Annotated in this window: 51 protein-coding genes, 1 tRNA gene and 1 pseudogene (1 of these 53 running past the window's edge); 12 read left to right on the top strand and 41 right to left on the bottom strand. The window is 73.5% G+C overall.

Going from position 1 to position 55,469, the window contains the following annotated elements:
* The first annotated feature begins 163 nt into the window (after window positions 1-163).
* Window positions 164-2,380: pseudogene (locus tag ACIF8T_RS05120) on the top strand (family 43 glycosylhydrolase).
* Window positions 2,381-2,389: 9 nt separating this feature from the next.
* Here the strand turns inward: ACIF8T_RS05120 and ACIF8T_RS05115 are convergent.
* The 19 genes from ACIF8T_RS05115 to ACIF8T_RS05025 all read right to left on the bottom strand — a co-directional run bounded on the left by ACIF8T_RS05115 (window position 2,390) and on the right by ACIF8T_RS05025 (window position 23,487).
* Window positions 2,390-3,547, bottom strand: coding sequence for a dienelactone hydrolase family protein (locus ACIF8T_RS05115; RefSeq protein WP_400031245.1), 1,158 nt, complete (start codon window positions 3,545-3,547; stop codon window positions 2,390-2,392).
* Between the two features lie 30 nt (window positions 3,548-3,577).
* Complete coding sequence (locus ACIF8T_RS05110; RefSeq protein WP_400031243.1) at window positions 3,578-4,603, bottom strand: pectinesterase family protein; 1,026 nt, start codon at window positions 4,601-4,603, stop codon at window positions 3,578-3,580.
* A 1-nt stretch (window position 4,604) separates the two neighbouring features.
* A complete protein-coding gene (locus ACIF8T_RS05105; protein WP_400031241.1) occupies window positions 4,605-5,732 on the bottom strand; it encodes a pectinesterase family protein in 1,128 nt (375 codons plus the stop codon).
* Between the two features lie 113 nt (window positions 5,733-5,845).
* On the bottom strand, window positions 5,846-7,156 hold the full coding sequence (locus tag ACIF8T_RS05100) for a polysaccharide lyase family 1 protein (RefSeq protein ID WP_400031239.1): 1,311 nt from the start codon (window positions 7,154-7,156) through the stop codon (window positions 5,846-5,848).
* A gap of 28 nt (window positions 7,157-7,184) precedes the next feature.
* The gene (locus ACIF8T_RS05095; RefSeq protein WP_400031237.1) at window positions 7,185-7,988 is read right to left on the bottom strand and encodes a rhamnogalacturonan acetylesterase; all 804 of its coding nucleotides are present in this window, start codon (window positions 7,986-7,988) and stop codon (window positions 7,185-7,187) included.
* Window positions 7,989-8,147: 159 nt separating this feature from the next.
* The gene (locus tag ACIF8T_RS05090) at window positions 8,148-9,512 is read right to left on the bottom strand and encodes an ABC transporter substrate-binding protein (RefSeq protein WP_400031236.1); all 1,365 of its coding nucleotides are present in this window, start codon (window positions 9,510-9,512) and stop codon (window positions 8,148-8,150) included.
* A 61-nt stretch (window positions 9,513-9,573) separates the two neighbouring features.
* A complete protein-coding gene (locus ACIF8T_RS05085) occupies window positions 9,574-11,577 on the bottom strand; it encodes a pectinesterase family protein (RefSeq protein WP_400031234.1) in 2,004 nt (667 codons plus the stop codon).
* A 38-nt stretch (window positions 11,578-11,615) separates the two neighbouring features.
* Window positions 11,616-13,136 (bottom strand): family 43 glycosylhydrolase, encoded by a 1,521-nt coding sequence (locus ACIF8T_RS05080; RefSeq protein WP_400031232.1) that lies wholly within the window; start codon window positions 13,134-13,136, stop codon window positions 11,616-11,618.
* Window positions 13,133-13,978 carry a PmoA family protein gene (locus tag ACIF8T_RS05075; RefSeq protein ID WP_400031230.1) on the bottom strand — a complete coding sequence of 282 codons (846 nt, stop codon included), beginning with the start codon at window positions 13,976-13,978 and terminating at the stop codon, window positions 13,133-13,135. The genes ACIF8T_RS05080 and ACIF8T_RS05075 overlap by 4 nt, the downstream gene beginning before the upstream one ends.
* Window positions 13,975-15,147 carry a Gfo/Idh/MocA family protein gene (locus ACIF8T_RS05070; protein ID WP_400031228.1) on the bottom strand — a complete coding sequence of 391 codons (1,173 nt, stop codon included), beginning with the start codon at window positions 15,145-15,147 and terminating at the stop codon, window positions 13,975-13,977. The genes ACIF8T_RS05075 and ACIF8T_RS05070 overlap by 4 nt, the downstream gene beginning before the upstream one ends.
* Complete coding sequence (locus tag ACIF8T_RS05065; RefSeq protein WP_400031226.1) at window positions 15,144-16,436, bottom strand: polysaccharide lyase family 1 protein; 1,293 nt, start codon at window positions 16,434-16,436, stop codon at window positions 15,144-15,146. Before ACIF8T_RS05065 ends, ACIF8T_RS05070 begins: the two co-directional genes overlap by 4 nt.
* Window positions 16,433-17,332, bottom strand: a complete 900-nt coding sequence (locus ACIF8T_RS05060; protein WP_400031224.1) for a carbohydrate ABC transporter permease — start codon at window positions 17,330-17,332, stop codon at window positions 16,433-16,435. Before ACIF8T_RS05060 ends, ACIF8T_RS05065 begins: the two co-directional genes overlap by 4 nt.
* Window positions 17,329-18,261 carry a carbohydrate ABC transporter permease gene (locus ACIF8T_RS05055; RefSeq protein WP_400031222.1) on the bottom strand — a complete coding sequence of 311 codons (933 nt, stop codon included), beginning with the start codon at window positions 18,259-18,261 and terminating at the stop codon, window positions 17,329-17,331. The genes ACIF8T_RS05060 and ACIF8T_RS05055 overlap by 4 nt, the downstream gene beginning before the upstream one ends.
* Before the next feature lie 100 nt (window positions 18,262-18,361).
* Window positions 18,362-20,104, bottom strand: a complete 1,743-nt coding sequence (gene araD, locus ACIF8T_RS05050; protein WP_400031220.1) for an L-arabinonate dehydratase — start codon at window positions 20,102-20,104, stop codon at window positions 18,362-18,364.
* Window positions 20,101-21,009, bottom strand: a complete 909-nt coding sequence (locus ACIF8T_RS05045; protein WP_400031218.1) for a dihydrodipicolinate synthase family protein — start codon at window positions 21,007-21,009, stop codon at window positions 20,101-20,103. Before ACIF8T_RS05045 ends, araD begins: the two co-directional genes overlap by 4 nt.
* Window positions 21,006-21,674, bottom strand: coding sequence for a GntR family transcriptional regulator (locus ACIF8T_RS05040; RefSeq protein ID WP_400031216.1), 669 nt, complete (start codon window positions 21,672-21,674; stop codon window positions 21,006-21,008). Before ACIF8T_RS05040 ends, ACIF8T_RS05045 begins: the two co-directional genes overlap by 4 nt.
* Before the next feature lie 175 nt (window positions 21,675-21,849).
* Window positions 21,850-22,608, bottom strand: coding sequence for an MBL fold metallo-hydrolase (locus ACIF8T_RS05035; protein ID WP_400031214.1), 759 nt, complete (start codon window positions 22,606-22,608; stop codon window positions 21,850-21,852).
* Window positions 22,605-22,784: a DUF6368 family protein gene (locus ACIF8T_RS05030; RefSeq protein WP_400031212.1), complete on the bottom strand. Its 180-nt coding sequence runs from the start codon at window positions 22,782-22,784 to the stop codon at window positions 22,605-22,607. The genes ACIF8T_RS05035 and ACIF8T_RS05030 overlap by 4 nt, the downstream gene beginning before the upstream one ends.
* A 103-nt stretch (window positions 22,785-22,887) precedes the next feature.
* Window positions 22,888-23,487: a TIGR03086 family metal-binding protein gene (locus ACIF8T_RS05025; RefSeq protein WP_400031210.1), complete on the bottom strand. Its 600-nt coding sequence runs from the start codon at window positions 23,485-23,487 to the stop codon at window positions 22,888-22,890.
* A gap of 128 nt (window positions 23,488-23,615) precedes the next feature.
* On the opposite strand from ACIF8T_RS05025, the gene ACIF8T_RS05020 reads away from it, so the two are divergent.
* Window positions 23,616-24,872, top strand: coding sequence for an MFS transporter (locus ACIF8T_RS05020; protein ID WP_400031208.1), 1,257 nt, complete (start codon window positions 23,616-23,618; stop codon window positions 24,870-24,872).
* On the opposite strand, the gene ACIF8T_RS05015 is transcribed toward ACIF8T_RS05020, so the two are convergent.
* Window positions 24,809-25,975: a hypothetical protein gene (locus ACIF8T_RS05015; protein WP_400031206.1), complete on the bottom strand. Its 1,167-nt coding sequence runs from the start codon at window positions 25,973-25,975 to the stop codon at window positions 24,809-24,811. The genes ACIF8T_RS05020 and ACIF8T_RS05015 overlap by 64 nt on opposite strands.
* Window positions 25,972-26,913 carry a 5-dehydro-4-deoxyglucarate dehydratase gene (locus tag ACIF8T_RS05010; protein WP_400031204.1) on the bottom strand — a complete coding sequence of 314 codons (942 nt, stop codon included), beginning with the start codon at window positions 26,911-26,913 and terminating at the stop codon, window positions 25,972-25,974. Before ACIF8T_RS05010 ends, ACIF8T_RS05015 begins: the two co-directional genes overlap by 4 nt.
* A gap of 285 nt (window positions 26,914-27,198) precedes the next feature.
* Here ACIF8T_RS05010 and ACIF8T_RS05005 point away from each other — a divergent pair, with 285 nt between their 5' ends.
* The 8 genes from ACIF8T_RS05005 to ACIF8T_RS04970 all read left to right on the top strand — a co-directional run bounded on the left by ACIF8T_RS05005 (window position 27,199) and on the right by ACIF8T_RS04970 (window position 34,792).
* Window positions 27,199-28,008: an NAD-dependent epimerase/dehydratase family protein gene (locus ACIF8T_RS05005; RefSeq protein WP_400031202.1), complete on the top strand. Its 810-nt coding sequence runs from the start codon at window positions 27,199-27,201 to the stop codon at window positions 28,006-28,008.
* 262 nt (window positions 28,009-28,270) lie between these two features.
* Window positions 28,271-29,041 carry a DeoR/GlpR family DNA-binding transcription regulator gene (locus ACIF8T_RS05000; protein WP_400031200.1) on the top strand — a complete coding sequence of 257 codons (771 nt, stop codon included), beginning with the start codon at window positions 28,271-28,273 and terminating at the stop codon, window positions 29,039-29,041.
* Window positions 29,042-29,119: 78 nt separating this feature from the next.
* Entirely contained in the window at window positions 29,120-30,493 is a 1,374-nt protein-coding gene (locus ACIF8T_RS04995; protein WP_400031198.1) for an ABC transporter substrate-binding protein, read from the top strand.
* Window positions 30,490-31,431, top strand: a complete 942-nt coding sequence (locus tag ACIF8T_RS04990) for a carbohydrate ABC transporter permease (RefSeq protein WP_400031196.1) — start codon at window positions 30,490-30,492, stop codon at window positions 31,429-31,431. The genes ACIF8T_RS04995 and ACIF8T_RS04990 overlap by 4 nt, the downstream gene beginning before the upstream one ends.
* A complete protein-coding gene (locus tag ACIF8T_RS04985) occupies window positions 31,428-32,252 on the top strand; it encodes a carbohydrate ABC transporter permease (RefSeq protein WP_400031194.1) in 825 nt (274 codons plus the stop codon). Before ACIF8T_RS04990 ends, ACIF8T_RS04985 begins: the two co-directional genes overlap by 4 nt.
* Window positions 32,249-33,238, top strand: a complete 990-nt coding sequence (locus ACIF8T_RS04980) for a zinc-dependent alcohol dehydrogenase family protein (protein WP_400031192.1) — start codon at window positions 32,249-32,251, stop codon at window positions 33,236-33,238. The genes ACIF8T_RS04985 and ACIF8T_RS04980 overlap by 4 nt, the downstream gene beginning before the upstream one ends.
* Window positions 33,239-33,312: 74 nt before the next feature.
* Window positions 33,313-33,543 carry a hypothetical protein gene (locus tag ACIF8T_RS04975; protein ID WP_400031190.1) on the top strand — a complete coding sequence of 77 codons (231 nt, stop codon included), beginning with the start codon at window positions 33,313-33,315 and terminating at the stop codon, window positions 33,541-33,543.
* Between the two features lie 55 nt (window positions 33,544-33,598).
* A complete protein-coding gene (locus ACIF8T_RS04970; protein WP_400031506.1) occupies window positions 33,599-34,792 on the top strand; it encodes a TerD family protein in 1,194 nt (397 codons plus the stop codon).
* A 74-nt stretch (window positions 34,793-34,866) separates the two neighbouring features.
* Here the strand turns inward: ACIF8T_RS04970 and ACIF8T_RS04965 are convergent, their stop codons facing one another.
* From ACIF8T_RS04965 to ACIF8T_RS04945, 5 genes are all read right to left on the bottom strand, one after another.
* Window positions 34,867-35,439: a TetR/AcrR family transcriptional regulator gene (locus ACIF8T_RS04965; protein WP_400031188.1), complete on the bottom strand. Its 573-nt coding sequence runs from the start codon at window positions 35,437-35,439 to the stop codon at window positions 34,867-34,869.
* A gap of 138 nt (window positions 35,440-35,577) precedes the next feature.
* The gene (locus ACIF8T_RS04960) at window positions 35,578-37,161 is read right to left on the bottom strand and encodes a TROVE domain-containing protein (RefSeq protein WP_400031186.1); all 1,584 of its coding nucleotides are present in this window, start codon (window positions 37,159-37,161) and stop codon (window positions 35,578-35,580) included.
* Window positions 37,162-37,549: 388 nt separating this feature from the next.
* A tRNA-Ile gene (locus ACIF8T_RS04955) sits at window positions 37,550-37,619 on the bottom strand.
* A gap of 58 nt (window positions 37,620-37,677) precedes the next feature.
* Window positions 37,678-39,126 carry an alkaline phosphatase PhoX gene (locus ACIF8T_RS04950; protein ID WP_400031184.1) on the bottom strand — a complete coding sequence of 483 codons (1,449 nt, stop codon included), beginning with the start codon at window positions 39,124-39,126 and terminating at the stop codon, window positions 37,678-37,680.
* A 444-nt stretch (window positions 39,127-39,570) separates the two neighbouring features.
* The gene (locus ACIF8T_RS04945) at window positions 39,571-41,040 is read right to left on the bottom strand and encodes a hypothetical protein (protein ID WP_400031182.1); all 1,470 of its coding nucleotides are present in this window, start codon (window positions 41,038-41,040) and stop codon (window positions 39,571-39,573) included.
* 303 nt (window positions 41,041-41,343) lie between these two features.
* Between ACIF8T_RS04945 and ACIF8T_RS04940 the strand changes: the two genes are divergently transcribed.
* Both ACIF8T_RS04940 and ACIF8T_RS04935 read left to right on the top strand, forming a co-directional pair.
* On the top strand, window positions 41,344-43,173 hold the full coding sequence (locus ACIF8T_RS04940) for an endonuclease/exonuclease/phosphatase family protein (RefSeq protein WP_400031180.1): 1,830 nt from the start codon (window positions 41,344-41,346) through the stop codon (window positions 43,171-43,173).
* Between the two features lie 112 nt (window positions 43,174-43,285).
* A complete protein-coding gene (locus ACIF8T_RS04935) occupies window positions 43,286-44,251 on the top strand; it encodes a YihY/virulence factor BrkB family protein (protein ID WP_400031178.1) in 966 nt (321 codons plus the stop codon).
* 74 nt (window positions 44,252-44,325) lie between these two features.
* Here ACIF8T_RS04935 and ACIF8T_RS04930 read toward each other — a convergent pair whose 3' ends face one another.
* The 15 genes from ACIF8T_RS04930 to ACIF8T_RS04860 form a co-directional block, all read right to left on the bottom strand.
* Window positions 44,326-45,024 (bottom strand): DUF3618 domain-containing protein, encoded by a 699-nt coding sequence (locus ACIF8T_RS04930; protein ID WP_400031176.1) that lies wholly within the window; start codon window positions 45,022-45,024, stop codon window positions 44,326-44,328.
* Window positions 45,021-45,440: a phage holin family protein gene (locus ACIF8T_RS04925; protein WP_400031174.1), complete on the bottom strand. Its 420-nt coding sequence runs from the start codon at window positions 45,438-45,440 to the stop codon at window positions 45,021-45,023. The genes ACIF8T_RS04930 and ACIF8T_RS04925 overlap by 4 nt, the downstream gene beginning before the upstream one ends.
* A 53-nt stretch (window positions 45,441-45,493) precedes the next feature.
* Window positions 45,494-46,219 carry a hypothetical protein gene (locus ACIF8T_RS04920; protein ID WP_400031172.1) on the bottom strand — a complete coding sequence of 242 codons (726 nt, stop codon included), beginning with the start codon at window positions 46,217-46,219 and terminating at the stop codon, window positions 45,494-45,496.
* Complete coding sequence (locus ACIF8T_RS04915; protein WP_400031170.1) at window positions 46,216-46,446, bottom strand: hypothetical protein; 231 nt, start codon at window positions 46,444-46,446, stop codon at window positions 46,216-46,218. The genes ACIF8T_RS04920 and ACIF8T_RS04915 overlap by 4 nt, the downstream gene beginning before the upstream one ends.
* Window positions 46,447-46,697: 251 nt before the next feature.
* Window positions 46,698-46,928, bottom strand: coding sequence for a hypothetical protein (locus ACIF8T_RS04910; protein ID WP_400031168.1), 231 nt, complete (start codon window positions 46,926-46,928; stop codon window positions 46,698-46,700).
* 114 nt (window positions 46,929-47,042) lie between these two features.
* Window positions 47,043-48,032: a 2,3,4,5-tetrahydropyridine-2,6-dicarboxylate N-succinyltransferase gene (gene dapD, locus ACIF8T_RS04905; protein ID WP_400031166.1), complete on the bottom strand. Its 990-nt coding sequence runs from the start codon at window positions 48,030-48,032 to the stop codon at window positions 47,043-47,045.
* Between the two features lie 845 nt (window positions 48,033-48,877).
* The gene (locus tag ACIF8T_RS04900) at window positions 48,878-49,198 is read right to left on the bottom strand and encodes a DMT family transporter (protein ID WP_400031164.1); all 321 of its coding nucleotides are present in this window, start codon (window positions 49,196-49,198) and stop codon (window positions 48,878-48,880) included.
* Between the two features lie 115 nt (window positions 49,199-49,313).
* Entirely contained in the window at window positions 49,314-49,646 is a 333-nt protein-coding gene (locus tag ACIF8T_RS04895; protein WP_133042642.1) for a metal-sulfur cluster assembly factor, read from the bottom strand.
* Window positions 49,643-50,110, bottom strand: a complete 468-nt coding sequence (sufU, locus tag ACIF8T_RS04890; protein WP_400031162.1) for a Fe-S cluster assembly sulfur transfer protein SufU — start codon at window positions 50,108-50,110, stop codon at window positions 49,643-49,645. Before sufU ends, ACIF8T_RS04895 begins: the two co-directional genes overlap by 4 nt.
* Before the next feature lie 10 nt (window positions 50,111-50,120).
* On the bottom strand, window positions 50,121-51,377 hold the full coding sequence (locus ACIF8T_RS04885; protein ID WP_400031160.1) for a cysteine desulfurase: 1,257 nt from the start codon (window positions 51,375-51,377) through the stop codon (window positions 50,121-50,123).
* Window positions 51,374-52,138, bottom strand: a complete 765-nt coding sequence (gene sufC / locus ACIF8T_RS04880) for a Fe-S cluster assembly ATPase SufC (protein WP_400031158.1) — start codon at window positions 52,136-52,138, stop codon at window positions 51,374-51,376. Before sufC ends, ACIF8T_RS04885 begins: the two co-directional genes overlap by 4 nt.
* A 7-nt stretch (window positions 52,139-52,145) precedes the next feature.
* The gene (locus ACIF8T_RS04875) at window positions 52,146-52,463 is read right to left on the bottom strand and encodes a non-heme iron oxygenase ferredoxin subunit (protein WP_400031156.1); all 318 of its coding nucleotides are present in this window, start codon (window positions 52,461-52,463) and stop codon (window positions 52,146-52,148) included.
* On the bottom strand, window positions 52,460-53,650 hold the full coding sequence (gene sufD / locus ACIF8T_RS04870) for a Fe-S cluster assembly protein SufD (protein WP_400031154.1): 1,191 nt from the start codon (window positions 53,648-53,650) through the stop codon (window positions 52,460-52,462). The genes ACIF8T_RS04875 and sufD overlap by 4 nt, the downstream gene beginning before the upstream one ends.
* Before the next feature lie 81 nt (window positions 53,651-53,731).
* Window positions 53,732-55,153: a Fe-S cluster assembly protein SufB gene (gene sufB / locus ACIF8T_RS04865; protein ID WP_400031152.1), complete on the bottom strand. Its 1,422-nt coding sequence runs from the start codon at window positions 55,151-55,153 to the stop codon at window positions 53,732-53,734.
* Window positions 55,150-55,469, bottom strand: partial view of a helix-turn-helix transcriptional regulator gene (locus tag ACIF8T_RS04860; RefSeq protein WP_400031150.1) — the 3' portion only. The gene runs 418 nt beyond the window's last position; the window shows 320 of its 738 coding nt (coding positions 419-738); the start codon falls outside the window, past its right edge — the gene reads right to left on this strand; the stop codon is at window positions 55,150-55,152. The genes sufB and ACIF8T_RS04860 overlap by 4 nt, the downstream gene beginning before the upstream one ends.

Raw genomic sequence — 55,469 nt, 5'->3', positions numbered from 1 at the left:
AGGTCGCCGCCCGGGCGGAAAGGGTTGCCGCGCGGCCCGAAACGACGTCGAAACTTTCGGTCCCCGCCGCCCCTCCCGCGCCGGTTGACGCCCTGTCCGCCGCTGGTGACACTCCGAGGGCAGCGCATCCAACAGAATCCCCCGGACTCCGACAGGAAGCGCCATGCGTCCGCGCACCGCCCGCACGCTCCTGCTCCCGCTGCTCGTCCTCCCCGCCCTCCTCCTCGCCCTGCTCACCGCCCCGCCCGGCACCGCACACCCCGGAGCGCCCCCCGTGGACCACCCCCGTTACGCCGGCTACCTCTTCGCCTACTTCACCGGCGAGGACACCGCCGACGGCGAGCAGATCCGCTACGCCCTCAGCCGCGGCAACGACCCGCTGCACTGGCGCGAGCTCAACGCCGGCGAGCCGGTGCTGAGCTCCGACCTCGGCGAGCGGGGCCTGCGCGACCCGTTCGTGATCCGCTCCCCCGAGGGCGACCGGTTCTACATGATCGCCACCGACCTGCGCATGTACCGGGGCAGCAGCGGCAGCTGGGACCACGTCCAGCGGCACGGCAGCAGGTCGGTCATGGTGTGGGAGTCCACCGACCTGGTCCGCTGGACCGACCGGCGGCTGGTGGAGGTCGCCCCCGGCAACGCGGGCAACGCCTGGGCGCCGGAGGCGCACTGGGACGAGGAGCTCGGCGCCTACGTCGTCTTCTGGGCGTCGAAGCTGTACGCCGCCGACGACCCGGAGCACGCGGGCAGCACGTACAACAGGATGCTGTACGCGACCACGCGGGACTTCCGCACCTTCAGCGAGCCGAAGGTCTGGAACGACCCCGGCCACTCGGTCATCGACTCCACGGTCGTCCGGCACCGGGGCACGTACTACCGCTACACCAAGGACGAGCGGGACCCGGCCTCCGGATCGCCCTGCGCGAAGTTCGTCACCGGGGAGAAGTCGGCGTCCCTGACCTCGACGTCGTACGACCTCGTCGCGGAGTGCATCGGCGAGGGCGCCGTGGACCGCGGCGAGGGGCCGGCGGTCTTCAAGTCCAACACCGAGGAGAAGTGGTACCTGTTCGTCGACGAGTACGGCGGCCGCGGCTACGTCCCGTTCGAGACGACCGACCTCGACTCGGGCGAGTGGACCCCGTCCACCGGCCACCGGCTCCCGGCGAGCCCCCGGCACGGCACGGTCCTGCCGGTGACCCAGGAGGAGTACGACCGGCTGCTGGCCGCGTACCCGGTCGGCCCCGCCTCCGTCGTGGACGCGACGGCGCCGGGGCAGAAGGGGTACGCGGTCGTCACCGAGTCCGCCGCCAAGGTCGTGCTGCCCATGGAACCCGACGCGGACCTGCGCGGCCTGGCCCCGCGGCTGTGGGCCGCCGAGGGCGCCACGGTCAGCCCGCCCTCCGGCACCCGGCGCGACTTCCGCAGGCCGCGGACGTACACGGTGACGGCCGCGGACGGCACGCGGCGCACCTGGACGGTCGAGGCGGTCCGCACCCGCAGCCCCCTCCTGCCCGGCCTGACCGCCGACCCGGACATCCGCCGCCTGGACGGCGCGTACTGGATCCACCCGACGACGGACGGCTTCCCCGGCTGGAGCGGCACGCGGTTCTCGGCGTACTCCTCGAAGGACCTGGTCCACTGGAAGGACCACGGCGTCGTCCTCGACCTCGGGCCGGACGTCTCCTGGGCGGACAGCCACGCCTGGGCCCCCGCGATCGCGGAACGCGACGGCCGGTACCACCTCTACTTCTGCGCCGGGCAGCAGATCGGCGTGGCGGTGGCCGACTCGCCCGCCGGCCCCTTCGAGGACGCGCTGGGCAGGCCCCTCGTCGCCGAGGACGGCGCGTGGCGCGGCCAGATGATCGACCCGGCGGTGTTCACGGACCGCGACGGGCAGGCGTACCTGTACTGGGGCAACGGGCGGGCGTACGTCGTGCCGCTGAACGACGACATGGTGTCGTTCGACGCCGCGCGGGTGCGGGACATCACCCCGGCGGAGTTCCGCGAGGGCTCCTTCGTCGTCGAGCGGGGCGGCACGTACTACTTCATGTGGTCGCAGGACGACACCCGCAGCGAGAACTACCACGTGGCGTAAGCGACGGGGCCGTCCCCGCTCGGCCCGTTCACCGAGCGGGGCACGATCCTGGGCAAGCGCCCCGAGTACGGCATCCTCGGCACCGGCCACCACTCGGTGGTCAACGTCCCCGGCACCGACGACTGGTACATCGCCTACCACCGGTTCGCCCTCGACGGGCCCGGACGGCCGGGCGGCGACGGCACCCACCGGGAGACCACCCTCGACCGCCTGGAGTTCGCAGCCGACGGGACGATCCTGCCGGTGGTGCCGACCCTGGAGTCGGTCCGGCCGGTCCGCGGCTGACCCGCCGGATCACAGCACGGCGTCGAGCCAGGCGAAGACCTCGTCCTGCATGCGGTCGGTGAAGACGTGGCCGAGCTCCGGCCAGGTCCTCAGGACCAGCCGCTCCTCGGCGCGGCGGGCGCGCCACACGGCCCGCAGCTTCTCGTGGGCGGTGCGGACGCCGTCGGCGGGGAACAGCGGGTCGAGCCTGCCGTGGAAGAACAGCATCGGCCGGGGCGCGGCGATGCTCGCCACGTCCGGGATGTCGAGGTGCCGGGCGAGCCCGGGGTGCAGCATGTAGTAGGCCGACTGGCCGCGCAGCGTGTTGTTGCCCGGGACCATCATCTCCTTCAGGCCGGTCATCCAGCACACGCTCGCGGCGGCCGCGACGTCGTCGCTGAGCGCCGCGGTCTGCCAGGCGCGGTAGGCGCCCATGGAGAACCCGACGGCGGCGACCCGGCGGGCGTCCACGCGGTCCAGGCCCGCCAGGAAGGCGGCGGCCCGCTGGTCCTCGCGGGCCGTCAGCCCGGCCAGTGAGCTGCCGAGGTGGTAGAGGTTGCTCGCCAGGGCCTGCTGCTGCTCGTAGGCGAGGGGGCCGCGGTCGCCCCAGCCGAGCGCGTCCAGGCAGAGCACGACGTAGCCGCGCCGGGCGAGTTCGTCGCCGACGAACCGGCCGCTGAAGTACCGGCCGGCCCACTCCGTGGCGGAGGCGAGGCGGGTGTCGTCGTCCCAGGGCCGGACGAGTTTCTCCTTGCCGATGTCGAACCGGGCGCCGTGGTCGTGCAGGAGCAGCACGGCGGGGAAGGGCCCGGGGCCGTGCGGGGTGAGCAGGGATCCGCGGACGCGTTCGTAGCGGGTGAGGGAGACGGTCACCGACTCCCGCGTGTAGCCGTCCGCGTCGGAGCGCGGCCCGAACTCGGGCGCGTACGGCGTCCCGTCCTGCCGGTCGACGAGCAGGTGCTCCTCGACCGCGGCGCGGGCCGCGCGCCGCCACGCCCGGACGTCACGGACCGGGGAGGTGCCCCAGGCGAGCGGGAAGCGCAGCTCGTCCTTGAGGGCGGGGTGGAAGCCGGGCAGGTTGCCGCCGACGAGCTCGGCGGCCCGCGCCGGGTCCGCTCCCCCGAAGAGGGCCATCGCCGCCGCTCCCGTCACGAAGGTGCGGCGCCCCACCGCGTCACGGCCGCTCATGCGTCCTCCCGGGGTGCGCGTGCCGCGGTCCTACGCATGGGGCCTCCAGTCGCCGAGGTAGGTCTCCCTGGTGTGCGCGCGGGCCTGCGCGCCGGTGAGCTGCGGCCGGTTCGCGGGATCCGTGACCGCGGCGCCCGGCCCGGTGTTGCGGTACTCGGCGAACCGCATGGCCTGCCAGGGGTGGGCCTCGCGCATGTTGGTGTACGGCGCCGCCGCGTCGATGCCGGGCCCGATCCGGCTGTCCCGGACGACGAGGGACGGCCAGGCGGTCGTCTCGTACGACGGGACCCACGGCCGGGCCAGTTTGTACGCCCCGTCCTCCGCGCCCGAGGTGAAGCGGCAGCGGACGGCGAGCAGGCCGCGGGGGTTGGCACGGGCGGTGGACGGGGCGAAGACCATGCCCTTGGGGGTGAAGCCGACCGCGCGGGGCAGGGTGTGGAAGCGGCACTCCTCGAACACGGCGGTGGCCCGCCCGAAGACGAAGTCGACGTCGCCCTCGATGTGGCAGTGCCGGTAGTACTGCCGGCCGAAGGCGCCGAGTTCGGTGGTGTCGGCGAACAGGGTGTCCTGGTGGGCCAGGAAGCGGACGCGGTCGAAGGCCGACCGGTCGCCGGTGACGTACGCGGCCACGGCCTGGGTGCCGGTGATGTCGGGGTGGTCGGCGCGCAGCCAGTCGTTGGCGAGCGTCAGGTCGCGGACGGTGAGGCCGGGGGCCGCCGAGGAGAAGGTGGCGGAGCCCGCGGTGCCGTACGTCGTGCCGTCGGGCCGGCGGGTGCCGTTGGCGTTGTCGTACACGACGACCGCGTCACGCGGGTCGCGGGTGGCGCCGCGCAGGGTCAGGCCGGCCGCCCCGGCGGGGACGTGCACGACCTCCCGGTAGGTGCCCGGGTGGACCACGATCGTCCAGCCGGGGCCGTCGACGGCGTCCACGGCGGCCTGGACGGAGTCGCCGGGGCGCACGTGCAGGACGCGGCGGTGCGGGGCGGCGAGGGCGGGGCGGGTGCCGGCGGCGGCCAGGCCGCCGGCGAGCCCGGTGAGCAGGGCGCGCCGGCGCATCTCAGCACGCCTCCCGCGCCGGCCGCCAGTCGCCGAGCCAGGCCGCGCGGGTCGCCGACCCCGCTTCCGCCTCGGAAAGCTGGGGCCGGTTCGCGGGGACGGTGACGGCCGCGCCCGGGCCGGTGTTGCGGTACTCGGCGAACCGCTGGTCCTGCCACGGGTAGGCGTCCGACATGTTCGCGTAGGGCGCGGCCGCGTCGATGCCGGGGCCCAGCCACGACTCCCGGACGGTGAGCATCGGGCGGGCGGTGCGGTCGGAGCTGGGCACCCAGGGGCGGGCGAGCTTGTAGAAGCCGTCGGGGGCCTCGCCGGTCACGCGGCTCCTGGTCACCAGGTAGCCGCGCGGGTTGGCGCCGGCCGTGGAGGGCGCGAAGACGAAGCCGTAGGGGGCGCCGGCCAGGTCGGTGCGGTCCAGGGTGCGGAAGTGGCAGTGCTCGAAGACCGCGGTGGCCCGGCCGAAGACGAAGTCGACGTCGCCCTCGACGTAGCAGTGGGCGTAGTACTGGCGGGCGAAGGCGGTCAGGGCCGGGGAGTCGGCGTACAGGGTGTCCTGGTGGCCGAGGAAGCGGCAGTGGTGGAACGCCGAGCGGTCGCCCTGCACCTTGATCGCGACGGCCTGGGTGCCGGTGACGTCCGGGTGGTCGGCGCGCAGCCAGTCGTTGGCGAAGGTGATCCGGTGGGCGGTGAAGCCGTCCGCCTGGACGGTGGTGGTGGCGGAGCCGGTGGTGCCGTAGGTGCCGCCGCCGGGCTTGGGGGTGCCGGCCGCGTTGTCGTACACGACGACCACGTCGCGCGGGTCGTCGCCCGCGCCGATCCAGGTCATGTCGGTGCGGTCGGCGGGGACCGCGACCGTCTCGCGGTAGGTGCCCGGGGCGATGACCAGGGTGCGGCCGGTGCCGGTCGCGGCGGCCACGGCGGCGGCGACCGTCGTGAAGTCGCCCGCGCCGGCGGGATGGACGTAGAGGGTCGCGGGGTCGCGGCGGGCGGCCGGTGACCCGTACCGGCCGAACGGGCGGGTCCGGGCGTCCGCCCGGGCGGTGCCGGGGGCGAGGCCGAGGGCGGCGCCCGCGGCGGCGCCCGCGACGAGGAAACCCCGGCGGGTGAGGGGGCGGTGGGGATGCGAGAGCATGCGCTGCTCCTTCGCGGTGCGGCTCGTGCGGGGAGGGGGTGGAGCGGTGGCCGGGGCGGGCGCGGCCCTGCTGGGGCCGCGGTGCGGGCCGCCCCGGCCGGTCCGGGAGGAGGTCAGCGCAGGCGCCCGGCGCCCGCGCGGGCGCCGACGACGCCCGGGACCGCCTTGGGGTGGTCGGTCCGCGTCCGCAGGGTGGGGGTCCAGCCGGCGCCGGACTGGAGGGTCTCGGCGGGGATCTCCGCGTTGTGCACGGCGATCAGGTCGACGGGCCTGCCGTTGACGTAGTTGTCCCCGGCGGTGAGCGGCGCCTCGCTCCACTTCTTGAGGATCTTCGCCGGGCTGATCCCCGGCGCCAGGGTGAAGGCGTTGTGCTCGGCGACGAGCCGGGACTCCTTGCCGATGCCGTAGACGTAGCCCCACTTCTGGTCCTTGGTGACCACGAAGTGGTTGTTGTAGGAGTCGACCTGCCCGAACCGCACGCGCGGCGCGCGCTCCACGATGCCCTCGAAGCGGTTGTGGTGCAGGGTGACCCGCAGCTTGCCGGTGTCGGTGGCGCCGGCGCTGTCGCTGTTGCCGATCAGCATGGTCTTGTCGTGGTCCCTGAACGAGTTCCAGGACACGGTGACCAGGTCGGCGCCGCGCACCACGTCGAGCAGGCCGTCGTGCTGCTGGTAGGTCTTGCCGAAGTAGGCGGGCAGGCCGCTGTCGGGGTGGCGGCCGTCGGTGAGGGTGTTGTGGTCGATCCACACGTGGGTGGAGCCGTACACGACCACGCCGTCGTACTCGGAGTTCCAGGCGCCGGTCCCGTTGTCGTCGGTCGGGTCCCACTGCGGGAAGCAGTCGACCGGGGCCTCGATGGTGAGGTTGCGGACGATGACGTTGTCGACGCCCTTGATCTGGAGGCTGCCGCCGAGGATGCCGGAGTTCCTGCCGACGCCGACGATGGTGGTGTCGGCCGGGACGTTCGCCTTGATGGCCCGGTCCTGGCGGGCGGCGGACGCGGCCCGCAGGTCCTCCTGCTCGCCGCTGACCGGGGTGTCGTGGCCCCAGACGGCGGGGTCGTAGGCGGCGAGGTACTTCTGGAAGTCGTACCCCTCGGCCTCGAACGCCTCGCAGCCCTGCGAGACGGCGTCGATCATGCCCTTCACCCGGATGATCCTGGGCCCCGGACCGCCGTCCGCCAGGGCGGCGCGGAACTCCTCCCAGGTGGTGACCGTGTAGACGTGCTCGGCGTCGGCGGCCGATCCGCCCGTCGTGCCGGTGCCCTCGGCGGCCCAGCCGTCCCGGGCGCCGAGGACCTCGCGGCCCGGGTCGCGGCCGCCGGCCTGGGCGCCGGTGCCGGTCAGGGACAGCACGAGCGCCGTGCAGCCGGCCAGCACGGCCACCCTTGTTGTGGCATGCCCATGCCACTTCTGTGCGTTCATGGTGCGGCTCTCTCCTTCTCGTCGGGGGTTACGCGGAGGCCTCCGGCCAGGTGATCCAGGACGCGGGGACCTCCTCGTCGAGCCTGCGCACGTCGCGCGGGCCGAGCACGCCGGTGCGCAGCAGCTCCCGCGCCACCAGCCGCGCCACGGCGATCGCCCCGAGCGGGGCGAAGTGCGTGTTGTCCTGTTCGCCGGCGGTCCAGTTGAAGTACGTCTTCGTCTCCTCGGGCCCGAGCTCCTGCCACAGCGCCAGTGACAGGGCCTGGACGTCGAGCAGGGCCACCCCCTCCTCCCCGGCCAGCGCCCGCATCGCCGCCGGGTACTCGCCGTGGCTCGGCACGGCGTTGCCGTCGGCGTCGAAGCGCCGCCGCTCCACCGGGGTGGCCAGCACGGGCCGCGCCCCCCGGGCCCGGGCCCCGTCGACGTACAGACGCAGGTGGTCCTGGTACGTCGTCCACGGCTCGGTGTAGCGGGCGGGGTCCGCGGCCTTCTCGTCGTTGTGGGCGAACTGGATCAGCAGGAAGTCGCCGGGACGGATCCGCGCCAGGACGGCGTCGAGCCGGCCCTCGTCGACGAAGCTCTTGGAACTCCGGCCGTTGACGGCGTGGTTGGCCACGGGCCGGTCCCGGTGCAGGAAGAAGGGCAGCGCCGTCCCCCACCCGGTCTCGGGGGCGGCGTCGGTGTACTTCTGCGCGGCGGTGGAGTCACCGGCGAGGTGGAGGGTGCGGGGGGTGCGGTGCCCGGTGGCGGCCCGGGCGGTACCGGTCGCGGCGAAGGCGAGGGGGACGGCGGCCAACGCGGCCGAGGTGACCTGTCTACGGCTCAGTGACACGGCGGTGCCTTTCGAGCGGGGGGCTGGAGGACGCCCTGAGGGGCGCGGGGCTGGGCTCTCGGGGCGGCTTTGCCGCGTGGGCGCGCCCGGCCGGGGACGGTCCGCGGCCCGCGCACCACGGACCGCCCCGCGGCGGGACCCGGCGGAAGCCGGCCGGGGTCAGGACTTCTGCTGCTCGTCCCACTCGGCCTGCGCCTCGTTGAGCTGCTCGGCCATCCCGTCCAGGAAGTCCTTCGCGCTCATCTTCCCGAGCAGCACCTTCTGGAAGTTCGGCTCGTTGTCGGCCTTGGAGATGGTGTTCCAGTCGGGCAGGTAGTACGGCAGCTGCACGATCGTGGTCGACCCGTCGCTCAGCGCCTCGGCCGCCAGCTTCGTCGGCTCGGCCTTCTGGATCCACGCGTCCTTCGCCGCGTCCAGGTTGGCCGGCACCTGCCCGGCGGACTCGTTGAACTTCGAGTTCTCCTGGTGCGAGAGGGCGAACTCGATGAACTTCCAGGCCGCCTCCTTGTTCTTCGAGCTCTTGAACAGGCCGACGCCGTCCACCGGGTTGGAGACCTGCACGCGCTTGCCGTTCGGCCCGGTCGGCTGCGGGATGCCCCGGAACTTCTCCGGGCCCAGCGCCTTCACGTGGTCCTGGTAGGAGCCGAGGTTGTGGTTGAGCATGCCGATGGTGCCGGAGTCCCACTGGGCGACCATCTTGGTGAAGTCGTTGTTGAGGTCGGCCGCGGGGGTGGCCTTCTTGTAGAGCGCCGCGTACTTCTCCAGCGCCTCGACGTTCTTCGGGTCGTTGACGGTGGTCTTCTCGCCGCTGGAGTCCCAGAACGACGTGATGCCGGACTGGCCGTACATCGCGTCCAGGGCCTGCGCGATGGACCCGGCGCCGCCGCGGATGGTGTACCCGAACTCGTTCTTGCCCTTGCTGGTCAGCTTGCCGGCGGCCGCGTAGAACCGGTCCCAGGTGGTCGGCTCCTCCAGGCCCGCCTTCTCGAACAGGTCGGTGCGGTAGTACAGCACGCCGTTGTTCGCGGAGGTCGGGATCGAGTACAGCTTGTCGTCGCCGCCGCCGGCAGCCTTCAGGGACTCGACCATGTCCTTGTTGAGCTTGCCGTTCAGCGCGGAGCCGGCGAGCCGGTCGTCCAGCGGCTCCAGCGCGCCCTGCGCGGCGAACCCGGCGAGCATCGCCGCGCCGACGCCGCCGACGTCCGGCAGGCCGCCGCCCTGGATGGCGGTGTCGACCTTGGACTGGTACTCGGTGGAGGCGATGCCGACGTACTCGACGTCGATGTCCGGGTTGGCCTTCTCGAAGTCGGCGATGATCTCCTTCCAGATGTCGGTGCGGACACCGCCGTTGTTGTCCCAGAAGGTGATCTTGCCCTTGCCGCTGCCCTCGGCGCCCTGGCCGCCGCCCGCGCCGCTGCCGTCGTCGCCGCAGGCGGTCGCGGTCAGGGCGAGCACGGCGCCCAGGGCCACGGCGGCCGGCGTGCGGCGTCCGCCCGAGCTGTTTCTGAGGATGCTGATCTTCATTGGTCGGCTCTCTTCTTCTGGATCCAACGGGAGGTGGACGTGTGGGGGGCGGGCAGGGCCGTCAGCGGTGGCGGGCGTGGGGTGCCCAGCCGTCCGTGCCCTTCAGGTGGGCGGCGACGGTGTGCGCCCGGGCGTCGTCGTCGCTCAGCTGCGGCCGGTCGGCGGTGACCGCCGCGCCCGGGCCGGTGTTGCGGTACTCGGCGAACCGCGCGTCCCGCCACGAGAAGCCGCCCATGTCGGTCCACGGGGCGGACTTGACCGCGGCGGGCAGTTCGGTGTCGCGGATCAGGACCTGCGCGACCGCTTCCGGTGCGCCGCCGGGGTGCCAGGGCCGTCCCAGGTGGACGGACCCGGCGGGCGCGTCGCTGACGATCCGCGACCGGGTGATCAGGAACCCGTACGGGTTGCCCGACCAGGTCGAGGCGGCGGTGACGTAGCCGTTGTTCGTCTCCGAACCCCGGCTGAGCGCGCGGATCACGGAGCGCTCGATCACCGTCGTCGCCCGGCCGTAGACGAAGTCGACGTCGCCCTCGATGTAGGCGTCGCGGAGGTAGACCCGGCTGACGGTGGTCAGCGCGGGGCTGTCGGTCATCAGGGTGTCCTGGTTGCCCAGGAAGGCGGTGTCCTCGAAGACGATCCGGTCGCCGGTCGTCTTCACCGCCAGCGCCTGCTCGCCGCTCAGCTCGTGCGCGGCCTCGTCGAAGTCGTTGACGAAGGTGAGGTGGCGCGCGGTGACGTCGTTCGCGGCGATCCGCACGGTCGCGCTCCCGGTGGAGCCGCCGTACGCGGCGGGCGTGTCGTAGACGATGACCGTGTCGGAGCGGTTCTGTCCAGTCCCCTGCAGCAGGATGTTCGGCTTGGCCGCGGGAACGACGACCTTCTCCCGGTAGGTGCCGGGCGCCACGGCGATCGTCACGGGCACGTCGTTGCCCTCGGGGACGGCGTCCACGGCGGACTGCACGGTCGGGTAGGAGGCCGGGACGTGCAGCACCGTGCCGATCCGCCGCTGCGGGCCGGAGAACCGCTTGACCAGCGCCGGCACGGCCGCGGCCGGGTCCAGCCGGTAGGCGTAGAACTCCCGCGGCTCGAAGGCGGCGCCCCACTCGTCGTGCCGTCCGGTGGTGTCGCGCAGGACCGACCCGCGCTGCACCAGCTCGGCGGTGGCGTCGGCCTGGTAGGGGTGCTGCACCCGGTCGTAGTAGCTGTTCTCGATGACCATCCGCGTCCGGCCGCGCGACCAGTTCCCGTAGGTCCACACGGGGTCGTCCGGATCCGCCTGCGCGGTCAGGTAGTTGTTGTACAGGTGCGCGTAGGCGGCGTTGTCGACCGACGGGTTGCGCTGCTTGGTGCCGCGGAACCAGTTGTGGTCGACGGTGATCTGCGTCCTGACGTTGCTCGTCCAGCCCAGCCCGAACGTCTTGTTGTTGTCCTCGAACCGGTTGTACGAGACGGTCACGTACTCGCTGTCCTTGCGGATGTCGAGCTGTCCGTCGCAGATGCGCGAGAAGCGGTTGTGGTCGATCCAGACGTGGTGGACGGTGTCCATCTGGATGCCGTCGAAGTCGGTGTCCTTGCAGTCCCAGTTCCCCTCGACCGCCGAGTCGCGGATCGTCAGGTTGCGGATGATCACGTTGTGCGTGCCGGGGGCGAGGTGGAACTCGCCCTGCACCAGTTCGCCGCCCGTGCCGACCCCGACGATCGTCTTGTGGGAGGCGACCTCGACGGCCGCGCCGAACGGCTCGGCGGTGATCGCGCCCCGGACCCGGATGACGTAGGGCTCGGGTGCCGCCGCGTACCGGGCGAGCGCGGCCTGGTCGGTGACCGTGACGACCTTGCCGCCCGCGCCGCCGGTGGTGCCGCCGGCCAGGGAGGCGAAGCCGTGCGGCCGGTCGGTCCAGCGGTCCGCCGCCGGGGCGGCTCGCGCCGCTTCCTCCCGGCCCTGGGGAACGGCCCGGGCCTCGCCGGCCGAGCCGAGGCCCAGCGCGGCGACGAGGCCGAGCACGGCGGCCACGACCTTGCCGTGCCCCGGTCTCGGCAAGCGCTTGCTGCCACGGAGGTGCGTCATTGCGGCTCCCAACAGGCGTACGGGTGTCTCGGGCGGTCTCAGGAGGGCGTGATCCGGAAGTGCGTGAACGTGGCCGTGCCGGCGGGTCCCTGGCCGGCCGGCGCGAGGGCGAACAGGCCGAGCAGGGCGCCGACCCAGCGCCAGGGGGTGGCGGCGAAGACGGGCCCCGACGGGCGGAAGCCGTCCCCGGTGTCGGCGGAGAAGCGGCAGCGCGCCCCGGCGGAGACCTCGATGCGCAGCCGCGCCCGTCCCCCGGCGGCGGGCCGGGGGTGGTCGGCGTCCCGCTCGTGCTCCGCGACCGTCTCGGCGAACCGGTGCACGAGGTGCACGGTCCCGTCCGCGCCGCGCTGGAGCCCGATCCAGCCGAACGCGTCCCCGAGGACCGCCAGTCCGGCCCGCGCACCCGGCTCCTCGCTGTCGAGCCGCAGCTCGACCTCGACCGTGCAGGGCGTGCCCGGCAGCCGCTGGGTGAGGACGTTCGGCAGCCGGCGCAGGTCGTGCGCGTCGGCCGGGCGGACGCAGGCCAGCCGCAGCCCGTCCCCGGCGTGCTGGGTGGCCCAGCCCTCCTGCCGGTTGGCCGTCCACTGCCACTGGCGTCCGTACCGGCCGCCGGGGAAGTCGTCGTCGGTGGCGGGCGCGGCCGGCGGCTGCGGCGGCAGGGCGGGCCGCTCGTGGACGGTGACGGGCGCGCCGTCGTCGCCGAGCACCGGCCAGCCGTCCGCTCCCCAGCGCATCGGCTGGAGGTGGACGACCCGGCCGTAGGCGCCGCGCTGCTGGAAGTGCAGGAACCAGTCCTCGCCGGCCGGGGTGCGCACCCAGCCGCCCTGGTGGGGGCCGTTGACGTCGGTGTCCTTCTGCTCCAGGACGATCCGCTCCTCGTAGGGCCCGAAGAAGTCGCGGGAGCGGAAGGCGCCCTGCCAGCCGGTCTCCACTCCCCCGGCGGGCGCGAGGATCCAGAACCAGCCGTCGTGCCGGTAGAGCTTGGGGCCCTCCAGGGTGAACCAGCCGGGGATGCGGTCGGCGTCGACGATCACCTTGCCCTCGTCGAGCAGGGCGGTGCCGTCGGGGCGCATGCGGTGGCCGGTGAGGCGGTTCTTGACGCCCGACCGGGACTTGGCCCAGGCGTGCACCAGGTAGGCCTCGCCGGTCTCGTCGTCCCACAGCGGGCAGGCGTCGATCAGGCCCTTGCCCGCCTTCAGCAGGTGCGGGCGGGTCCACGGACCGCGGATCTCCGGCGCGTTGACCTGGTAGATCCCGTGGTCCGGGTCGCCCCAGAAGATCCAGAAGCGGCCGTCGTGGTGGCGCAGGGAAGGGGCCCAGACACCGCAGTCGTGGCGCGGCCGGTCGAACGCGGCCGCCGGTTCCAGGCGGTCCAGGGCGTGTCCGACCAGGGTCCAGTTGACCAGGTCGCGGGAGTGCAGCAGCGGCAGGCCGGGGGCGCGGCCGAAGCTGGAGGCGGTCAGGTAGAAGTCGTCGCCGACCCGGACCACGTCCGGGTCGGACCAGTCGGCGTTCAGGACCGGGTTGCGGTAGGTGGTGTCGGTCTGCCGGACGCTCACGCGCTCACCGCCTTGCGGACGAGGGCGGCGGCCGCGGCGCGGTCCAGGCGGCCGTCGGCGACCACGGTGACGATCCGCCGTACGACGGTGTCGCCGGCCGGGACGGCGAGCCGCTGCCCGGACGCGAGCGACGAGCCGACGCCCGGGTACTCGGCGGTGCGCACGAACCACGGGTCCCGGCGGGTGGCCTCCGTCGCCCCGGCGAAGACCAGCGTCCACGTGGAGCCCGCCAGCGCGAGCCAGTCGGCGCGCCCGCCGTGCACCTCCGCCTCGCCCTCGGCGTCGGGGGTGAAGACGTCCGGGGCGCCGGCCTCCTTGGCGGCGCGCCAGAAGAAGCCGCCGTAGGCCGCTCCGGGGCGCCCGTTGGTGGCCGGGCTGCCGATGGTCAGCGTGCCCGGCGTGACGTTGGTGAGGGAGAAGGTGAAGTCCAGCGCCCAGGCGGTGCCGGTGAGTTCGGTGGCGGCGACCGTGCGGCGCTCGCGCAGCAGCTCGGCCCCGGCGGCGACCCAGCGCAGCTCCGCCACGAACCCGTCGGGGTCGCGCAGCTGGAAGCCGGTGTGGCGCTGCGAGCCGTGGTTGTCCAGCTCGGTGGGGCCCCGGTCGCGCACGTAGGTGCGGCCGCCCCAGAAGTTGTGCCCCTCGACGTCGGGAACGGCGACACCGACGCCGAGGTGGTGTGCGTGGTCGGCGGGGCTCAGCTCGGTGACCGCCGTGCCGGCCAGGGTGGTGACGGGGTGCAGGTAGGGACGCGGGGACAGGCGCGCCGGGAGCTCGGGCCGGGTGACGTACCGGCCGACCGGACGGCCCGCGACGCGCAGGACGGCGGTGTCGTCGCCGCTCATCGGGCGCTCACCTCCTTCGGGCGGTGTGCCGCGGGGCGGGCCCAGGGGGCGCCCAGCTCGGAGTAGAGGGAGAGGGTGTCGGCGGCCGCGGCGACGAGTCCGTCGACGCCGGGCACGACCCTGCGGTTCTCGGCGGGGATCCGGCGCCAGGCGCCGTCGGGCAGCGGCACCGGGTCGGGGGCCTGCCGGATCGCCTCCACGACCTGCATGAAGGCGCCGGTGTCCTCGGGGGTGACGAGCAGGTCGGCGCCGGTGGTGAGGTGGGCGACGAGGTTCTCCAGCAGGTCGGTGCGGCCGTACTCGGTCTCCTCCGGGCCGTGGCCGGCGCGCTGGAGCAGGACGCGGTCCTGCTTGTACCAGAAGGTGATGCGCCCCCTGTCACCGTGCACCAGGACGTACGGCTCGTCGGCCCGCTCCGCGCACAGGGTCGCGGCGACGGTGACCGGGTGGCCCTGCGCGGTGCCGATCCGGACGCAGGAGGTGTCGTCGGACTCGATGGCGTTGGCGCGCAGCAGCTCGGTCTCGATGCCGGTGACGTCCTCGGCGCGGGTGCTGCCGCCGAGCGCGAGGGCGGTGGCGACGGCGTGCGCGAGGGGGTTGGTCAGCGCGCCGTCGACGACGTCGACGCCGTTCAGCCGCCGGCGGCCCGCCCAGGGCGCCCGCCGGAAGTAGGCCTCGTCGCGCACCCAGACCCCGGCACCGCCGATGCCGACGAGCCGGCCGACGGCGCCCTCGGCGACCAGCTCGCGGATCGCGGGCACGGCGTGCGAGCCCAGCGACTGGAAGCCGATCTGGCAGGCCACCCCGGCCTCGGCGACCCCGTCGGCCATGCGGCGGTACTCGGCGTAGCCGGGGGCGGGCGGCTTCTCCAGCAGGAGGTGGACGCCCCGGCGGGCGGCGGTCAGCGCGAGGTCGGTGTGGGTCGGGATGGGCGTGCAGATCACGGCGATCCGGGCGCCGGTGGAGTCCAGCAGGGCGCCGAAGTCGGCGGACTGCTCGGGGCTGCCGAGGCCGGCCAGCTCCTCCTCGCTCAGGGGGGTCAGTTCGCAGACGCCGGCGAGCCGGACCAGGCCCCGGTCCTGGAGGCGGCGGATGTTCTCGACGTGCCAGCGGCCGTGGCCGCGGGCGCCGGCGAGGACGACGGGCAGCGGGGTGGCGTTCGCGGTCATCGGATCCTCCCGGCTCCCGCGCCGCGGGCGACCTCGCGGTCCGCCTGCCGGGCGCTGTCGATCGGGCCGTGCAGCGCGGGCGTCCAGCCGACGTCGGCGGTCAGGTCGCGTTCGCTGCCGGAGTTGTAGGCGTTGTGGATGTCCAGCAGGTCGACCGGGTAGCCGTTGAAGAGGGTGCCGGTGGCGTGCAGGGCGGTGCCGTTCCAGCTCTTCACCAGGTCGGCGGCCTCGACGTGGCCGGGGGTGGTGAAGGCGTTGTTCTCGGCGTGCACGGCGGACTCGGTGGAGACGCCGAGCGCGTAGCGGTGGTCGTGGGCGTCGTCGGGGACGACGTAGCGGTTGTTGTAGACGTGCACCTGGCCGAAGCGGACGCGCGGGGCGCGCTGGACGACGGCCTCGAACTCGTTGTGGTGCAGGGTGACGCGCAGCCGGCCGCGGTCGCCGGTGGCCGTGTCGCTGTTGCCGATGAGCATCGCCTTGTCGTGGTCGGCGAACCGGCTCCAGGAGACCGTCACCAGGTCCGAGCCGTTGGTGATGTCCAGCAGGCCGTCGTGGCGCAGGTAGTTCCGGCCGAAGCAGCTGGGTTCGTCCTCGTCGAGGTGGCCCCGGTCGGAGGCGGTGACGTGGTCGACCCAGACGTGCGTGGCGCCGCGCAGCCAGAGGTTGTCGTACGCCGCCTTCCAGTCGCCGAGGCCGCCGGTGTTGGGCTGCCAGGCGGGGAAGCAGTCGTAGGCGTCGCGCAGGTCGAGGTTGCGGACGATGACGTTGTGCGCGCCGTCGACCCGCAGGCTCGCGCCCTTCAGGACGGCGGAGGAACCGAGGCCGACGAGCGTGGTGTGGGAGCCGACGGCCAGTTCGACGCGCTCGGCCTGCCGGGCCGCCGACGCCCGGCGGGCCTCCTCCTGGGGGCCGCTGGGCCGGGCCGTGCCCCAGGTGCGGGGGTCGTAGGCGGCGAGGTACTTCTTCAGGTCGTAGCCACCGGTGGCGTAGTCGGCGCAGTCGAGGCGCCCGCCGTCGTCGTCGGTGTTGGCGTCGACGGTCCCGGCGATCTTGATGATCTTCGGGGTGTCGCTGCCGCCGTCGAGGGCGCGGACGAGCCCGGCCCGGTCGGTGACGGTGTACACGTGGGCGTCGTCGGCCGCGGCGCCGCCGGTGGTGCCGGTGCCGTGGGCGGCCCAGCCGTCGTGCGCGGGCAGGGTGTCGCGGCCGATGTCGCGCGCCTGGGCCTGCGCGGGGACGCAGAGCGCGCCCAGCAGCGCGGCGGCCGACGCGAGGTGACGGACCCTCATCCCTTCACCGCCCCCGCGCTGAACCCGGTGATCAGCCACTTCTGGATGAAGGCGAAGACGAGCACGACCGGGACGGCCGCGATGATGCCGCCGGCGGCGAGCGCGCCCAGGTCGACGCTGTCCGCGCTCATCAGGGTGTTCAGGCCGACCGGGATGGTCTGCTTCTCCTGGTTGTTGAGGAACATCAGGGCGAACAGGAAGTGGTTCCAGGAGTGCACGAAGGCGAAGGAGCCGACGGCGATCAGGCCGGGCCGCAGCAGCGGCAGCACGACGATCCGGAAGGCCGTCAGGCGGTTGCAGCCGTCGACCCAGGCGGCCTCCTCCAGGGAGTACGGCACGTTCTTGATGAAGTTGCTGATCAGGATCATCGACAGCGGCAGCTGGAAGACCGTCTCGGCGATGATGACGCTGACCAGCGAGTTGATCATCTGGAGTTCGGCGAAGATCTCGAACAGCGGGACCAGCAGCAGCGCGCCCGGCACGAACTGGGAGCACAGCAGGGCGAGCATGAACGCCCGCTTGACCTTGAAGTCGAACCGGGCGAGGGCGTAGCCGCCGGCCAGCGCGACGATCGTCGTCATCACGAGGGTGGCGACGCCGACGAGCACGCTGTTCTGGAAGAAGGTGCCGAAGGACCGCTCCGTCCACACCTTCTCGAAGTGGTCGAAGGTGACCGGCCAGGGCACCAGCGAGGTCGAGCCGGCCGGGCGCAGGGCGAACAGCAGGATCCAGTAGAACGGGATCAGGGTGAAGACGAGGTAGACGGAGAGCGGCAGGTAGATCTGCCAGCGGGGGGCCTCGTCCCAGGCGCGGCGGCGGCCGCGCGCCGGCCGCGGCGGTTCGGGGACGGCGGGCGCGGGCGCCGGGGCGGGCACGGTGGCCTCTTTGGTGATCACTTGTCGCCTCCGAACTTGCTCAGCCGCAGGTAGACCATCGAGCAGAAGAGCAGGATCACGAACGCGACCGTGGTGAGGGCCGACGCGTAACCGAAGTTGTGGGACTCGACGGAGGTGTTGGCGATGTACAGCGGCAGGGTCGTGGTCTCGCCCGCGGGTCCACCGCCGGTCAGCGTGTAGAGCAGGTCGACGTTGTTGAACTCCCACACCGCGCGCAGCAGCGTGGACAGGATGATGGCGTCCTTCAGGTGGGGCAGCGTGATGTGCCAGAACTGCTTGATCCGGCTCGCCCCGTCGACCTCGGCGGCCTCGTACAGGTCCTTCGAGACGGACTGGAGGTCGGCGAGGATGAGGATCGCGAAGAAGGGCACGCCGCGCCACAGGTCGGCGACGATCGCCGCCGGGAACACGGTGGAGGTGTCCGACAGCCAGCTGGTGCCGTACGAGCCGATGCCGAGGTCGGCGAGGTAGCGGGTGATGCCGGTCTGGGAGTTGTACAGCAGCACCCAGATCGCGGAGGTCAGCACGCCGGAGACGGCCCACGGGGAGAAGACCAGGGCGCGTCCCAGCGCCCTTCCCACGAAGGTCTGGTTGACGATGAGCGCGAGCGCGAGGCCGAACAGGAGCTGGAGGCCGACCTCGACGAAGACCCACTTGGCGCTGAAGACCAGGGTGTCCCAGAACAGCGGGTCCGCGGTGAAGATCTCCGTGAAGTTCTCGAAGCCCGCGTAGCCGTTGCGCCACGGCTTGGTGGGGTTGTAGTGCTGCAGGCTGTAGTAGAAGACGCTGATCACCGGGTAGGCGATGAAGCCCAGCATGAGCAGGGCGGCCGGGGCGATCAGCAGGTAGGGAAGCCTGCGCGGGGTGGCGGAGGCACGGCGCCGCCTCGGTGGCGCGGGCGGTTTCGCCACGGCTGCGGCTTGGGCCATGACTGTTCTCCGTTTCTGGTACGTCGTGCGTTCGCGAGCTGGGTGAAGCGCTTTCTTCTTGTCCAGGGAGCCGCGCCGGGAGGGCGCGGCGGATGCGGGGTCAGCCCGCGTACGGGTCCTGCACCCGGCCGGGCCGGGCGAGGAACTCGAAGTCGCAGCCGGTGTCGGCCTGCGTGATCTGCTCGTTGTAGAGCGCGCCGTAGCCCCGCTCGTACCGGGTGGGCGGCGGTGTCCAGGCCGCCCTGCGCCGCCGGAGCTCCTCGTCGTCCACGTGGAGGTGGAGGCTGCGGGCCTCGACGTCCAGGGTGATGAGGTCTCCGCTGCGCACCAGCGCCAGCGGTCCGCCGACGTACGACTCGGGCGCGACGTGCAGCACGCACGCGCCGTAGCTCGTGCCGCTCATGCGGGCGTCGGAGATCCGGACCATGTCCCGCACGCCCTGCTTGAGCAGGTGGTCGGGGAGGGGCAGCATGCCGTACTCGGGCATGCCCGGGCCGCCCTTGGGGCCGGCGTTGCGCAGCACCAGCACGTGGTCGGCGGTGATGCCGAGCGACGGGTCGTTGATGGTGCGCTGCATGGTCCTGTAGTCGTCGAAGACGACCGCGGGACCGGTGTGCTTGAGCAGGTGCGGCTCGGCGGCGATGTGCTTGATGACCGCGCCGTCCGGGCAGAGGTTGCCGCGCAGCACCGCGACCCCGCCCTCGCGCGCGACCGGGTTCTCCCGGGGCCGGATGACGTCGTCGTTGTGGACGCGGGCGCCGTCGAGCTGCTCGCGCATGGTGTCGTGCGAGACGGTGGGCCGCTCCAGGTGGAGCAGGTCCGGGATCCGGGAGAGGAACCCGGGCAGGCCGCCCGCGAAGTGGAAGTCCTCCATGAGGTACGTCTGTCCGCCGGGCCGTACGTTGGCCAGCACCGGGACCGTGCGGGCGATGCGGTCGAAGTCGTCGAGGGTGAGCCGCACGCCCGCGCGGCCCGCCATGGCGATCAGGTGGATCACGGCGTTGGTGGAGCCGCCCAGCCCGAGGACGGTCGTCACGGCGTCCTCGAAGGCCTCGGCCGTCAGGATGTCGCTCAGGGTCCGGCCCCGGTGGACCAGGTCGACGATCGTCATGCCCGCCTTGGCGGCCATCCGGTCGTGCCCGGAGTCGACGGCCGGGATGCTGGAGGCGCCGGGGACGGTCACGCCGAGCGCCTCGGCGGCGGCGGTGAGCGTGGAGGCCGTGCCCATGGTCATGCAGTGGCCGGGCGAGCGGGCCAGGCCGCTCTCCAGCTCCTGCATCTCGCAGTCGCCGATGAGGCCGGCGCGCCGGTCGTCCCAGTACTTCCACATGTCGGTGCCGGAGCCGAGCACCTCGTTGCGCCAGTGGCCCGGCAGCATCGGCCCGGCGGGCACGAACACGGTCGGCAGGTCGACGCTGGCCGCCCCCATGAGCAGGGCGGGCGTGGACTTGTCGCAGCCGCCCATCAGCACGGCCCCGTCGATCGGGTACGACCGCAGCAGCTCCTCGGTCTCCATCGCGAGGAGGTTGCGGTAGAGCATGGGGGTGGGCTTCTGGTAGGTCTCGCTGAGCGTGGCGACCGGGAACTCCAGCGGGAACCCCCCGGCCTGCCACACGCCCCGCTTCACGGCCTGCGCGCGGTCCCGCAGGTGCACGTGGCAGGGGTTGATGTCGGACCAGGTGTTGAGGATCGCGACGACCGGCTTGCCCAGGTGCTCCTCGGGCAGGTAACCGAGCTGGCGGGTGCGGGCCCGGTGGCTGAAGGACCGCAGGCCCTCCGTGCCGTACCACTGGTGGCTCCGGAGCTCCTCGGGCCGCTTGCGCGGCGGGGTGGCACCGGTCATGCGGACCACCCGGCGGCTATGGCGGCGACCTCGGCGCGCTCCGCCTCGGGCAGCGGCTTGCTCGGCGGGCGGACCTCGCGGCGGCACAGTCCCAGCGAGGCGAGGGCCTCCTTGACGACGGTGACGTTGTTGGCGGAGCCGTTGGCGGCGCGCAGCTCCTCGAAGCGGCGGATCTGCTCCCAGACCTTCATGGCGGCCGGGTAGTCGCCGGAGCGCAGCGCGTCGATCATGTTGCGCGAGACGGCCGGGGCGACGTTGACCAGGCCCGAGGTGAAGCCGGTGGCGCCCGCGGAGAAGTAGGAGGGTGCGTACGGCTCGGCGAGCCCGGCGACCCAGACGAACCGGTCCAGGCCGGCGTCCCGCGCGAAGGCGGCGAACTTCGCCGCGTCCGGCACGGCGTACTTCACGCCGACGACGTTGGGGCAGGCGTCGGCGAGTTCGGCGAGGCGGGCGCCGGTGAGCTGCGCGTTGCGGACGTAGGGGACGACGCCCAGCTCGGGCACGGCCTCGGCAATGGCCCGGTGGTAGTCGACCCAGCCGGCCTGGGAGACGTAGGGGTGCACGGGCTGGTGGACCATCACCATCTGCGCGCCGAGCTCGCGGGCGTGCCGGGCGGAGGCCACCGCGGTCGGCACGTCGTGCCCGACCCCGACCAGGATCGCGGCGCGGTCGCCGGCCTCCTCGACGGTCAGCTCGGTGACCAGGCGGCGCTCCTCGGGCGTGAGGGCGTAGAACTCGCCGGTGTTGCCGTTGGGGGTGAGGGTGGTGATGCCGCCGTCGAGGAGGCGGCGCAGCAGGGTCCGGTAGGTGTCCCGCTCGACGGAGCCGTCCGCGGCGAACGGGGTCACCGGGATGGCCACCACGTCGGCCAGGGCCGCCCGCTGGGACTCGAACGTCGTTGTCATGCCAGACCGTCCTCTTTCTGGGCCCCGTCCTCCGCGGAGGGGAAGGCCCGCTCGACGAACGACGCGATGTGGGCGTACAGGGCGCGTGCCGCGCCGTCCGCGTCCCCGCCGAGGGCCAGCCGCAGGATGTCCCGGTGCTCGCTGGCCTCCCGCTCCCAGGAGGGGTCGGCGGCCCAGGCGACGGCGGAGACGAGGGCGGCCTGGTCGCGGACCTCGTCGAGCATCCGGCCGAGCAGCGGGTTGCCGCACGGCAGGTACAGGGCGCGGTGGAACTCCCGGTTGGCGAGGGAGCGTTCGGCGGTGTCGGTGGCCTCGTCGGCCCGGGTCAGCGCGTCCCGCGCGGCGTCCAGGGAGGCGCCGCGGCGCACGGCGCGCCTGAGCGCCTCGGGCTCCAGCAGCAGCCGCACGTCGTAGACCTCGCGCGCCATGTCCGCGTCCACCATGCGCACCGTGACGCCCTTGTACTGGCTCATCACGACCAGTCCGGTGCCGGCCAGGGTCTTGAGCGCCTCGCGCACCGGGGTCTTGGACACCCCGAACTGCGCGGCGAGTTCGGTCTCGACCAGGGCCTGGCCCGGCGTCAACCGCCCGGTCAGGATGCGGCGTTTGATCTCCTCCAGCACGTACTGCGTGCGGGAGGGGATCGGCGTGGGCACAGAGGTCATGCGCGCCTCTCGGATCTCGTGGATCGCATCAGCGGGGCGGACCCACGGGGGTCCGGTCGCGTATCTGATGTCGCGTATCGCGTCTCATATATGACGTACGAAGTACGACGCGATGACCGTAGGAGCGCCCTTGTGTTTCGTCAATGCTTCTGACCGAGGAAGTTGTGGTTGCCGTTCACACCCGCCGGGTGATCCCCTCCCGGGCGGCGGTGGTCGGGCCGCCGAAGACGGCGGCGGCGCGGGCGGTCGCCGCCTCCCGGTCGAGGGTGGGCCCGACGTGCGTGACGAGCAGTTCCCGCACCCCCGCCGCGCGGGCCGCGGCGCCGGCGTCCTCCGGGGTCAGGTGGACCTGTTCGCCTTCGTGATGCGCGTCGATGTCGGCCTCGCACAGGAACAGGTCGGCGTCCCGGGCCAGTGCGGTCAGCGCGGCGCAGGGTCCGCTGTCCCCGGAGTAGGCGAGCACCCGCCCCGCGCACGTGGCGCGCAGCCCGTACGCCTCGACGTCGTGCACGACGGCGCGGGCGGTCAGGAGCAGGCCGCCGTGCCGGGCGGTGTGCCCGTCGGCCAGGGGTCTCAGGTCGAGGATGCCGCCCGGGAAGCCGGGGACCGGCCGGCCGAGGAACCCGGCGAGGCGCTGCGCGCAGTCGGCCGGGGCGTAGACGGGGACGGGCGCGGGCGGGGTGAGTCCGCCGTACGCGAGGCCGTACACGGCGGAGAGCAGGTCGGCACTGTGGTCGGCGTGCAGATGGGAGATCCACACGGCGCTCAGCCGCGCGGGATCCGTGTGCCGCTGCAATTCCGCGAACGTCCCGGGCCCGGCGTCCACCCATACCTCGGCCCCGCCGCCGCGCAGCAGGTAGCCGGAGCAGGGCCGGTCGGGAGCGGGGTGCGGGGAGGCGGTGCCGAGCACGGTGAGGGAGAAGTCGTCGATCATGCGGGGAGGGTACGGGCGGGGTGCCGCCCGGGTGGCGTACCGGGTCGTCCGGGCGGGGGGAACTCCGGGTGCCGCGGCCAGGCCGCCGGGAAGCCGGTGTCGCCGGCGTGCCGCCGCCACCGCTCGCCGGGCGGTCCGCAGGTGACCTCCCCGATCCTCCCGGGCAGGGACGCCACCGGCGCCCGGGAGCGTGAGGGCGGCCGGGCCGGGGGACCCGCCCCGCGCGACGGGACACGCCGGCAGGCCGTCGAAGCCGACCAGGGCGTCCGGTTCGTGTTCCTACCCCCGCGGCGTCCACCCCGGGTCGCGCCCGCTCAGCCCCAGCGCCCGGTCCAGCAGGGGCGCGTCGGGCGGAACCGGGACGACGGGGCCGAAGACGCCGTCCCGGCCGGGGTCGTCCGCGGAGGCGGCGAGGAAGGCGTGGCAGGCCCGCAGGGCGGCCGGGTCGGGGTCGTAGGCCTGGCCGGTCGCGCGGGCCAGGTCCCAGCCGTGCAGGACGAGTTCGCCGGTCGCGACGAGGCCGGCCACCTCGCCGGGCAGGTCCACGCCCCCGGCGCGGGTCGTGCCGGTCCAGGCGGCCGGGTCCCGCCAGGCCTCGGCCAGTTCGTCCAGGGTGCCGGGCAGGTCCTCGCGCCAGCCGGGCGCGACGTCCGGGACGACGGCGCCCGGATCGGTGTCGGTCGTCGGGCCCGGCTCCTTGCGTCCGGCGTCGCGGAAGGCGGCGGCCAGCCCGGCGAGGTGGCCGAGCAGGTGGCGTACCGCGTACCGCGGGCAGGGCGTGGCGTGCGCCAGTTGCGTGTCGGCGACGGCCCCGGCGAGGCGGGCCACGACCGCCGCCTGCGGTCCGAGGTCGAGGGTGGTGCCGGTCGTGTCGGTCATCCGCTGCTCCTTCGGGAGTGCTCACGGGGTGGACCGACGGCGCCCGCGGAACTCATCGGCCGGGGCGCCCGGACATAGGGAATCCGCCCGATCCCCGCGCCGGGTCCTCAGCCGCACGATGGCCCGGCATGACGAACACTCGAACCGGGAAGGGCCGGACCCTGGTGCGCGTGCTGCGCGACCGTGACGCGAGGTTGTGCCTGCTCGCCGCGGTGGTCTCCGGCTTCGGCACGTCCGCGCTGTGGCTGGTGTCCGGCGTGTGGGTCAAGGACCTCACCGGCTCCGACGGGCTGGCCGCGCTGTGCCTGCTCGCGACGTGGGCGCCGGTGCCGGCCGGTCCGCTGCTCGGCCCCCTCGCCGACCGCGTCCGCCGCAGGCCGCTCCTGATCGGCGTGAACCTGCTGACGGCCGTCCTGCTGCTCCCCCTCCTCGCCGTCGGCTCCCCGGACGGCGTGTGGCTCGTGCTCGCCGTGCTGTGCCTGTACGGGGCGGCCGGCACCGTCCAGGACGCGGCCGAGTCGGCGCCGGTCGCCACCGCCGTCGACGGCGCCCTGCTCGGCGAGGTGAACGGGCTGCGCACGACCGCCGCCGAGGGCGTGAAGCTGCTGGCCCCGCTCGCGGGCGCGGGCCTCTACGCGGCGTGCGGCGCGGCGGGCGTGGCCCTGCTGGACGCGGGCACCTTCGTGCTGGCCGCCGGCCTGTACGCGCTGCTGCGCGTGCGGGAGGAGCGGCCCGGGCCGGCGGCGGGCGGCCGGCGGCGGGAGATCACCGAGGGCGCCCGCCACCTGTGGCGGCATCCCGTCCTGCGGCCGCTGGTCCTGGCCGGTGGCGCCACGATGCTCCTCACCGGCGTCAACGGGGCCCTGCTCTACGCCGTCGTCGACGGCCTCGGCCGCTCCCCCGCGTTCGCGGGGGTCCTGTACGCCGTGCAGGGCGCGGGGTCCGTGGCGGCCGGGCTGTGCGCCGGGCCGGCCCTGCGGCGCCTGGGGGAACGGCGGTACGCGGCGTGCGGCATCGCGCTGACGGCCGTGGCCGTGGCGCTGCGGGCGGTGCCGTCCGTGCCGGTGGCCCTCGCCTGCGGCGCGGCGGTCGGGGCCGGACTGCCGGCCGTGCCGATCGCCGTGCTGACCGCCGTGCAGCGCGAGACGCCCGGGCCGCTGCTGGGCCGGGTCACGGCCACCGCCCACACCCTGGTGTTCGGCCCGAACGCCGTCGGGCTGGCCGCCGGCGCCGCCCTGGTCGCGTCGGCCGGTCACCGGCTCGTGCTGCCGGTGCTCGGCGCGGCCCTGCTGGTGACGGCGGTCCCGCTGCTGCGCGGGTCTCAGAGCGCGGCGAGTGCCGCCCGCACCGCCTCCAGGTCTCCGTCGGACGCCAGCCCCGCGTGATACAGCCGCAGTTCGGTGGCGCCCCGCTCCCGGGCCCGCCGCGCGTCCGCCGCGAGCGTGCCGGGGCTGCCGCCCATCCCGGAGACGACGGTGAAGTTGGCGGCGACGACGGCGTCCGCGCGGCCCTGCCCGGCGAACGGCTCCAGCAGGCCCGGGCCGCCCGCGCAGGGCACGACGACGCCGTCCGCGACGGACAGGACGTGCGCGGGGTCGACACCGGCGTTGGCGCCGCAGTGGTAGGAGACCGGGTCGGCGTGCAGCAGCACCTGGAAGCCGTCGGGCGCGGCCTCGCGCACCGCGCGGACGGCCGCCTCCTGGAGCGTGCGGGCGGTGTCGTCCCGCCACGCGCGCGTGGCGGCGGCGGTCTCCTCGCCGAGGAGCTTCTCCACCCCCGGCCAGCCCCCGTCGGAGGGCGCGCCCCGCCACACCGGTTCCAGTGCGGCGCGGACGGCGGCGGCCAGGTCGCCGGCGTCCAGGCCGTGCCGTCCGTACCCCTGCCGGCAGTCCGGGCAGAAGCACAGCGCCATCAGGTACTGCCCGGCGTCGCCGAGGCCGACCCCGCCGGTCTTGTCGTGGGCGTGCAGGTGCGGGAACCCGTACCAGCCGAGGGACTCCAGTTCCGTGCCGCGCGCCCCGGGGCGGACGGCCGCCTCCGCCGCCAGGTCGGTGAGGTAGGCGCGCGTGGCGGGCTGCGCGATGCACGGCGCCCAGGGGTAGCGGTCGCCGTAGGCGTTGACGACGGAGGTGTGCGGATGCTCGGCGCCCAGCCGGGAGTTGTGGGCGAGCACCACCCAGGTGTGCACCTCCAGGCCGGCGTCCGCGAGCGCGCCGGCCGCCGTGCCGAAGGCGTCGCCGGGCGCCCAGTCGCCGGCCGCGTGGGGGCGCAGCTCCCGGCCGCGCCAGCGGGCGTCGTCCGCCGGGTAGAGCACGGCGGCGTACTCGGCGGTGACCACGCGGTGGCGCGGGTGGCGGGGCGTGAGGGCGCGCGTGGAGTGGTAGGCGGCGGCCAGCGTCACCTGCTCCACTCCGAGCGCGGCGATCCGCGCGGGTGCCTCCGGGTCCCCGACGACGTCCCAGGGGTAGACGAATGCCGACGCCTTCACATGTCCTCCTCGAGCAGCGCGTGGCCGCGCTCGATCAGCTGAGCGAGCTGCTTGACATGATCCCCGGCCGGCTCGTGCAGCGGGGGCCGCACCTCGCCCACGTCGAGCCCGCGCAGCCGCACCCCGGCCTTCACCAGGGAGACGGCGTAGCCGCGGCCCTGGGCGCGCAGGTCGACGAAGGGCCGGTAGAAGCCGTCCAGCAGGCGGTCCGCGGTGGCCCGGTCGCCGGTTTCGAGCGCCTTGTGGAAGGCGACGGCGATCTCGGGCGCGAAGCAGAACACGGCGGAGGAGTACAGCGTGATGCCGATGCCCCGGTAGGCGAGCTGGGTCTGCTCCGCGGTCGGCAGCCCGTTGAAGTAGAGGAAGTCGCCCGGGACCTCGGTGCGCACGGCGCTGACGATCCGCTGCATGAGGTCCAGGTCGCCGAGCCCGTCCTTGAGGCCGATGACGCCTTCCGTGCGGGCGAGTTCGACGACGCTCCCGGGGGTGAAGACGGCGTTGTCGCGCTGGTAGACGACGACGGGCAGGGAGGTCGCGGCGGCCACCTCCCGGTAGTGCCGCAGCAGCCCCTCCTGCGCGGCGACGACGAGGTACGGCGGCATCGCGAGCAGCCCGTCCGCGCCGGCCGCCTCGGCGAGCCGGGCGTAGCGGACGGCGAGGGCGGTGCCGTACCCGGCGCCCGCGACGACCGGGACGCGTCCCTCGGCCGCCTCCACGGCCGCCCCGACGCACGCCTGGAACTCCTCGGGGGCCAGGGCGTGGAACTCCCCGGTGCCGCAGCAGGCGAACACGGCGGCGGCGCCGGCCTCCACGCCGCGCCGGACGTGCGTGCGGTAGGTGTCGAGGTCGACGGAGCCGTCGGGGCCGTAGGCGGTGACCGGGAAGAACAGCGGCCCGCTGGGGATGCGGAGTCGAGCGGCGAGAGAGGCTGACGTCACGGGCACTCCCGGTTCCATATCCATGATCTGCGTCTACATTTCTGAACACGCTCACGCTAGAGGGCCACCCTGAGGCCGGTCAACCCGGTCAACCCCCAACACACCAGCGGATTTCCCGCGCGCGCGACCCCCTTGACGGGTCCCGCCCCGGCTCCTTAGCGTGTCCACGCATATGAATGCGGTGCGCCCTTGTGCACAGCCGTCCGTACGTGCCCGCGCGCCGGCCGCGCAGCCCGCGCACCGCGGCCCGTGCGCCGCCCGCCGCCGATCCAAGGAGACCCGAGGATGCCCGCTCCCCGCACCGTTCTGCTCACCGGCGCCGCCGGCGGACTCGGCACCCTGATGCGGGACCTGCTCCCCGGCCTCGGCTACGAGCTGCGGCTGCTCGACCTGCGCCCGATCGAGGGCGAGCCGGACGCGATCGTCGCCGACCTCGCCGACAAGGAGGCCGTGCGCGAGGCCGTGCGGGGCGTCGACGCGATCATCCACCTCGCGGGCATCTCCCTGGAAGCCCCCTTCGAGAAGATCCTGAGGGCGAACATCGAGGGCACCTACCACCTCTACGAGGCCGCCCGCGAGGAGGGCGTCCGGCGGATCGTCTTCGCCTCCTCCAACCACGCGGTCGGCTACACCCCGCGCCCCCGGGGCGACGACCCCCTCATCCCGATCGACACCCCGCGCCGCCCGGACACCTTCTACGGCCTGTCCAAGTCCTTCGGCGAGGACCTCGCCCAGTTCTACTGGGACAAGCACGGCCTGGAGACCGTCTCCGTGCGCATCGGCTCCTGCTTCCCCGAGCCGACCAGCGTGCGCATGCTCTCGGTGTGGATGAGCCCCGCCGACGGCGCCCGCCTCTTCCACGCCGCCCTGACCGCCGACGACGTCGGCCACACCGTCGTCTACGGCTCCTCCGCCAACACCCGGCTGTGGTGGGACCTGACGACCGCGCGGGCGATCGGCTACGACCCGCAGGACGACTCCGAGCCGTACGCCGAGAAGCTGATCGCCGAGCAGGGGGACCTCGACCCCGGCAACCCGGCGCACGCCTGCCTGGGCGGCCACTTCGTGACCGACCCGCCGATCTGGCCGTACTGACCGGAACACGACGCCGTGCACGGCGGGCGGGCACCGAACGGGCCCGCCCGCCGCCGCATTCGGGCACCGCCGCTGCCCGTTCTCCCGTTCCGCCCCGCACCGGCGCAGGTCCGCGCCGGGCCCGTCCTGCCCGAAGCGGGCCCAAACGGGCAGCATCGCGCCCGCAACAGGCCTGGTCAGCACCGCACGCCCGCTGTAGAAATTCCCCCGTGGGTCCCACCGGGCCCGAACGGGCAGAGCAGCGGCGAGGCAGGTGTCGGGCATGACGATCAGGACGGCGGAAGAGCGCCAGCGGGAGATCGTGCGCGTCGCACGCGCCACCGGCTCGGTCGACGTCACCGCGCTCGCCGCCGACCTGGGCGTGGCCAAGGAGACCGTCCGCCGGGACCTGCGCGTCCTGGAGGACCACGGCCTGGTGCGCCGCACCCACGGCGGCGCCTACCCGGTGGAGAGCGCCGGCTTCGAGACGACGCTCGCCTTCCGCGCCACCAGTCACGTGCCCGAGAAGCGCCGGATCGCGTCCGCCGCGGCCGAGCTGCTCGGGGACGCCGAGACGGTCTTCGTCGACGAGGGCTACACCCCGCAGCTCATCGCCGAGGCGCTGCCCCGCGACCGTCCGCTGACGGTGGTCACCGCGTCCCTGCCGGTCGCGGGCGCGCTCGCCGGGGCCGAGCACACCACCGTCCTGCTGCTCGGCGGCCGGGTCCGCGCCGGCACCCTCGCCACCGTCGACCACTGGACGACGAAGATGCTGGCCGGGTTCGTCATCGACCTCGCGTTCATCGGGGCCAACGGCATCTCGCGCGAGTACGGCCTGACCACGCCCGACCCGGCGGTCGGCGAGGTGAAGGCGCAGGCCCTGCGTGCGGCGCGCCGCACGGTCTTCGCGGGCGTGCACACCAAGTTCGGCGCGGTCAGCTTCTGCCGGTTCGCCGAGGTCGGCGCGCTGGAGGCGATCGTGACCAGCACGCTGCTCCCGGCCGCCGAGGCCCACCGCTACAGCCTGCTCGGGCCGCAGGTCGTCCGGGTCTGACCCACCGCCCCACGTCCCCGTCGGGTCCCCCCACGCTCGACGGTGTCCCTTATCTCCCCATACATCCAGGAGCGATCCATGCGAACCCAGAGCCGACGACGGCCACCGCGAGCCACGCTCGCCGCGGCCGCCGCAGGGACGCTGCTCGCCCCGCTGCTCACCGGCTGCTGGGTCGGCGCGGGCGGGGCCGGGTCGGGCGGCGACTCGATCAACGTCCTGATGGTCAACAACCCCCAGATGGTCGAGCTCCAGAAGCTCACCGCCGCCCACTTCACCGAAGAGACCGGCATCGAGGTCAACTTCACGGTCCTGCCGGAGAACGACGTCCGCGACAAGATCAGCCAGGACTTCGCCAACCAGGCCGGCCAGTACGACGTCGCCACCCTGTCCAACTACGAGATACCGATCTACGCCCGCAACGGCTGGCTGCACGAGATGGACGCGTACATCGCGAAGGACCCGGCCTACGACGAGCAGGACGTCCTCAAGCCGATGCGGCAGTCCCTCACCGCCGAGGACGGCCGGCTCTACGGCCAGCCCTTCTACGGCGAGTCGTCCTTCCTGATGTACCGCAAGGACGTGTTCGAGAAGGAGGGCCTGACCATGCCCGCGCGCCCCACCTGGCGGCAGGTCGCCGACCTCGCCGCCGAGGTGGACGGCGCCGAACCCGGCATGAAGGGCATCTGTCTGCGCGGCCTGCCCGGCTGGGGCGAGGTGATGGCCCCGCTGACGACCGTCGTCAACACCTTCGGCGGCACCTGGTTCGACCAGGACTGGAAGGCCCGGCTCGACTCCCCCGAGTTCGAGAAGGCGACGAAGTTCTACGTCGACCTGGTCCGCGAGCACGGCGAGTCCGGCGCCGCCCAGTCCGGCTTCGCCGAGTGCCTGAACAACATGACCCAGGGCAAGGTCGCCATGTGGTACGACGCCACCTCCGCCGCCGGCTCCCTGGAGGCGGACGGCTCCCCCGTCCGGGGCAAGGTCGGCTACGCCCCCGCCCCCGTCGAGAAGACCGAGTCCTCCGGCTGGCTCTACACCTGGGCCTGGGGCATCCAGAAGGCCTCCCGCAACCCCGACAAGGCCTGGCGGTTCGTCTCCTGGGCGTCGGGCAAGGAGTACGAGCAGCTCGTCGGCGACCGGGTCGGCTGGTCCAGCGTCCCGGCCGGCAAGCGCGCGTCGACGTACGCCAACCCCGCCTACCGCGCGGAGGCCGCCGCCTTCCAGGAGATGACCAAGCGGGCCATCGAACAGGCCCGGCCGAACGACCCCGGGGTCCAGCCGCGCCCCGCGCCCGGCATCCAGTTCGTCGGCATCCCCGAGTTCACCGACCTCGGCACCCAGGTCTCCCAGGAGATCAGCGCGGCCATCGCCGGCCGCCAGTCCGTCGAGACGGCCCTGAGGAAGTCCCAGCAGCTCGCCGAGCGCATCTCCGAGGAGTACGAGGGACGATGACCGCCACGACCACGGCCCCCGTGACCGCCCCCGAGCTGCGCACCGCGGGCCGCCGCCCGGACGCGGGACTGCGCGCCTGGGCGACGCGGGCCCCGCTCCTGCCCGCCCTGATCTTCATGATCGCCGTCACCCAGCTGCCCTTCGTGGCCACGCTGGTGATCTCCTTCTTCGACTGGAACAGCCTCTACCCCGACGCCCGGCGCTTCGCCGGCCTGGACAACTACCGCCAGGTCCTCACCGACGCGGACCTGCGCCAGTCGGTCGGGACGACGATCCTGCTCACCGCGACGGTGGTGCTCGTCAGCCTCGTCCTGGGCCTGCTGCTGGCCCTGCTCCTGGACCGCCGCTTCAAGGGCCGGGGCGTGGTGCGCACCCTGCTGATCGCCCCGTTCCTGGTGGTCCCGGTCGCGGCCGCGCTGCTCTGGAAGCACGTGCTGTACAACCCCGAGTACGGCCTGCTGAACGGCCTGCTGAGCTACGTCGGCGGCCCGCAGCCGGACTGGGTCTCGACCACCCCGCTGCTCGCCGTCGAGGCGTCCCTCGTCTGGCAGTGGACCCCGTTCATGATGCTCATCCTGCTGGCCGGGCTGCAGAGCCGGGACCCGCAGCAGATCGAGGCCGCGCGGGTGGACGGCGCGAGCGACTGGCAGGTCTTCCGCCACCTCACCCTGCCGCACCTGCGCCGCTACCTCGAACTCGGCGCCCTGCTCGGCTCGATCTACATCGTCCAGAACTTCGACGCGGTCTTCACGATCACGTCCGGCGGCCTGGGCACCGCCAACCTGCCCTACACCGTCTACCAGAGCTTCTACCAGGCCCACGAGAACGGCCTCGCCTCCGCGGCGGGCGTCCTGGTGGTGCTCGGCTCGCTCGTCATCGCGACCTTCGCGCTGCGCGTCGTGTCGTCCCTCTTCCGCGAGGAGGTGTCCCGCGCGTGAACGCCGTACGCCGCACCGGGCCGGGCCTGCTGGCCTGGCTGGCCGGGATCGGGTTCTTCCTGCCCATCGCCTGGATGGCGCTGACGTCCTTCCACTCGGAGGCGGACGCGGCCACCAACCCGCCCTCCTTCACCGCCGCCCTCACCCTGGACGGCTACCGCGAGTTCTTCGGCGTCTCCGGCGGCGCCAGCCCCTGGCCCGCGCTGATCAACTCCACCGTGGCGTCGGTGGCGTCGACGCTGCTGGTCCTGCTGCTCGCGCTGCCGGCCGCCTACGCGCTGTCCATCCGCCGCGTCCGCAAGTGGACGGACGTGCTGTTCTTCTTCCTGTCCACGAAGATGCTGCCGGCCGTGGCGGGCCTGCTGCCGCTCTACCTCTTCGCCAAGAACGCCGGCCTGCTGGACAACATCTGGCTGCTGGTCGTCCTGTACACCTCCATGAACCTGCCGATCGCGGTGTGGATGATGCAGTCCTTCCTCGCCGAGGTGCCGGTCGCGGTGATCGAGGCGGCGCGGGTGGACGGCGCGCGGCTGCCGACGGTCCTCACCCGCGTGGTCGCCCCCATCGCCCTGCCGGGCATCGCGGCGACGGCCCTGATCTGCTTTATCTTCAGCTGGAACGAGCTGCTGTTCGCCCGTGTGCTCACGGGCGTGGTCGCCGAGACCGCCCCCGTCTTCCTGACCGGCTTCATCACCAGCCAGGGCCTGTTCCTGGCGAAGGTGTGCGCCGCGTCGCTCGTCATCTCCCTGCCGGTGCTCGCGGCGGGGTTCGCCGCCCAGGACAAACTGGTCCAGGGCCTGTCGTTGGGAGCCGTGAAATGAAGGCCGCCGTCATCGAGTCCGTGGGCAAGGCCGTGGTGTCCGAGGTCCCCGACCCGACGCCGGGCCCCCGCGAGGTCGTCGTCGAGGTGGCGGCCTGCGGGCTGTGCGGCACGGACCTGCACATCCTCCAGGGCGAGTTCGCGCCCCGGCTGCCGATCGTGCCGGGCCACGAGTTCGCCGGCGAGGTGGTCGGCGTCGGCACGCAGGTCACGGAGCTGGCCGTCGGCGACCGGGTGGCCGTCGACCCCTCCCTGTACTGCCACGAGTGCCGCTACTGCCGTACGGGCCACAACAACCTGTGCGAGCGGTGGGCCGCGATCGGCGTGACGACGCCCGGCGGGGCGGCCCGATACGCGGTGGCGCCCGTCGCCAACTGCGTGAAGCTGCCCGAGCACGTGCGCACCCAGGACGCGGCCCTGGTGGAACCGCTGTCCTGCGCGGTGCGCGGCTACGACGTCCTGCGCGCGCGCCTGGGCGCCCACGTCCTGATCTACGGCTCCGGGACGATGGGCCTGATGATGCTGGAGCTGGCCAAGCGGACCGGCGCGGCGAGCGTGGACGTCGTCGACGTCAACCCCGCCCGCCTGCAGACGGCCCGGCGGCTCGGCGTCTCGGCCGCCGCCACCGGCGCCGACGAGCTGGACCGCCCGCAGGGCTGGGACGTCGTCATCGACGCGACGGGCAACGCGGCCGCGATCCAGGACGGCCTGGACCGGGTGGCCAAGGCGGGCACGTTCCTGCAGTTCGGGGTCGCCGACTACGCGACGCGGGTGACGATCGACCCGTACCGCATCTACAACCAGGAGATCACCATCACCGGGTCGATGGCGGTCCTGCACAGCTTCGAGCGGGCGGCGGAGCTGTTCGCGAACGGGGTGCTGGACCCGGACGTCTTCATCAGCGACCGCGTCCCCCTGGAGCGGTACCCGGAGGCCCTGGAGCAGTTCGCGGCGGGGGTGGGCCGGAAGATCGTGGTGGTGCCGTAGGGACGGCGGACCGCGGCGGGCGGGGCGGGCGAAATCCGGTGGGGCTCCCGCCCCCGCCCCCGTACGCTCGCGGCATGCCACGACCCCACGGATTCACCTACGAGCGGCACACCGGCGGAACCGTCCGCATCGCCCACCACGGCCGTCCCGCCACCACCCTGAACGGCCCCCGGGCCGCGCGGTTCCTCGCCGAGGTCGGGGCCTCCGACCCGCAGCTCGTCATGGCCCGCTGGACCGGCAACTACAAGCGGGGCAACGAACGCACCGCCCGTGACCACCCCCGCAATCGCCGCCGGCCCGATTGACCGCAAGGTAAGGGAACGGCAAAACCGCCTCGCTCGTTCACGGGTCATGACCGCTATGACCCCCGGCTCGAACATCCCTCTGCCCGCCGCGCGCGTGACGGTGGACGTCGCCGCCCCGGTGCGGCTCGACGTGTCGGGCCTGCTGCTCACCGCCGACGGCAAGGTGCGTTCCGACGACGACTTCATCTTCTACAACCAGCCGGCCGGCCCGGGCGTGACCTACCGCTCGGGCGGCGGCACCGCCCCCGACGCCATCACGGTCGACACCACGGCCCTGCCGCCGGGCATCGAGAAGATCGTCGTCACCGCGAGCCCGGACGCCCCGGGCCAGACCTTCCAGGGCGTCGAGCCGACGGCCACCCTCCGCAACGCGGACGACCACAGCGTCCTGGCCACGTTCACGCCCCCGCAGCTCGGCACCGAGACGGCACTGGTGGTCGTGGAGATCTACCTGCGCAACGGCCAGTGGAAGGCCCGCGCGGTCGGCCAGGGGTACGCCGACGGCCTGGCGGGCATCGCCACCGACTTCGGCGTCACGGTGGAGGAGCCGGCCGCCCCCGCCCGGCCGGCCGCCGCCCCGCAGCCGCCGGCCGCCCCGGCGGCCCCGCCCGTGGCCGCCGCGCAGACCCCTCCGGCTCCCCCGGCGCCCCCGGCCGCCGCGCCCGGCACCGGGAAGATCAACCTGGACAAGGGCCGCGTCAGCCTCCAGAAGAACCAGACGGTCTCCCTGATCAAGGGCGGCCGCCCGCTGCTCTCCCAGGTCAAGATGGGCCTGGGCTGGGAGCCCGCGTACCGGGGCAAGGACATCGACCTGGACGCCTCGGTCATCGCCTACGGCCCGCAGCGCAACCACATCGACAGCTGCTACTTCGGCAAGCTCCAGATCGTGGGCGGCGCGATCCGGCACTCCGGCGACAACCTCACGGGCGAGGGCGGCGGCGACGACGAGGTGATCACGGTGGACCTCGGCCGCCTCCCGCAGGAGGTCACCGGCCTGGTCTTCACGGTCAACTCCTTCTCCGGCCAGAAGTTCACCGAGGTCGCCAAGGCCTACTGCCGCCTGCTGGACGCCACGACCGGCGAGGAGCTGGTCCGCTTCGACCTCACCAGCGCCGAGCCGCAGACCGGCGTGATGATGGCCAAGCTCATCCGCCAGTTCTCCGGCGAGTGGGACATGACCGCGATGGGCGACTTCGTGAAGTCCCGCACGGTCCGCGGCATGGTGAAGCCGGCGGCCCAGGCGCTGTAACGGCACGGACGCCCCGGGGCGTTCCCGTGCCGGGGGCGCCGGGCGTCCGTCCGGGGCGGCCCCGGGGTCCCCCCTCAGCCGCCCGGCCGCAGCCCTTCCATGAGCAGTGCGAGGTACCGGCGGATGCGGGTCCCCTGCCCGTCCGCCAGTTCCGAGGCCGTCGCCACGCCGTGGGTCAGGCGCAGCACGTCGACCGGGTCGACGTCGCGCCGCAGGGTCCCCTCGTCCTGCGCCGCCGCGACCAGCCGTGCCGCGGCGCTCTTCACACAGTCGCCGCAGGCGGTGGCCACCGGTGCCCCGGCGTCCGTGACGGCCGATCCCAGCAGGGCCTTCAGGCCCCGGACCTGGATCAGCCCGGCGCCGAGTTCGTTCAGCCACTCCACCAGGGCCTCGCCCGGCGGCAGCCGTACGGCGATCTCCCCGGCCCGCGCCGCGATCGCCTCCATCCGGCCGAGGTAGGCGGCCTCCAGCAGCGCCCGGCGGGTCGGGAAGTGCCGGTACAGGGTGCCGGAGCCGACCCCGGCCCGCTTGGCGATGTCGTCGAGCGACGCGCCCTCCCCGTGTTCGGCGAAGGCCTCCGCCGCCGCCCTCAGCAGCCGCTCGTAGTTCCGCCGAGCGTCCGCACGCATGGGCCGCACCTGCGCCACCCCGCTCCTCCTCACGCCCCGGGACCCCCTCCGTACCCTACCGAGCCGCGGCGGCGGGGCGGTCCCGGTGCGGGGGACCGCGCAGGACCGGCCGGAAAGCGCCGGTCCGCGCCTTCCGGCCGGTCCCGGCCGACCGGTTCAGGCGGCCCAGGGCCAGTCCGCGTCCCGGGCGGCCTCGATCAGCGGCACCATCCGGAACGCCGCGTCCGAGAGGCCCCCGAACGTGTGCCGGTTGCCGGTGCCGGACGGTCCGTGGCCCGCTCGGTGGCCGGCGAGGTTCCAGGTGTAGACCGGGACGCCGGCCGGGACCTGCTCGGTGGGGTCGCCGTGCCGGTGGTACGCGTACTGCTCGTCGGTGACGATCAGCACCCGGTCGTGCGCGCGGTAGTGCCGGCGCACCGCCTCGGTGGTGTCGGTGCCGCCGAGGTCGCCGAACCGGTCGAGGACCTTCAGCACCGACTCGCCGCGCCGGAACCGCACCGGCCTGCTCGTCGAGCCGAACTCGACGAGGTCCGCGTCCGCCGCCCGCAGCGCGACCGCCGTGCCGAAGACCGCCGCCGCGTCGGCCCGGGTGAGCTCCGAGCGGTCCGAGAGCCGCGAGTAGAACATGGAGCCCGACCGGTCGACCAGCACCAGGGTGCGGCCGGGCAGCGCGGGCACGTTGGCCAGCGAGTGGCCGAGCGCCTTCTCCAGCGGGTACGCCCAGCGCAGCGACGGCGCGTGCCGGTACGCGGCGAGGTACCGGAAGGGGAACTGCCGCGAGCGCGCGACCTGCTCCGGGTCGCCGATCCGCGCGGCGACCCGCTCCGCCACCTCGTCCGAGACGCCGGCCTGGTCGAAGTTGCGCAGGTTGCGCACCAGCGCCATCGCGCCCATGGACGGGATCACGGCCTCCCAGGCCGCCCGGTCCATCGGGCCCTGCAGCCAGCCCGCCAGCATCTCCCACGTCATCCCGGCCCCGGCGAGCCGCCGGGCGCCGTCCTCGGAGGTCACGACCGCCCGCCGCTCCTCGACGGGCAGCGCCATGAGCGCGCGGTGCGCGGTCAGGACGCGGTCCGAGGCGGGCGGCACCGCGGTGTCCGGGTGGTGCCGGCGGTCGAGCGCGTAGCGGAACAGCTCGCCCTGCCAGGGCTTGTCCGGGTCCGGGGCGGCGTGCACCAGGTTGAGGACGTCGCCGAAGCGGTAGCCCTTGGAGGCGGTGTCGTACTTCAGCAGCGCCTTGCCGGTGTAGAGACGGCGCACGGCGTCGGCGATGCCGCGCTTCACGGGCTTGGGCAGGCCGCGGCCGTGGCGCGCGGTCCAGTAGGCGAGCAGCTCGCCGGGCTCGTCGGGCCGCTGGAGGACGGAGTCCACGACCTGCCGGTTCGCCGGGCCGCCGGTCGCGCCCGCGTCCAGGCGGGCCTTGACGTACTCGGCGGCGCCCACCAGGGAGGCCGTCCGCAGGTTGCCCTCGCCGCGCAGCCAGCCGAGCAGGCCCGCCGTCCACGACGGGTCGGCGACGGCGAGCTCGCGGACCAGCCGCGCGAACCGGTCGTCGCGGTCGTCGCCGGTCTCGTAGAAGGTGTCCTGGGAGACGGCGTGGGAGACGGCGAGCAGGAAGAGCTCGGAGCGCGCGTCGCGCTCGCGGCCGCGGCCGCCCTCGTGGGTGCGCAGCACCCGGCCCGTCGAGGTGACGCGCGAGGCGGGCTGCGCCTTGGCGGTGCGGATGTTGAATCGCGCCATGGAGAATTCCCCCGAATTCCGTTCCTTTTTCCGGGATTTCCGGAAGGAGGCGCGACGGAAGGTGGGTGCCCGAGTTCAGGAGTCGGCGGCGGTGCTTATCACCTGACGCGTCTTCCTTTTCCGCCACGTCGGCCCGGGCCGACGACGGGATTCGAACCCGCACGGTTTCCCATCAGGTCCCTGAAGTATCCGCAGCCTGCGCACCGGGCACCCACCGCATGTCGCGCCTCCCGAGATCAAGTCGGCGGCGGCCCGGGATTCTTCGGAGAAAAAGAAGGAGCCGCAGCCTGCGCACCGGGAGGTGCGATGAAGTTGTGGTGTCCAGAGATCGAGGCCGGCGGGACCGACGTAGGTGCTCTGCCGACTGAGCTACACCGGCGTGTCGTGCCGGTGGCGGGACTCGAACCCGCGACCGCCCCATTATCAGTGGAAGTAGGTCCTGCCTTCGCACCTGGACGTGCATCACTTTAGGAGGCGGGCCGCGGGACGGGCGAGCGAATTATCCGGCGTCCCGCTTCACCGCCTCTGGCGCTTCCAGGGGCCGGTGACGGCGAGCAGGATGCCCGGTTCCTGGATGCAGGCGTACAGGGTCCTGCCGTCGGGCGAGAAGGTGACGCCCGCGAACTCGCTGTACTCCGGTTCCTCGGCGGTGCCGATGTTCAGTTCGTTGCGGGCGATGGGGTAGGTGCGGCCGCTGTCGGTGGCGCCGAACAGGTACTGGACGCCCTCGCCGTCCTCGGCGAGGACGAGCCCGCCGTAGGGGGAGACGGTGATGTTGTCGGGGCCGTCCGGTCCGCCATCCTGCGGGGCGGGGTTCACTCCGAGCAGGATCTTCAGCGTCAGGGTCCGGCGCCTGGGGTCGTAGAACCAGACCTGGCCGTCGTGCTGTTCGGGGCTCTCGGTCCGGGCGTAGGAGGAGACGAGGTAGGCGCCGCCGTCGCCCCACCACATGCCCTCCAGCTTGCGGGCGCGGGTGACCTGCCCGTCGGCGAACTGCTTGCGCACCGGTGTGGTGCGGGCGTCGCGGTCGGGGACGTCCACCCAGTCGACGCCGTACACCGTGCCGGTCCTCGTGGCGCGGGACAGGTCGTCGACGAACCGGCCGCCGGAGTCGTAGCACTTGGGGGCCTGCAGGACGCCGGCGTCGTCGGCGAGGGTGCGCAGCCGGCGCGGGCCGTACGTGAAGCCCTGGGGCGGGGTCCAGCGGTAGAAGAGGCCGTTGGGGCCGGCGGCGTCCTCGGTGAGGTAGGCGTGGCCGCGCCTGGGGTCGATGACGACGGCCTCGTGGTCGTAGCGGCCGAAGAACTTCAGCGGCTCGGGGGCGCGGTTGGCGCGCCGGTCGGCGGGGTCGACCTCGAAGACGTAGCCGTGGTCCTTGGTCATGCCGTTGACGCCGGCGCGGTCGGAGTTCTCCTCGCAGGTGAGCCAGGTGCCCCACGGGGTGCGGCCGCCCGCGCAGTTGGTGGAGGTCCCGGCGATGCCCACCCATTCGGCGACCCGGCCGTCGGGGCGCACCTCGACCACCGTGCAGCCGCCGGACGCGGCGGGGTCGTAGACGAGGCCCTCGGCGAGCGGCACGGGGTGCTGCCAGTTGGCGCGCGGGCCCTTCAGTTCGTGGTTGTTGACGAGGAGGACGGTGCCGCGGGGGCCGTCGAAGGCGGCGGTGCCGTCGTGCTTCTGCGGGGTGAACTCGCCGGACTCCAGCCGGGTCTTCCCGCTGTGGGTGAGGATCCGGTACGTGAACCCGGCGGGCAGGGCGAGGATGCCCTCGGGGTCGGGGACGAGGGGCCCGTAGCCGACGCCGCGGTGGGCGTCCGCCCAGTCCTGCCCCGCGGTGTCCGTGTCCGTGTCGGTGGAGGCGAGGGCGTTCGGGGCGGAGGCGAGGGCGCCGACGCTGCCCGCCAGCACCACACCGGCACCGGTGATCGCGGAGGTTCTGGCGAAGTCCCTGCGGGTGAGCGGCATGCTGTCTCCTGTGACGGTGGGAGTGCCGTGGAGGGTGGCGGACCTCGTGCCGCGCCACCCTCCCGCCCAGCGCTGAACGGGGGGTGAACGGCGGGCGTCCCCCCGCCTCCCGCTCCGGTGAACCACCGCCCGGCGGGCGGGCCGCACGACTCGCCTCCGCCGCATCCGCGCCTCCGGCCCGGCGCGCACGCTTTCGGCCCGGTCCGGGCCCGGCTCCCGGCGCGCCCTGGCGCACACGCCTCGAACGCGGCGCCCGGCCCGGTCCGGCGCGCGCTCCCCGGCCCGGCCCGCAGGCGGCTCGTCCCCGGAGCCGCGTGCCGCGCCCGCTCCCGGCACGGGCGGCGCGGCCCCGACGGCCGTCCACGTCGCGCACCACCGTGACCGGCGGGCCGGGCCACCCGGGCCCCGGCGCAGCGGCGCCCGGCGCGGACCGTCCGCGCCCCCTCATCCCCCGTACTGCGACCGCGCCTTGAACGCCGCCTTCCGGGCCTCCTTGGCGATCCTCTTGTCGGGGTGCAGCCGCCCCATCGCCTCCAGCACGTCGGCGGTCGCCGGGTGGTCGACCCGCCAGGCCGTGTCGAAGAAGCCGCTGTGCTGCCGGGCCAGGCCCTGGACGAGCGCCCGCAGTTCCTCGGAGTTCCCCTCGGCGGCGAGCTGCGCGGCGACCGTGTCGACGGTCAGCCAGAAGACCAGCTCCTGCGACGGCGCGGGCACGTCGGACGCGCCGTGCTCGGTCAGCCACACCCGGGCCAGACCGCCCAGTTCGGGGTCGTCGAGCACCTCCCGCAGCGCCGGCTCGGCCGTCGCGCCGACCAGCGACAGCGCCTGCTGGCAGTGCAGGCGCCGCAGCGGCGCACCGGCGTCCGACCCGCGCGCCGCGGCCAGCAGCTCCCGTGCCGCGGCGAGCGGTTCGCGGCGGGCCAGCCACTGCTCGGTCTCGGCCTGCGCCGCCGCCGGCGGGAAGCCCGCCGTGCCGTCGAGCAGGGCGTCGGCGCCCTTGTCCGCGAGGTCGCCGACCGCGGGCGCCTCGAAGCCGGCCTCCAGCAGCCGGGCGCGCATCCCGTACAGCCCGAGCGGCGTCAGCCGCACCATGCCGTAGCGGGCGACGTCGGTGTCGTCGACCGGCGCCGGCGGCTCCGCCCCGGCACCCCCGGCACCCCCGGCACCCCCGGCGCCCTCCGCGTCCCCGGCGTCCGCCAGCACCGCCTCGTCGACCGGCCGGTACGCCACGAGCCCGATCGGTCCGAGCGTCCGGAACTGCTCGTCCAGCCGCATCATGGCGTCCGAGACCTGCTCCAGGACGTCGTTGGTGGGCTCCGTCATGTCGCTGGGCACGATCATCGACGCGGCCAGCGCCGGCAGCGGCACCGGGGACTCGCCGGGCACCCCCTCGCCGACCGTGAGCAGGTACAGGTTCCCGAGCACGCCGTCGAGGAACGCGGCCTCGGCCTGCGGGTCCCAGTCCAGCGAGGAGAGGCCGGCCTCCCCGTCCGCGACCGCGTCGGCGAGCCCGTCCAGGGCGGGCACGGCGGCGTCGGCGAGCACCGACTCCAGGGCGTCGAGCCACACCCCGAGCACGTCCTGCGGCGAACCGCCGGTGAGCAGCGCGAGGCCGGCGCCCGCCGTGACGGTCCCCGCCTCCTCGTCGACGACCTCGACGAGCCCGGTGTCGACGGCGACCCGCCACGCCTCGCTCGCCTCCGCCGCGGCGTCCGGCCCGCTCAGCCCGAGCGCCTCGGCCGCCGCCGGCAGCTGTGCGTCGACGAGCCCGCCCCCGGCGTCGACACGGGTGTCCGGCCCCGCCCAGCGGGCCAGCCGCGCGGCCCGGGCCAGCAGGGGCGTGGACAGGGCGTCGCGCGCCAGCTCCGCTTCGGGGTGCAGCCGCACCGGCGGCAGGGGGGAGCTGTCTGACATCGGCTGTTTCTCCTAGGACGGCCTCGTACGACTCGCCCGCTCAGCCTAGACGGGTTTCCACCCATGCCGCCCGCTTCATCTCCCCGTCGACCGCCGTACATGGCCGAAACCTTGACAAGTGGGCTGAGCAGGCTGGAGATTGACGCGCGTAGAAGTCGGCGGACACCTGTTCACCGGATCACCCCCACGCCCATCCGGCGTCCCCCGGTCGTCTACGCGCGTCGCGCCGTCCCCACGGGCCGCGGCCGCACCGTCCGGTTCCACCCTCGTCCCGGCGTCCGTCACGTCCCCGGAGGGATTCCCTTGCCGAGCAAGTCGTCCGCGCGCCTCGCCGCGCTCACCGTCGCCGCCGTGTGTTCCGCGGCGGCCACCCAGATAGCCGTCCTGCCCGCGCACGCGGCCACCGTGCGCATCCACGACATCCAGGGCGACACCCGCACCTCGCCGTACGCCGGCCAGAAGGTCACGGACGTGTCCGGCATCGTCACCGGCATCCGCACCTACGGCTCGTCCCGGGGCTTCTGGATCCAGGATCCGGCCCCGGACGCCGACCCGGCCACCAGCGAGGGCGTGTTCGTCTTCACCAGCTCCACCCCGAAGGGCGTCGCCGTCGGCGACGCGGTCACCGTCTCGGGCACGGTCTCGGAGTTCGTGCCCGGCGGCGCCTCCTCCGGCAACCAGGCGCTGACCGAGATCACCCGGCCGACGTTCACGGTCGTCTCCAGCGGCAACCCGGTCCCGGCCGCCACCGTCGTCGACGCGCGGTCCGTCCCCGACGCCTACACCCCGGCCGGCGACCCGGCCGCGGGCGGCTCGGTCAACGCGCTGCCGCTGCGGCCCGCCACGTACGCCCTGGACTTCTACGAGTCCCTGGAGGGCATGAACGTCCAGGTCGCCGACGCCCGCGTGGTCGGCGCCACCGACCCGTACACCGAGCTCTGGGTGACGGTGAAGCCGCAGGAGAACCCGACCCGCCGCGGCGGCACGGTCTACGGCTCCTACGACGACCAGAACACCGGCCGGATCCAGATCCAGTCCCTCGGCGCCTCGGCGGACTTCCCGGAGGCGAACGTCGGCGACACCCTCGCCGGGACCACCGCGGGCCCGCTGGACTACAACCAGTTCGGCGGCTACACCCTCGTCGCGAACCGGCTCGGCACCCTCGACAGCGGTGACCTGCAGCGCGAGACCACCCGCAAGCAGAAGAGCGGCGAACTCGCGGTGGCGACCTACAACGTCGAGAACCTCGACCCCTCCGACGGCACCTTCGCCGCGCACGCCGCCGCGATCGTGAACAACCTCCAGTCGCCCGACATCGTGTCCCTGGAGGAGATCCAGGACGACAACGGCGCCGTCAACGACGGCGTGGTCACCGCCGGCCGGACGGTGGACACGCTGATCGAGGCGATCGTCGCGGCGGGCGGCCCGCGCTACGACTGGCGCGGCGTCGACCCGGCCGACGACGCCGACGGCGGCGAGCCCGGCGGCAACATCCGCCAGGTCTTCCTCTTCAACCCGGAGCGGGTCTCCTTCACCGACCGCGCGGGCGGCGACGCCACGACGCCCGTCGGCGTGACGAAGGTGCGCGGCAAGGCCGCCCTGACCGTCTCCCCCGGGCGCATCGCCCCGGCCGACGAGGCGTGGAAGAACAGCCGCAAGCCGCTGGCCGGCGAGTTCGTCTTCCGCGGCCGCACGGTCCTGGTCGTCGCCAACCACTTCAACTCCAAGGGCGGCGACCAGGGCTTCACCGCGCAGTACCAGCCGCCGGCGCGCAGCTCGGAGACCCAGCGCCACCAGCAGGCCGGCCTGGTCAACGCCTTCGTCAAGGACGTGCTCGCCACCCAGAAGAACGCCGACGTCGTCGTGCTCGGCGACATCAACGACTTCGAGTTCTCCGGGACCGCGCGGATCCTCGAAGGCGACGGCGAGCTGTGGTCGGCGATCAAGTCGCTGCCCAGGAGCGAGCGGTACAGCTACACGTACCAGGGCAACAGCCAGGTCCTGGACCAGATCCTGGTCAGCCCGTCGATCCGCCGGGGCTGCGACCTCGACTACGACAGCGTGCACATCAACGCGGAGTTCCACGACCAGATCAGCGACCACGACCCGCAGGTCCTGCGGTTCCACCCGTAGCGCCCGCCCCGGGCCGGCCGTCTTCGGCGGCCGGCCCGGCCGGTCACCCGGCGCACGAAGATTCGGGTCAAGTGGGCGGTTCGGCACGGCATTTCGGGAAACCCGGCCGGTCATGGAGGACAAGGACGGTCCCGGCCGGTTGCCCGCACGGTCATGGCGGGCGGTGGCGCTCCGCACGTTCAAGGAACTGCTGGACGACGAACTGTCCGACCGTGCGGCCGCGTTGACGTACTACGGGGTCCTGTCGCTGTTCCCCGCCCTGCTGGTGCTGGTCTCCCTGCTGGGCGTGGTCGGACAGCGCGCCACGGACACGCTCCTCGACAACGTCGGGGACCTGGCGCCGGGTCCGGCGCGCGACATCCTGCACGACGCGGTGGTCCAGCTCGGCGACAGCGGGGGCACGGGCAGCGTCCTGGCCGTGCTCGGCCTGCTGTTCGCCCTGTGGTCCGCGTCCGGGTACGTCGCCGCCTTCATCCGCACCTCCAACGCGGTGTACGACCTGCCGGAGGGCCGCCCGGTCTGGAAGCTGACGCCCCTGCGGCTGGCCCTGACGGTGGGCCTCATGCTGATGCTCGCGGCGAGCGCCCTCATCGTGGTGTTCACCGGGCCGCTGGCCGAGCGGGCGGGCACGGCGATCGGCCTCGGCGACGCGGCGATCGCCGCCTGGGGGATCGCCAAGTGGCCGGTGCTGCTGCTCCTGGTCGTCATGATGATCGGCCTGCTGTACTGGGCGGCCCCCAACGTCCGCGGCCGCGGCTTCCGCTGGATCTCCCCCGGCAGCGTCCTCGCCACGTTCATCTGGCTGGCCGCCTCCGCCGGTTTCGCCGTCTACGCGGCCAACTTCGGCTCGTACAACAAGACGTACGGCACCCTGGCCGGCGCCATCGTCTTCCTGGTGTGGCTGTGGCTGTCCAACCTGGCGATCCTGCTGGGCCTGGAGTTCGACGCGGAGCTGGCCCGGGAGCGGGCGATCACCCACGGCCGGCCTCCGACGGAGGAGCCGTACGTGGAACCGAGGGACACCCGCAAGTGGCCCCCGCGACTGCGCGCGAGGCTGCGGGCGGCGAAGGGCCACTGAACGGCCCCGCGCACGGAGAGCGGCCCCGGCCGGGGGGGACTCCCGGCCGGGGCCGCTCCGTACGGTCGGCCCGGTCAGCGGTGCAGGAGGTGTCCGCCGTACTGCCAGTGGCGCCCGCCGTACTGCCAGCGGATGCCCCGCGACCGGCGGTACACGCCGTGCCGGCCGTGCCGGCCGTGCCGCCGCAGCATCTCCATCGCCACGACCGCCGCTCCGGCCGCCGCCCCGGCGACCAGCACCGGGCGCGGATGCCGCATGCCGGCCTGGACGGCGTTGCGCATGGGCTCCGGCATGCCGTGCTCCACGGCGTGCCCCGCCTGCGCCGCCCGGTCGTGCACGGTGTGACCGGCCTGCGTCGCCTTGTCGTGCACGGTGTGCCCGGCCTGCGTCGCCTTGTCGTGCACGGTGTGCCCGGCCTGCGTCGCCTTGTCGTGCACGGTGTGCCCGGCCCGGGTGGCCTTGTCGTGCACCTTGTGTCCGGCCTGGGTGGCCCTTTCCTGCACGGTGTGTCCGGCCTGGGCCGCGGTGCTGCGCAGCTGCACCGTCATCGCCCCGGCCCGGTCCCGCAGGTCCGCCGCCCGGGCCCGCGCACGGCCCTTGACGTCCATCCTGCCGGCCAGTTCCTCGACGGTGTCGCCGAGATCACTCCGCGTCTGCTCGATCTGGCTGCGCAGCTCGTCGGGGCCCTTGGCCCCGCCGCCCGCGGCCTGCCCGGCGGAGCCGCCCTGCGCGGCGCCCCCGCTCATCGCGTCCCCACTCGTCGCGTCCGTCATCGATGCGCCCTTTCCCTGATCTCCTCCACGTCGGCCCTGAGACTGCCGATGGCCGCCCGGGGTGCCGGCGGCGTGGCGCGGCGCAGCTGGCCGCGGCCGACGACGGCCAGCAGGCCGGCGACCGCGAACAGCACCGCCGCCACGACGAGCGCCGCCGCCCACACGGGCAGCACCAGCGCGAGCGCCGCGGCGCCCGCGGCGGCCAGTCCGAGCAGTCCGGCGTAGGCCACCGCGCCCGCGGCGCCGAGCAGCCCGCCGCCGCGCCCCGCGCGCCGGCCCTTCTCGGTGAGTTCCTCCTTGGCGAGGGCCGCTTCCTGCCGCGCGAGGCGGGAGAACTGTTCCGTGGCCTGCCCGACGAGGGCGCCCACGGAGTGCTGCCCGTCATGGGCGGGCCTGGTGTGCGTGGTTCCGGTCACGGTGTCCCGCCTCCTTCCGGTCCGGGACACCGGGTACCCGGGCCCGCACCCGGCTACCCCTGGGCCGCGCCGCCGGGTCCCCGCTCGCCGAGCCGGGCGAGCTGGGTCTGGAACCAGTCGAGCCGGGCCTGGAGGAGGGCGGCCTCCGCGACCAGTTCCGGGACCCCGAGGCCGTCCGCCGCCCCCGTCCCCGCGGGCGCCGTGTCCGGGAACCCGCCACCCGGTCCCGCACCACCCGGCCCGGGCCCGGTCACCTCCACCCGGGCCCCGGCCCCCGCCAGCCGCGCGAACCCGGCCGGCGACACGGACCCCCGTCCGCGCAGGCAGCCCGCGCAGGACGGTGCCAGTGCCCGCCAGCCCGGCCGCCCCCAGCCCGCGTCGGCCAGGGCCACCGCGGCCGCGCCGCAGGCACAGGGCCCGACGGTGACGCGGCGCACCCGCTGCCGCGCGCAGCGGAAGCCGCGTTCGAAGCGGATGTAGGCGCCCAGCACCGAGACCTCCAGCAGGACGGCGCCGCGGTGCTCGGCCGTGCACAGCAGGGCCTCGGCGGCCGACCGGTCGTGCACGCAGTGGAAGCCGCAGTCGCAGCGGCGGTGCGGTGCCCGGTGCCGCAGCCCGTACGCGCAGGACGCGTCGGCCACGACTCCGTACGGCAGCGCGCCGCCCAGCGACACACCGGTGAACCCGGCCCGGGAGCCGTCCTGGGACAGCACCGGGTGGGCGATCTTGTATCCGGTCGGCGGCTCCGCGGGGCGTTCCTCGGGGAGCCGCAGCCTCATCGCGGGACCGGGACCTCTTCGGGCGCCGCCGCCTCGGTCTCCTCGACGTCCGCCGGGAGACCGGCCTCGTCCTCCCGGGCCTGCGGCTGCTCCTGTGCGACTCCGGTGGCCAGTGCCTTGCCGAGTTTCATGACGCCTCCCATGACCTGCCCGTCGGTGACCGTCCCGACCATGGTGACCCACCGGGGCCCGCCTTGGACATAGGGCCCGCCCCGGACACGGGGCACCCCGCCCCGTCCTCCTTCGCCCGCCTCCGCTGCACGGTGATCACCCCGGCCCCGACGCGTGCGCCCCCGGCCCCGGCGACGCGCGCGGCCGCGGCGGCCCGGTCCTGTCCGGGGCCCGCCACGCTCACCTCCCGGGACCGCGGCCGGCCCGTCGCCGGGCGTGCCGTCCTCGCACGGCGACGGGCCGGGGCCCGTACCGCGGTGCGCGGTACGGGCCCCGGCCCGTTCGTGCGGCGGCTCCGGGCGGCGGGTCAGCCCCAGCGGTAGCCGTCGCCGAGGAGCAGCGTGTGCTCCAGCACGTCCTCCATCGGGTCGTCGATCTGGCCCACGTTGACGTTGACCAGGCCGACCCGCGGGCCGTTGTGCGAGGCGTTGTTGGTCTCGTCGGCGTACGCCGTCCCCGCCGGCAGCCAGCACACCACCACCGCGGCTCCCACCCCGGCCAGCCGGCGTGCCACTGCCCTCACCCGCTCGTTCCTCATGCCCAGCCCCTCGTTCGGTCGGTTCGGCGTCTGATAGGACTCCACGTCCACCGGTTCATCCGACTGACCCACCGGAAGGTCACGCCGAGTCATCCGTACGGGGCGGGCGGCGGGTCAGTTGTGGCTGTGCAGCACCTCGTTCAGACCGCCCCAGACCGCGTTGTTCGGCCGGGCCTCGACCGCGCCGGTGACGGAGTTGCGGCGGAAGAGGATGTTGGAGGCGCCGGACAGCTCGCGGGCCTTGACGACCTGGCCGTCGGGCAGGGTGACGCGGGTGCCGGCGGTGACGTACAGGCCGGCCTCGACGACGCACTCGTCGCCGAGCGCGATGCCGACGCCCGCCTCGGCGCCGATCAGGCAGCGCTCGCCGATGGAGATGATGACGTTGCCGCCGCCGGACAGCGTGCCCATGGTGGAGGCGCCGCCGCCGATGTCCGAGCCGTCGCCGACGACGACGCCCGCGGAGATCCGGCCCTCGACCATGGAGGTGCCGAGGGTGCCCGCGTTGAAGTTGACGAAGCCCTCGTGCATGACGGTGGTGCCCTCGGCGAGGTGCGCGCCGAGCCGGACGCGGTCGGCGTCGGCGATGCGCACGCCCTTGGGGGCGACGTAGTCCGTCATGCGCGGGAACTTGTCGATCGAGGTCACCTGGAGGTGCAGGCCCTCGGCACGCGCGTTGAGGCGGACCTTCTCCAGGTCGTCGACGGCGACCGGGCCGAGCGAGGTCCAGGCGACGTTGGCGAGGAAGCCGAAGACGCCCTCCAGGCTCTGGCCGTGCGGCTTGACCAGGCGGTGGGAGAGCAGGTGCAGGCGCAGGTAGACGTCGTGCGCGTCGATCGGCTTCTCGTCCAGCGAGGCGATGACCGTACGGACCGCCACGACCTCGACGCCGCGGCGGGCGTCCGGGCCGATCGCCGCGGTCGCGCCGCCCCCGATGAGCTCGGCGGCCTGCTGGGCGGAGAGCCGCTCGGTGCCGGAGGGGCCGGGCTCGGCGACGAGTTCCGGCGCGGGGAACCAGGTGTCGAGGACGGTGCCGTCGGCGGCGATCGTGGCGAGGCCGGCGGCCACGGCGCCGGTGGTGCGAGGAGCAGTCGTGTCGGTCATAAGGGCAACCTAACGTGACCGCGCCCGCGGGAGCGAACCGGCGGCGGCACGTCTCATGTGGCGGGCGGACGAGGCCCTCCGGGGGCGGGTCGGCGCCCCGGCGGCCCGGTCGCGGACGCCACCGTCCGGAGGCGGATCGGCGGCCTCGCGGCCCAGCACGGACGCTACCGTTCGGAGGCGGATCGGCGGCCTCGCGGCCCGGTACGGACGCCACCGTCCGGCGTCGCCTCCGCGCCGGCGACGGTCAGGGGTCCGGCCCCTGAGAACAGCCCGCGCCGCGACGGCCGGAGATCCCGGCGCCCGGCACCGACCCGCGCCGCAACGGCCGGAGATCCCGGCCCCCGGCACCGACCCGCGCCGCGACCGCCGGAGACCCCGGCCCCCGGCACCGACCCGCGCCGCGACCGCCGGAGACCCCGGCCCCCGGCACCGACCCCCGTCGGCGTCTCCCGGGCGGTACGCCCCGTCACAGGGCCGGCCCGTCGGGAGACGTCCAGGCGGGCGCCGTCCGTCCGGCCGCACCGGCCCCGCGCCGTGACGGGGCCGGTGCGGCCGGACAGCAGCCCGGCGAGGCCGTCGGCCCACGCGGCGGCCACCGGGCGCAGGGCAGGCCGGCACAGGGCGGCCGGTCAGAGCGCGTGCTTCGGGAAGGCCCCGGTGCGGCCGGCCGTGAGCCACCCGCCCGGAGGGGCGGCGAACCCTCCGCCGGCCTGCCGCAGGGCGGCGGCCGGCAGGTCGTCGAGGGGCGCGAGGCGGTACCTCGCCGAGCCGGGCGGGACGTCGGCCCCGGCGGCGACGGGGCGGCGGCGCGGTGGCCGAGCCCGGCGACGCCCCCCTCCCCCGCCTCAGTGGGCACCCCCCAGGTTCAGCACCACCACCCCGACGATGATCAGGGCGATCCCGGCCGCCTTGGTGACGGTCATGCCCTCCCCCAGGAACAGGATCCCGAGGGTGGCGATGGCCGCGGTGCCGACGCCGGACCAGATCGCGTAGGCGGTGCCGACGGAGACGGTCTTCAGGGTCTGCGCGAGCAGCGCGAAGGAGACGAGGTACCCGAGCGCGGTCAGCATCGACGGTCCCAGCCTGCTGAAGCCGTGGCTGTACTTCATGGCGGTGGTCCCGGCCACCTCCGCGGCGATGGCTCCGGCGAGCAGCAGGTATCCCATGGGTGCGAGCGTACGCAGGGGGTGTCCCGCGGACGGCCGTGCGCGGAGCCGTCCGGGAACGGCAGCGGCCCCCGGCTGTCTCCAGCCGGGGGCCGCCACGCGGGTACGGGCGGGCTCAGACGTTGAAGCCCAGCGCCCGCAGCTGCTCGCGCCCGTCGTCCGTGATCTTGTCCGGACCCCACGGCGGCATCCAGACCCAGTTGATCCGCAGCTCGTTGACCAGGCCGTCCGTGGCGGACTTCGCCTGGTCCTCGATGACGTCGGTCAGCGGGCAGGCCGCCGAGGTCAGCGTCATGTCGACGGTCGCGATGTTCGCGTCGTCGATGTGGATGCCGTAGATCAGGCCCAGGTTGACGACGTCGATGCCCAGCTCGGGGTCGACGACGTCCATGAGCGCCTCGCGGAGTTCCTCCTCCGAGGCCGGCTTCATCTCAACGGTGTCGGTCATGCCGTCTTCCTTTCGGCGTCGGCTCCGCCCAGGGCCTGGGCCGTCGCGTCCTTCCACGCCATCCAGCTCAGCAGCGCGCACTTCACCCGCGCCGGGTACTTGGAGACACCGGCGAACGCGACCGCGTCCTCCAGGACGTCCTCCATCGCGTCGTCGGGCTCGATGCGGCCCTTGGACTGCATCAGCTCCAGGAAGGTCTCCTGGATCTTCTGCGCCTCGGACAGGTCCTTGCCGACCAGCAGGTCGTTGAGGACGGACGCGCTGGCCTGGCTGATGGAGCAGCCCTGGCCCTCGTACGAGACGTCGGCGATGGTCGTGCCGTCGTACTTCACCCGCAGGGTGATCTCGTCGCCGCAGGTCGGGTTCACGTGGTGCACCTCGGCGTCGCCGTCCCTCAGACCACGCCCGTGCGGGTTCTTGTAGTGGTCCAGGATGACGTCCTGGTACATCGAGTCAAGCTTCACGACCAGCCCTTCAGCCGAAGAAGTTCCGTACGTGCTCCAGCCCCTCGACCAGTGCGTCGATCTCGGCCGGCGTGGAGTACAGATAGAACGACGCTCGCGTGGTCGCGGGAATTCCGTACCGGAGGCAGACCGGCCGCGCGCAGTGGTGGCCGACGCGGACCGCGATGCCCTGCTCGTCGAGGACCTGGCCCACGTCGTGCGGGTGGATGTCACCCAGCGTGAAGGAGATGGCGGCGCCGCGCTCCTCGGCCGTGGTGGGGCCGATGATCCGCAGGTCGGGCACCTCCAGCAGCCGCTGCACCGCGTACTCGGTGAGCGCGTGCTCGTGGGCGAGGATCTTGTCCATGCCGATGGAGTTGAGGTAGTCGATCGCCGCGCCCAGCCCGACCGCCTGCGCGATCGGCGGGGTCCCCGCCTCGAACTTGTGCGGGGCGGGCGCGTACGTCGACGAGTGCATCGACACGGTCTCGATCATCTCGCCGCCGCCGAGGAACGGGGGCAGGTCCTCCAGCAGCTCCTGGCGGCCCCAGAGCACGCCGATGCCGGTCGGGCCGCACATCTTGTGGCCGGTGAAGGCCACGAAGTCGGCCTGCAGGGCCTGCACGTCCAGCGGCATGTGCGGGGCGGCCTGGGAGGCGTCGATGCAGACCAGGGCACCGACCTCCTGGGCGCGGCGCACGATCGCCTCGACCGGGTTGAACGTGCCGAGGATGTTGGAGACCAGCACGAAGGAGACGATCTTCGTCTTCTCCGTGATGACCTCGTCGATGTTCGACAGGTCCAGGCGGCCGTCGTCGGTGAGGCCGAACCACTTCAGCTTCGCGCCCGTGCGCTGCGCGAGCAGCTGCCACGGCACGATGTTGGAGTGGTGCTCCATCTCCGTGATGACGATCTCGGTCTCGGAGTCCACGCGGTAGGGCTCGTCGGCCCAGCCCAGCATGTTCGCCACGAGGTTGAGCGACTCGGAGGCGTTCTTGGTGAAGATCACCTCGTCGCGGCTCGGCGCGTTGACGAACGCGGCGACCTTGTCGCGCGCGCCCTCGTACAGCGCCGTGGCCTCCTCGGCGAGCACGTGCACACCGCGGTGGACGTTGGCGTTGTGGCGCTCGTAGTACTCGTTGAGGGCGTCCAGCACCTGTTGCGGCTTCTGGCTGGTCGCCGCGTTGTCCAGGTAGACGAGCTTCCGGCCGTCGTGGACCTGGCGGTCCAGCACGGGGAAGTCCTTGCGGATCGCCTCGGTGTCGAGGAGGCCCGGCAGCTGTGTCACGCGGATGCGCCACCCTTCACGTATGCCTCGTAGCCCTCGTTCTCCAGCTTGTCGGCGAGCTCGGGGCCGCCGGACTCCACGATGCGCCCGTTGGCGAACACGTGGACGTGGTCGGGCTTGATGTAGCGCAGGATGCGCGTGTAGTGCGTGATCAGCAGGGTGCCGACCTCGCCGGTCTCGCGGACGCGGTTGACGCCCTCGGAGACCACCCGCAGGGCGTCGACGTCGAGACCGGAGTCGGTCTCGTCGAGGATCGCGACCTTGGGCTTGAGCAGCTCCAGCTGGAGGATCTCGTGGCGCTTCTTCTCACCGCCGGAGAAGCCCTCGTTGACGTTGCGCTCGGCGAAGGCGGGGTCCATGTTGAGGCGCTGCATGGCCTCCTTGACCTCCTTCACCCAGGTGCGCAGCTTGGGGGCCTCGCCGCGGATGGCGGTGGCGGAGGTGCGCAGGAAGTTGGAGACCGAGACGCCGGGGACCTCGACCGGGTACTGCATGGCCAGGAACAGGCCGGCGCGGGCGCGCTCGTCGACGGACATCTCGATGACGTCCTCGCCGTCGAGGGTGACGGTGCCGCCGGTGATCGTGTACTTGGGGTGCCCCGCGAGGGAGTAGGCGAGGGTGGACTTGCCCGAGCCGTTGGGGCCCATGATGGCGTGGGTCTCGCCCTGCTTCACGGTGAGGTCGACACCCTTGAGGATTTCCTTCGTGCCGTTCTCGACCTCGACGGTGACGTGCAGGTCTCGGATTTCAAGCGTTGCCATGGGTGCCTCAGGACTCCTGGGTGAGGGAGACGAGCACGTCGTCCCCTTCGATCTTGACGGGGTATACGGGGACGGGGCGCGTCGCCGGGAGGGCGTCGGGCTTGCCGGAACGGAGGTCGAAACGCGAGCCGTGCAGCCAGCACTCGATGTGGCAGTCGTCCACCTCGCCCTCCGACAGCGAGACGTTCGCGTGCGAGCAGATGTCGTGGATCGCGAACACCTCGCCCCCGGTCTGCACGAGGGAGACCGGCGTGCCGTCGAGTTCCACCCGCTTCGGGGTGTCCTCCTCCAGCTCGCTCAGCCCGCAGGCGCGTTGGAAGGTCATGCGACCGACGCCTCCAGCTCCTCCTCGATCTTGGTGATCAGGCGCTCCTCGATGTCCGGGAGGCCGATCTGCTGGACCAGCTCGGCGAAGAAGCCGCGGACCACCAGGCGGCGGGCCTCGTGCTCCGGGATGCCGCGGGCCATGAGGTAGAAGAGCTGCTCGTCGTCGAAGCGGCCGGTGGCGGAGGCGTGGCCGGCGCCGACGATCTCGCCCGTCTCGATCTCCAGGTTGGGGACCGAGTCGACGCGCGCGCCGTCGGTGAGGACCAGGTTGCGGTTCATCTCGTAGGTGTCGGTGCCCTCGGCCTTGGCCTCGATGAGCACGTCGCCGATCCACACCGCGTGCGCCTGCTCGCCCTGGAGGGCGCCCTTGTAGACGACGTTGGACTTGCAGTGCGGGACGTTGTGGTCGACCAGGAGGCGGTGCTCCTGGTGCTGGCCCTGGTCGGTGAAGTACAGGCCGAACATCTCGACCTCGCCGCCGGGACCGGCGTAGGTGACGCGCGGGTGCAGCCGTACGACGTCGCCGCCGAAGGTGACGACGACCGACTTGAAGCTCGCGTCCCGCCCGACCAGCGCGTTGTGCTGGGCCACGTGGACGGCCTTGTCGTCCCAGTCCTGGACGGAGACGACGGTCAGCTTGGCGCCGTCGCCCAGGAGGTAGTCGACGTTGGCGGCGAGCACCGCGTCACCGGTGTGGTCGATGACGACGACGGCCTCGGCGAAGGCGCCGAGCTCGATCACCTGGTGGCCGAAGGCGGTGCCGCCCTGGCCGTGCACCGCGATGCGGATCGGCTCGGTGAGGACCGTCTCCTTGGGCACGGTCACGACCGAGGCCTGCTCGAACGCCGAGTAGGCCTGGGCGGCGACGCGGTCCACCGGGGTGCCGGCCCTGCCGAGCCGCGCGTCGTCGCGGCCGACGGTCTCGACGGTGACGCCCTCGGGGGCCTGGACGTCGACCTTCACGCCGTCGCCGGTGGCGACCGCGGTGCCGTCGTGCAGGCCGCGCAGCCGCTCCAGCGGGGTGAACCGCCACTCCTCCTCGCGGCCGTGCGGGACCGGGAAGTCCGCCACGTCGAAGGAGGGGGGCGCGCTCATGCGCGTGGCGACGGTCGAGTCCGCCTCGGCGGCGACCGCGATGGCACCGGCGGTGGTGGAGCCCACCGGGATGTTCTGAGCCTCAGCCATGGCTGTCGTAGTGCTCGCTTTCCGTTACGTAAGGGGCTGGACGGGGCGGCGGGGCGGCGCGTGGCCGCCCCTGGCCGGCGGTTAGCCGACCGCGCCCTCCATCTGCAGCTCGATCAGCCGGTTGAGCTCCAGCGCGTACTCCATGGGGAGCTCCTTGGCGATGGGCTCGACGAAGCCGCGCACGATCATCGCCATGGCCTCGTCCTCGCTCAGACCGCGGCTCATCAGGTAGAAGAGCTGGTCCTCGGAGACCTTGGAGACGGTCGCCTCGTGGCCCATGGACACGTCGTCCTCGCGGACGTCCACGTAGGGGTAGGTGTCCGAGCGGGAGATCGTGTCGACGAGCAGCGCGTCGCACAGCACGTTGGACTTGGAGCCCGGGGCGCCCTCGCCGATCTCGATGAGACCGCGGTAGGAGGTCCGGCCGCCGCCGCGCGCCACCGACTTGGAGACGATGTTCGACGAGGTGTTCGGGGCCATGTGGACCATCTTGGCGCCGGCGTCCTGGTGCTGGCCCTCGCCCGCGAAGGCGATGGACAGGGTCTCGCCCTTGGCGTGCTCGCCCATCAGGTAGACGGCCGGGTACTTCATCGTCACCTTGGAGCCGATGTTGCCGTCGACCCACTCCATGGTCGCGCCCTCGTACGCCACGGCGCGCTTGGTGACCAGGTTGTAGACGTTGTTCGACCAGTTCTGGATGGTCGTGTAGCGGCAGCGGGCGTTCTTCTTGACGATGATCTCGACGACCGCGGAGTGCAGCGAGTCCGACTTGTAGATCGGCGCCGTGCAGCCCTCGACGTAGTGCACGTAGGCGCCCTCGTCGACGATGATCAGGGTCCGCTCGAACTGGCCCATGTTCTCCGTGTTGATGCGGAAGTAGGCCTGCAGCGGGATCTCGACGTGCACGCCCGGCGGCACGTAGATGAAGGAGCCGCCGGACCACACGGCGGTGTTCAGCGCGGCGAACTTGTTGTCACCGGCCGGGATGACCGTGCCGAAGTACTCCTTGAAGAGCTCCGGGTGCTCCTTCAGCGCGGTGTCGGTGTCCAGGAAGATGACGCCCTGCTCCTCCAGGTCCTCGCGGATCTGGTGGTAGACGACCTCCGACTCGTACTGGGCGGCGACGCCGGCCACGAGGCGCTTCTTCTCGGCCTCGGGGATGCCCAGCTTGTCGTAGGTGTTCTTGATGTCCTCGGGCAGGTCCTCCCAGGACTCCGCCTGCTTCTCCGTGGAGCGCACGAAGTACTTGATGTTGTCGAAGTCGATGCCGGACAGGTCCGAGCCCCAGTTCGGCATGGGCTTCTTCTCGAACAGGCGCAGGCCCTTGAGGCGGAGCTTGGTCATCCACTCCGGCTCGTCCTTCTTCGAGGAGATGTCCCGGACGACGTCCTCGCCCAGGCCGCGACGCGCCGACGCACCGGCCTCGTCCCGGTCGGCCCAGCCGTATTCGTACTTGCCCAGGCCCTCGAGCTCGGGGTGGGCAGTCTCCGTGGGGAGAGTCATGCGGGGTTCCTCCCGGCCGTGCTTTCAGATGCGTGGTGAGTGGTCGTGGAAACGTGCGAAGTCTTCGGAATGAACGTCGTGCAGACGCCGTCGCCGTGCGCGATGGTCGCCAGCCGCTGCACATGCGTACCGAGAAGCTCGGCGAAAAATTCCGTCTCGGCCTCGCACAGCTGCGGGAACTGTTCGGCGACGTGGGCGACCGGGCAGTGGTGCTGGCAGAGCTGCTCGCCCTTCTGGGGGTGGGGCGCGCTGCGCGCGGTAGCAGCGTACCCGTCCTCGCTCAGCGCCTTCGCCAGGGCTTCCGTGCGCTTGTCCG

This window comes from Streptomyces sp. NPDC085946 (assembly GCF_044540485.1).
Lineage (GTDB): Bacteria > Actinomycetota > Actinomycetes > Streptomycetales > Streptomycetaceae > Streptomyces.
The sequence above is the reverse complement of the archived record's forward strand: the minus strand, read 5'-3'. Positions and strand labels throughout refer to the sequence as shown.

What these genes read in the sequence shown, in the direction of transcription:
- ACIF8T_RS05115 (WP_400031245.1), bottom strand. Translation starts at nt 3,547, where the DNA reads ATGAGCGGCCGTGACGCGGTGGGGCGCCGCACCTTCGTGACGGGAGCG.
- ACIF8T_RS05110 (WP_400031243.1), bottom strand. Translation starts at nt 4,603, where the DNA reads ATGCGCCGGCGCGCCCTGCTCACCGGGCTCGCCGGCGGCCTGGCCGCC.
- ACIF8T_RS05105 (WP_400031241.1), bottom strand. Translation starts at nt 5,732, where the DNA reads ATGCTCTCGCATCCCCACCGCCCCCTCACCCGCCGGGGTTTCCTCGTC.
- ACIF8T_RS05100 (WP_400031239.1), bottom strand. Translation starts at nt 7,156, where the DNA reads ATGAACGCACAGAAGTGGCATGGGCATGCCACAACAAGGGTGGCCGTG.
- ACIF8T_RS05090 (WP_400031236.1), bottom strand. Translation starts at nt 9,512, where the DNA reads ATGAAGATCAGCATCCTCAGAAACAGCTCGGGCGGACGCCGCACGCCG.
- ACIF8T_RS05085 (WP_400031234.1), bottom strand. Translation starts at nt 11,577, where the DNA reads ATGACGCACCTCCGTGGCAGCAAGCGCTTGCCGAGACCGGGGCACGGC.
- ACIF8T_RS05075 (WP_400031230.1), bottom strand. Translation starts at nt 13,978, where the DNA reads ATGAGCGGCGACGACACCGCCGTCCTGCGCGTCGCGGGCCGTCCGGTC.
- ACIF8T_RS05070 (WP_400031228.1), bottom strand. Translation starts at nt 15,147, where the DNA reads ATGACCGCGAACGCCACCCCGCTGCCCGTCGTCCTCGCCGGCGCCCGC.
- ACIF8T_RS05065 (WP_400031226.1), bottom strand. Translation starts at nt 16,436, where the DNA reads ATGAGGGTCCGTCACCTCGCGTCGGCCGCCGCGCTGCTGGGCGCGCTC.
- ACIF8T_RS05055 (WP_400031222.1), bottom strand. Translation starts at nt 18,261, where the DNA reads ATGGCCCAAGCCGCAGCCGTGGCGAAACCGCCCGCGCCACCGAGGCGG.
- araD (WP_400031220.1), bottom strand. Translation starts at nt 20,104, where the DNA reads ATGACCGGTGCCACCCCGCCGCGCAAGCGGCCCGAGGAGCTCCGGAGC.
- ACIF8T_RS05045 (WP_400031218.1), bottom strand. Translation starts at nt 21,009, where the DNA reads ATGACAACGACGTTCGAGTCCCAGCGGGCGGCCCTGGCCGACGTGGTG.
- ACIF8T_RS05040 (WP_400031216.1), bottom strand. Translation starts at nt 21,674, where the DNA reads ATGACCTCTGTGCCCACGCCGATCCCCTCCCGCACGCAGTACGTGCTG.
- ACIF8T_RS05035 (WP_400031214.1), bottom strand. Translation starts at nt 22,608, where the DNA reads ATGATCGACGACTTCTCCCTCACCGTGCTCGGCACCGCCTCCCCGCAC.
- ACIF8T_RS05025 (WP_400031210.1), bottom strand. Translation starts at nt 23,487, where the DNA reads ATGACCGACACGACCGGCACCACCCTCGACCTCGGACCGCAGGCGGCG.
- ACIF8T_RS05020 (WP_400031208.1), top strand. Translation starts at nt 23,616, where the DNA reads ATGACGAACACTCGAACCGGGAAGGGCCGGACCCTGGTGCGCGTGCTG.
- ACIF8T_RS05005 (WP_400031202.1), top strand. Translation starts at nt 27,199, where the DNA reads ATGCCCGCTCCCCGCACCGTTCTGCTCACCGGCGCCGCCGGCGGACTC.
- ACIF8T_RS05000 (WP_400031200.1), top strand. Translation starts at nt 28,271, where the DNA reads ATGACGATCAGGACGGCGGAAGAGCGCCAGCGGGAGATCGTGCGCGTC.
- ACIF8T_RS04995 (WP_400031198.1), top strand. Translation starts at nt 29,120, where the DNA reads ATGCGAACCCAGAGCCGACGACGGCCACCGCGAGCCACGCTCGCCGCG.
- ACIF8T_RS04990 (WP_400031196.1), top strand. Translation starts at nt 30,490, where the DNA reads ATGACCGCCACGACCACGGCCCCCGTGACCGCCCCCGAGCTGCGCACC.
- ACIF8T_RS04980 (WP_400031192.1), top strand. Translation starts at nt 32,249, where the DNA reads ATGAAGGCCGCCGTCATCGAGTCCGTGGGCAAGGCCGTGGTGTCCGAG.
- ACIF8T_RS04975 (WP_400031190.1), top strand. Translation starts at nt 33,313, where the DNA reads ATGCCACGACCCCACGGATTCACCTACGAGCGGCACACCGGCGGAACC.
- ACIF8T_RS04970 (WP_400031506.1), top strand. Translation starts at nt 33,599, where the DNA reads ATGACCCCCGGCTCGAACATCCCTCTGCCCGCCGCGCGCGTGACGGTG.
- ACIF8T_RS04960 (WP_400031186.1), bottom strand. Translation starts at nt 37,161, where the DNA reads ATGGCGCGATTCAACATCCGCACCGCCAAGGCGCAGCCCGCCTCGCGC.
- ACIF8T_RS04950 (WP_400031184.1), bottom strand. Translation starts at nt 39,126, where the DNA reads ATGCCGCTCACCCGCAGGGACTTCGCCAGAACCTCCGCGATCACCGGT.
- ACIF8T_RS04945 (WP_400031182.1), bottom strand. Translation starts at nt 41,040, where the DNA reads ATGTCAGACAGCTCCCCCCTGCCGCCGGTGCGGCTGCACCCCGAAGCG.
- ACIF8T_RS04935 (WP_400031178.1), top strand. Translation starts at nt 43,286, where the DNA reads ATGGAGGACAAGGACGGTCCCGGCCGGTTGCCCGCACGGTCATGGCGG.
- ACIF8T_RS04930 (WP_400031176.1), bottom strand. Translation starts at nt 45,024, where the DNA reads ATGACGGACGCGACGAGTGGGGACGCGATGAGCGGGGGCGCCGCGCAG.
- ACIF8T_RS04920 (WP_400031172.1), bottom strand. Translation starts at nt 46,219, where the DNA reads ATGAGGCTGCGGCTCCCCGAGGAACGCCCCGCGGAGCCGCCGACCGGA.
- ACIF8T_RS04910 (WP_400031168.1), bottom strand. Translation starts at nt 46,928, where the DNA reads ATGAGGAACGAGCGGGTGAGGGCAGTGGCACGCCGGCTGGCCGGGGTG.
- dapD (WP_400031166.1), bottom strand. Translation starts at nt 48,032, where the DNA reads ATGACCGACACGACTGCTCCTCGCACCACCGGCGCCGTGGCCGCCGGC.
- ACIF8T_RS04900 (WP_400031164.1), bottom strand. Translation starts at nt 49,198, where the DNA reads ATGGGATACCTGCTGCTCGCCGGAGCCATCGCCGCGGAGGTGGCCGGG.
- ACIF8T_RS04895 (WP_133042642.1), bottom strand. Translation starts at nt 49,646, where the DNA reads ATGACCGACACCGTTGAGATGAAGCCGGCCTCGGAGGAGGAACTCCGC.
- sufC (WP_400031158.1), bottom strand. Translation starts at nt 52,138, where the DNA reads ATGGCAACGCTTGAAATCCGAGACCTGCACGTCACCGTCGAGGTCGAG.
- ACIF8T_RS04875 (WP_400031156.1), bottom strand. Translation starts at nt 52,463, where the DNA reads ATGACCTTCCAACGCGCCTGCGGGCTGAGCGAGCTGGAGGAGGACACC.
- sufD (WP_400031154.1), bottom strand. Translation starts at nt 53,650, where the DNA reads ATGGCTGAGGCTCAGAACATCCCGGTGGGCTCCACCACCGCCGGTGCC.
- sufB (WP_400031152.1), bottom strand. Translation starts at nt 55,153, where the DNA reads ATGACTCTCCCCACGGAGACTGCCCACCCCGAGCTCGAGGGCCTGGGC.